The organism is Candidatus Neomarinimicrobiota bacterium (assembly GCA_018647265.1).
Lineage (GTDB): Bacteria > Fidelibacterota > Marinisomatia > Marinisomatales > TCS55 > TCS55.
In genome coordinates this window covers 1-43,930 of sequence record JABGTK010000036.1, presented here as the reverse complement: position 1 = coordinate 43,930, position 43,930 = coordinate 1, and the positions used below count along the sequence as shown (strand labels likewise).

At 38.2% G+C, this 43,930-nt stretch carries 41 protein-coding genes; 39 read left to right on the top strand and 2 right to left on the bottom strand.

The features are described 5' to 3' along the window. The first annotated feature begins 19 nt into the window (after window positions 1–19). The 3 genes from HN459_02625 to HN459_02615 all read left to right on the top strand — a co-directional run bounded on the left by HN459_02625 (window position 20) and on the right by HN459_02615 (window position 1,021). Window positions 20–271, top strand: coding sequence for a hypothetical protein (locus HN459_02625; GenBank protein MBT3478336.1), 252 nt, complete (start codon window positions 20–22; stop codon window positions 269–271). A 77-nt stretch (window positions 272–348) separates the two neighbouring features. Then, the gene (locus HN459_02620; protein MBT3478335.1) at window positions 349–624 is read left to right on the top strand and encodes a hypothetical protein; all 276 of its coding nucleotides are present in this window, start codon (window positions 349–351) and stop codon (window positions 622–624) included. Window positions 625–700: 76 nt separating this feature from the next. Further along, on the top strand, window positions 701–1,021 hold the full coding sequence (locus tag HN459_02615; protein MBT3478334.1) for a GIY-YIG nuclease family protein: 321 nt from the start codon (window positions 701–703) through the stop codon (window positions 1,019–1,021). Between the two features lie 95 nt (window positions 1,022–1,116). On the opposite strand, the gene HN459_02610 is transcribed toward HN459_02615, so the two are convergent. Continuing rightward, complete coding sequence (locus HN459_02610; protein MBT3478333.1) at window positions 1,117–1,821, bottom strand: hypothetical protein; 705 nt, start codon at window positions 1,819–1,821, stop codon at window positions 1,117–1,119. Between the two features lie 194 nt (window positions 1,822–2,015). On the opposite strand from HN459_02610, the gene HN459_02605 reads away from it, so the two are divergent. The 19 genes from HN459_02605 (at window position 2,016) to hypE (ending at window position 21,286) form a co-directional block, all read left to right on the top strand. Then, window positions 2,016–2,594: a hypothetical protein gene (locus tag HN459_02605; protein MBT3478332.1), complete on the top strand. Its 579-nt coding sequence runs from the start codon at window positions 2,016–2,018 to the stop codon at window positions 2,592–2,594. Then, window positions 2,587–2,883: a transcriptional regulator gene (locus HN459_02600; protein ID MBT3478331.1), complete on the top strand. Its 297-nt coding sequence runs from the start codon at window positions 2,587–2,589 to the stop codon at window positions 2,881–2,883. The genes HN459_02605 and HN459_02600 overlap by 8 nt, the downstream gene beginning before the upstream one ends. Before the next feature lies 1 nt (window position 2,884). Continuing rightward, on the top strand, window positions 2,885–5,014 hold the full coding sequence (locus HN459_02595; protein MBT3478330.1) for a TonB-dependent receptor: 2,130 nt from the start codon (window positions 2,885–2,887) through the stop codon (window positions 5,012–5,014). A gap of 89 nt (window positions 5,015–5,103) precedes the next feature. Then, complete coding sequence (locus tag HN459_02590; protein MBT3478329.1) at window positions 5,104–5,844, top strand: tetratricopeptide repeat protein; 741 nt, start codon at window positions 5,104–5,106, stop codon at window positions 5,842–5,844. Window positions 5,845–6,438: 594 nt separating this feature from the next. Next, window positions 6,439–7,662, top strand: coding sequence for an aspartate aminotransferase family protein (locus tag HN459_02585; protein ID MBT3478328.1), 1,224 nt, complete (start codon window positions 6,439–6,441; stop codon window positions 7,660–7,662). A 107-nt stretch (window positions 7,663–7,769) separates the two neighbouring features. Continuing rightward, a complete protein-coding gene (locus HN459_02580; protein ID MBT3478327.1) occupies window positions 7,770–8,951 on the top strand; it encodes a hypothetical protein in 1,182 nt (393 codons plus the stop codon). 15 nt (window positions 8,952–8,966) lie between these two features. Further along, window positions 8,967–10,313 carry an OFA family MFS transporter gene (locus tag HN459_02575; GenBank protein ID MBT3478326.1) on the top strand — a complete coding sequence of 449 codons (1,347 nt, stop codon included), beginning with the start codon at window positions 8,967–8,969 and terminating at the stop codon, window positions 10,311–10,313. Window positions 10,314–10,757: 444 nt separating this feature from the next. After that, complete coding sequence (locus tag HN459_02570) at window positions 10,758–11,891, top strand: 4Fe-4S dicluster domain-containing protein (GenBank protein ID MBT3478325.1); 1,134 nt, start codon at window positions 10,758–10,760, stop codon at window positions 11,889–11,891. Next, window positions 11,884–12,348: a cyclic nucleotide-binding domain-containing protein gene (locus HN459_02565; GenBank protein MBT3478324.1), complete on the top strand. Its 465-nt coding sequence runs from the start codon at window positions 11,884–11,886 to the stop codon at window positions 12,346–12,348. Before HN459_02570 ends, HN459_02565 begins: the two co-directional genes overlap by 8 nt. A 4-nt stretch (window positions 12,349–12,352) precedes the next feature. Further along, window positions 12,353–13,195: an FAD/NAD(P)-binding protein gene (locus HN459_02560; protein MBT3478323.1), complete on the top strand. Its 843-nt coding sequence runs from the start codon at window positions 12,353–12,355 to the stop codon at window positions 13,193–13,195. Beyond that, on the top strand, window positions 13,195–13,968 hold the full coding sequence (locus HN459_02555; GenBank protein MBT3478322.1) for an oxidoreductase: 774 nt from the start codon (window positions 13,195–13,197) through the stop codon (window positions 13,966–13,968). The genes HN459_02560 and HN459_02555 overlap by 1 nt, the downstream gene beginning before the upstream one ends. Beyond that, on the top strand, window positions 13,952–15,253 hold the full coding sequence (locus HN459_02550) for a Ni/Fe hydrogenase subunit alpha (GenBank protein ID MBT3478321.1): 1,302 nt from the start codon (window positions 13,952–13,954) through the stop codon (window positions 15,251–15,253). The genes HN459_02555 and HN459_02550 overlap by 17 nt, the downstream gene beginning before the upstream one ends. Window position 15,254: 1 nt before the next feature. Further along, window positions 15,255–15,737 (top strand): hydrogenase maturation protease, encoded by a 483-nt coding sequence (locus tag HN459_02545; GenBank protein ID MBT3478320.1) that lies wholly within the window; start codon window positions 15,255–15,257, stop codon window positions 15,735–15,737. Between the two features lie 22 nt (window positions 15,738–15,759). Beyond that, a complete protein-coding gene (locus HN459_02540; protein MBT3478319.1) occupies window positions 15,760–15,993 on the top strand; it encodes a hydrogenase maturation nickel metallochaperone HypA in 234 nt (77 codons plus the stop codon). A 12-nt stretch (window positions 15,994–16,005) separates the two neighbouring features. Beyond that, a complete protein-coding gene (gene hypF / locus HN459_02535) occupies window positions 16,006–18,291 on the top strand; it encodes a carbamoyltransferase HypF (GenBank protein ID MBT3478318.1) in 2,286 nt (761 codons plus the stop codon). Next, window positions 18,282–18,518, top strand: a complete 237-nt coding sequence (locus HN459_02530) for a HypC/HybG/HupF family hydrogenase formation chaperone (GenBank protein ID MBT3478317.1) — start codon at window positions 18,282–18,284, stop codon at window positions 18,516–18,518. The genes hypF and HN459_02530 overlap by 10 nt, the downstream gene beginning before the upstream one ends. 2 nt (window positions 18,519–18,520) lie before the next feature. Then, entirely contained in the window at window positions 18,521–19,609 is a 1,089-nt protein-coding gene (hypD, locus tag HN459_02525) for a hydrogenase formation protein HypD (GenBank protein ID MBT3478316.1), read from the top strand. Then, a complete protein-coding gene (locus tag HN459_02520; GenBank protein ID MBT3478315.1) occupies window positions 19,606–20,253 on the top strand; it encodes a hypothetical protein in 648 nt (215 codons plus the stop codon). The genes hypD and HN459_02520 overlap by 4 nt, the downstream gene beginning before the upstream one ends. Window positions 20,254–20,257: 4 nt before the next feature. Then, window positions 20,258–21,286 (top strand): hydrogenase expression/formation protein HypE, encoded by a 1,029-nt coding sequence (hypE, locus tag HN459_02515; GenBank protein MBT3478314.1) that lies wholly within the window; start codon window positions 20,258–20,260, stop codon window positions 21,284–21,286. A 160-nt stretch (window positions 21,287–21,446) separates the two neighbouring features. Here the strand turns inward: hypE and HN459_02510 are convergent, their stop codons facing one another. Continuing rightward, window positions 21,447–22,832 (bottom strand): hypothetical protein, encoded by a 1,386-nt coding sequence (locus HN459_02510; protein MBT3478313.1) that lies wholly within the window; start codon window positions 22,830–22,832, stop codon window positions 21,447–21,449. A gap of 254 nt (window positions 22,833–23,086) precedes the next feature. Here HN459_02510 and HN459_02505 point away from each other — a divergent pair, with 254 nt between their 5' ends. From HN459_02505 to HN459_02425, 17 genes are all read left to right on the top strand, one after another. Next, window positions 23,087–24,238, top strand: a complete 1,152-nt coding sequence (locus HN459_02505) for an aminotransferase class I/II-fold pyridoxal phosphate-dependent enzyme (GenBank protein ID MBT3478312.1) — start codon at window positions 23,087–23,089, stop codon at window positions 24,236–24,238. Between the two features lie 203 nt (window positions 24,239–24,441). After that, window positions 24,442–24,906 (top strand): Rrf2 family transcriptional regulator, encoded by a 465-nt coding sequence (locus HN459_02500; protein MBT3478311.1) that lies wholly within the window; start codon window positions 24,442–24,444, stop codon window positions 24,904–24,906. 18 nt (window positions 24,907–24,924) lie between these two features. Beyond that, entirely contained in the window at window positions 24,925–25,746 is an 822-nt protein-coding gene (locus tag HN459_02495) for a c-type cytochrome (protein MBT3478310.1), read from the top strand. Further along, complete coding sequence (locus HN459_02490; protein MBT3478309.1) at window positions 25,746–29,390, top strand: nitrate reductase subunit alpha; 3,645 nt, start codon at window positions 25,746–25,748, stop codon at window positions 29,388–29,390. The genes HN459_02495 and HN459_02490 overlap by 1 nt, the downstream gene beginning before the upstream one ends. Window positions 29,391–29,409: 19 nt before the next feature. Beyond that, the gene (gene narH / locus HN459_02485; GenBank protein ID MBT3478308.1) at window positions 29,410–30,900 is read left to right on the top strand and encodes a nitrate reductase subunit beta; all 1,491 of its coding nucleotides are present in this window, start codon (window positions 29,410–29,412) and stop codon (window positions 30,898–30,900) included. Continuing rightward, window positions 30,900–31,403, top strand: a complete 504-nt coding sequence (locus HN459_02480) for a hypothetical protein (GenBank protein ID MBT3478307.1) — start codon at window positions 30,900–30,902, stop codon at window positions 31,401–31,403. Before narH ends, HN459_02480 begins: the two co-directional genes overlap by 1 nt. Continuing rightward, a complete protein-coding gene (narI, locus tag HN459_02475; protein MBT3478306.1) occupies window positions 31,403–32,137 on the top strand; it encodes a respiratory nitrate reductase subunit gamma in 735 nt (244 codons plus the stop codon). Before HN459_02480 ends, narI begins: the two co-directional genes overlap by 1 nt. A gap of 20 nt (window positions 32,138–32,157) precedes the next feature. Then, window positions 32,158–33,660, top strand: a complete 1,503-nt coding sequence (locus HN459_02470) for an MFS transporter (protein MBT3478305.1) — start codon at window positions 32,158–32,160, stop codon at window positions 33,658–33,660. A gap of 30 nt (window positions 33,661–33,690) precedes the next feature. Further along, window positions 33,691–35,301, top strand: a complete 1,611-nt coding sequence (locus tag HN459_02465; GenBank protein MBT3478304.1) for an MFS transporter — start codon at window positions 33,691–33,693, stop codon at window positions 35,299–35,301. Between the two features lie 64 nt (window positions 35,302–35,365). Then, on the top strand, window positions 35,366–36,079 hold the full coding sequence (gene ric / locus HN459_02460) for an iron-sulfur cluster repair di-iron protein (protein MBT3478303.1): 714 nt from the start codon (window positions 35,366–35,368) through the stop codon (window positions 36,077–36,079). 102 nt (window positions 36,080–36,181) lie between these two features. Further along, complete coding sequence (locus tag HN459_02455) at window positions 36,182–36,754, top strand: cytochrome c3 family protein (protein MBT3478302.1); 573 nt, start codon at window positions 36,182–36,184, stop codon at window positions 36,752–36,754. Between the two features lie 6 nt (window positions 36,755–36,760). Beyond that, window positions 36,761–39,736 carry a 4Fe-4S dicluster domain-containing protein gene (locus HN459_02450; GenBank protein ID MBT3478301.1) on the top strand — a complete coding sequence of 992 codons (2,976 nt, stop codon included), beginning with the start codon at window positions 36,761–36,763 and terminating at the stop codon, window positions 39,734–39,736. Continuing rightward, entirely contained in the window at window positions 39,729–41,099 is a 1,371-nt protein-coding gene (gene nrfD / locus HN459_02445) for a polysulfide reductase NrfD (protein ID MBT3478300.1), read from the top strand. The genes HN459_02450 and nrfD overlap by 8 nt, the downstream gene beginning before the upstream one ends. Then, the gene (locus tag HN459_02440) at window positions 41,092–41,598 is read left to right on the top strand and encodes a DUF3341 domain-containing protein (protein ID MBT3478299.1); all 507 of its coding nucleotides are present in this window, start codon (window positions 41,092–41,094) and stop codon (window positions 41,596–41,598) included. The genes nrfD and HN459_02440 overlap by 8 nt, the downstream gene beginning before the upstream one ends. Window position 41,599: 1 nt before the next feature. Then, window positions 41,600–42,151: a cytochrome c gene (locus HN459_02435; GenBank protein ID MBT3478298.1), complete on the top strand. Its 552-nt coding sequence runs from the start codon at window positions 41,600–41,602 to the stop codon at window positions 42,149–42,151. A gap of 26 nt (window positions 42,152–42,177) precedes the next feature. Continuing rightward, window positions 42,178–43,341 (top strand): hypothetical protein, encoded by a 1,164-nt coding sequence (locus tag HN459_02430; protein MBT3478297.1) that lies wholly within the window; start codon window positions 42,178–42,180, stop codon window positions 43,339–43,341. A 50-nt stretch (window positions 43,342–43,391) separates the two neighbouring features. After that, window positions 43,392–43,930 (top strand): alginate export family protein (locus tag HN459_02425; GenBank protein ID MBT3478296.1); only part of this gene is annotated, 539 nt, incomplete at its 3' end.

Below are 43,930 nucleotides of genomic sequence, written 5' to 3'. Positions count from 1 at the left end.
TAAGGATCCTCAAGAGGTTATGCCTGGGACAAAAATGCCGGCGCCATATATTCCATCGGAAGAGCCACTTGAATCAGTGCGTGAAGCTTGGGGCAAAGATGTGGCTAAACTTCATTCTGATCCGGAAAAATTGTTAGAAGCAATTCGAGACTTTACTTGGGCTGTCTCCGGACCTACGGATGTGTCTAAAATTGTTAAGGCCCATTTGGCTAAAGAAGGTTATGGTTTTGTCATTGAAGATGACGACGGTTGGGGTGACGAAGACTGGTAAAACAAATTTTATTTTTCATATTAAAAGATATGAGAAATTATTCATAAATTTTGACAATAAATAATAGCGGAGAAATAATGAAACGAATCAAAAATAGTTTAATTCTTGGTTTCTTGTTAATTGGATTAATGGGCGTGACTTATGGATTGAATTCAACCGATTTAACTGATGCTGGTAAAAAAGAATGCACTCATGAAGCAGGAAAAGTCTGTGATAAAAAAGATGGGAATTGTGACAAGCATTCAGAAGCGAGTAAAAAAGCAGGTAAAACAACTTGTGCGAAAAAAGGTGATAAATCAACCTGTGCAATGAGTGGTAAGAAGAAAACTTGCAAAATGAAAAAGACGATTTAATCCAGTAATATATAATTGACTTAAATAAAAAAGCCCTCTTCGAATTTCGGAGAGGGCTTTTTTTATCTATTTACAAATGAAACACTATTATGTTTATGTTATTGAGCTTGATCCTGCTGTAGCGGATATTAAAAAATTCAGGTCAAAGAACCCAAATTACATGACTGGGAATGGTTGTGTATATGTGGGACAATCGTCACGAAAACCTGAAGTCCGTTTCGAACAGCATAAAGAAGGATATAAGTCGAATACTTATGCCAAACGATTTGGTCTTAAACTAAGGCCTGACTTTTATGAAAAGTATAACCCAATCCCATCCCGAAAAGATGCGGAAGCTATTGAAGAAATGTTAGGAGAGGAATTAAGAAGTCGCGGTTTTGGCGTTTGGTATAATTAAAAATTTCTATAATGCAAACCATTAGCTAAATAAAAAAAGCCTTCCCACATATTTAGTGAGAAGGCTTTTTAAAAATATAACAAATATAGAGTTATCTATTTCTTTTTCTTCGGGCGTTTGAATTCAAAGTTTACGGAAGCGGCCCCACCTTTAACAGTAACACTTTGGGTAAGGACTTTCTTTTTGAATTTTTCCTGCCAAGCAATAATTTCATATGTACCATCGGGAACATCAGAAATATTGAACGTACCATCAGCGCCAGTTACGGCAAAGTAAGGATGGTCAAATACTTGTGTATAACTTTTCATCCAAGGATGCACATCACATTTGATAACGAATACATCTTCGGCTTTATCGAAAACTGTTGAAATTTCTTTGAGTGATTTCGGCATACCTTTGTTGAATTCTCTGTTAACTTTAGGTAAAGCATGAATATTGTGCATCGTGGCATCACTGTTAAGAATCTTTACCGTTTGTCCGGTCATGACTCCCATTACATGGGGATTGTAGACACAGCCTTTCTGATCTATTGTAGCAGCAGTAGATGGTGCTTTGCCACTATAATTGACGCCTTTTATGTAAACGAGTACATTTGCCAGGTTGCCATCAGCATCAACAATAAAAGATTCGGTTCTAGCGGCTTCTTTATGTGATGCGGCACATACGGGATCTGCATCCATACGAAGGCGTTTCGCTTTCGGTGCTTTTCCTACATATTTAACTGTGCCTTTAATATCTCCCGCAAAGATAGCGGTGATTGCTACACCAGTAATTACAACTAAGTTCATTATTTTACGCATTATTAATTCTCCTGAGATTGATAAAATTATTCTGTCTAAAACAGTGCCGAAATTTAATCTATTAATAGTTTCTTTAACAAGAGACTTACTAGGGGACGCAAAATATATCCATGATAACATGGTATAATTCAAATTCAACTTTGTGCTACAAAGTACTTCGCAGTAACTTTGCGCTGAACTTATAAGGGAATATTATGGAAGAACAAATAAAGATCATTCAGGCAATGTTAGAAAAGACGCGAAGAAATTTTGCAGATAATGGCACACATTTTATCATGTGGGGATGGTTAATCTTATCCGCATGCGTGAGTCAATATATTTTTGTGTTTTTTAATCAAAGTGAATGGATTGGAATAATGTGGATTGCAATTATGATGAGCGGTGGAATATTGAGTACAATAACGGGAATACGGCAAGATAGAAAAAAAGGTGCCGTAACTTTTGCAGATCAAGCAATTGGGTCCCTATGGCTGGCTTGTGGGTTATCCATGTCTTTGATTGCATTTTTAGGCGTCCCCATGGGTATAATATCTATGAAGGCTTTAAATCCCATTATTATGATGAATATCTGGATTGGTGTTCTTGTTACCGGAAGGATTCTCGATTGGAAGCCACTTCAATGGTCAGCGCTTCTTTGGTTCGCAGGTGCTATTGTTTGTATGATGATCCATTGGCATTATCATTCACTGGTTATGGCAATTTTAATTATTCCTGGATATATCATTCCGGGGTACATATTGCGAAATAAATTTCAGTCTTCTCCGAATGCCTAAATTCGATAAACTCGATCCTGTTATTCATGCGCCTGTTCGCTTGGCGGTTATGACACTTTTATCCCAAGTGGTCAAAGCTGATTTTAATTATATCAAGGATGCTACTGAAACGACGGATGGCAATTTGAGCACTCATTTATCAAAATTGGAAAAGGTTGAATTCATTTCAATTGAAAAAAGTTTTTCCGGAAAAAAACCGCTCACTATGTGCGCAATCACAAATAAAGGGAAAAATGCTTATAGATCTTATTTAAGGTCTTTACAATCCTATTTGCAAAAGGGGAAATAAGTTGAGAAAGGCATTATTTATATTGGGATCATTATCAATTTTAATTGGTCAGGAATTATTGACCGTTGGCGGAAATGTCACTTCTGAATCCGGGGAAAAATTGACCTACGTAAATGTATATTTCATGGATACACTCGAAGGAACGATTACCGATTCGACCGGTAAATTTCTTATTAAAACTAAATTAGGTGGCACTCGAATTCTGCGGGTATCCCATATCGGTTTTGAACAGGTTGACCTTTCCGTTTTTGTTAAATCAGATATGATCTCAATTGCCGTGATTTTAGATAAAATATTTATGGAAATGGATCCGGTGACGGTAAGTGCCAGTTCTTTTACTATGGCGGATGAAGAAGGGCAAACGCTCACCACGATGGATATTGTTACAACAGCGGGTGCGTCGGCGGACATATTTCGTGCCATTCAGACTTTCCCTGGCGTGAACAGTGTGGACGAAGGGGCAGGGATGTATGTTCGTGGGGGGGATGTTTCTGAAACAACGGTCATTTTAGACCAAGCTACCCTGAGTCATCCTTATAAATATGAATCCGATACTGGCGGTTATTTCGGTATGATTTCGCCGTTTCTCCTTTCCGGAACATACTTTTCATCGGGTGGATTTTCTGCTAAATACGGAAATGTATTGTCCGGTGTTCTCGCCATGGAATCATTGGATTTACCATCACGATCCTCAGTGAATATTGGCGCCGGTTTAGCAGCATTATCTTTGGGGGGCGCATGGCTTATTGAGCCTGAAAAAATGGGGATCCAGTTTTCCGGGAATTATTCTGATACAAAATATTTATTCAAAGTAAACGGGGGTGAAGATCGTTTCAAAAAGGTTCCCATCAGCTGGGATGGCAATGTGAGCGCTGTCTATAAATACTCGGCTGTTGGACAAGTAAAACTATTTCATTATTCGAATTTGGACGAAATTGGGATCCATGTAGAAACACCTACATTTGATGGTATTATGATGAGCGAGAATAGCACGCATCTTACCAATATTCAATGGCGACATTTATTTGGAAAGGGTCTTGTTGTAAAATCCAGTTTGTCACTCAATAAGTTTAATCAAGGGATGACTATGGGAAATATCAGCCGTGAGATGGATGATTCCCTTTTGAAATGGCGGACAGATTTATCATTTACCGTTTCAGAAAATATGAAATTGAATACGGGATTCATTGGGGATGAACTAAAGACTATTCTTGCCATGACCTATCCATTAGATCAAAATGATTTGAGTGAAACGGCTGAAACAGGCACCTTTGATATTAATTATAAAACGCGCCATTTTGGTTTTTATGCGGAAGCAGAAATGAACCTGACGCGGCGATTATTTTCAACCATTGGACTTCGATCGGACGTGTTGGCTAATCCACGGCAGACAGAAATTGATCCGCGTATTTCCCTGAATTACAGATTATCAGATACACAGTTTTTAAAAGTGGCATCTGGTATTTATCATCAATATCCCCAAGCGCAGTATCGAGATGAATGGAATGGAAATCCGCAGCTGAAATCTATGCAGGCTACCCATGCCATCTTGGGTTACGAGTATAAAGCGGAGATTACTAACTTAAAGGTGGAGTTGTATCAGAAGAATTATTCAAATCTCGTTTTGGAAGATTCAGTCGCCAATTTCACCAATGCTGGAAAAGGATACGCTTATGGCGCGGACGTATTTTTGAAAGGCAATTTGCCAATTATTTCTGGTTGGGTATCATACAGCTATTTACAATCGGAACGAAAAGAGTTGGCCCATTTGAAATTGTCACCGACAGATTATGACATAAATCACAATTTAACCGCAGCACTGAAGATGAATATTGCTTCAGTGAATTCGTTGGGCTTAACATACAAATACACAACGGGAAAGCCTTACACGCCTGCAAAGGATGAATGGAATTCAGCGCGTCTCTCTACCATGCAAAGATTAGATCTTTCTATGAGTCGGGTATACTTTTTTGGCGGCGCAAAAATGTTGGTAATCTATGGGGCTATCTCCAATGTTTTAGATAAACAAAATGTTTATGGATATATCTATTCACCTGATTATTCGGAGCGGACAGAATTGAAAAGTACCCACGGTCGAAATGTCTATTTCGGTTTTTCACTCAATTTATAAAAAACCAAAAGTCTTCATGTGGTTAGTTAATAAATATCGTAAATACATGAAGCCCCCATCACTTAATCACTTTTTAAAAGGAAAATGAAATGAAAAAAACAATCTTAATCCTAATGTTATCCTTTGGTTTTTCACAAGCCGTAGATGACTATATAATCATTGGAAAAGAAAAAATAGAATTGGCTATTCAGAATTGGAATGAGCAAGAAATGCTTGGAGCGCGAGCTCATTTTGAACGAGCATTATCTCTTAACACGAATACATGGTTGCTTCATTATTACATCGCTTATTGCGACAACCAATTGGTGAATTTGTCTATGAGTAAACATGATAAGTCTCAAGTTAAAAAATACGCGAATGACGGTTTGGATCATTTGGAAGATGCGGTAGAAGAGAAGCCCGATTTTGCTGAAGCCTATGCGATGATGTCTTCACTCTATGGTACGAAGATAGCGGTTATGCCCTGGGCTGCATTTTGGTATGGTCCAAAGTCTGGGCGACTCATGGAGAAAGCCATGGCACTCGAACCGGACAATCCCAGAATCAACTTAATCAACGGTATTTCTATGAAATTCACACCAAAACAATTTGGCGGTGGTGTTGCCAGTGCAAAGCTATATTTGAATAAAGCTGCAGAATTATTTATAACAGATTCACCAAAACCCATCCAGCCAAATTGGGGACACAGTGATACCTATACTTGGTTAGGTATTATTGAGTTAGAAGATGGAAATAAAGAAGGCGCCAAAGACCATTTCGAAAAAGCATTGATAATAAACCCCAATAATTCAAGGGTTAAAAATCAATTGATGCCGTCAATAAAAAATTGAATGAGCTCAATTTATTATTTTTAAATAGAGATACATAATTAGACTAAAACTAATACAGGAATAAAATATCTTAAATACTTGATTTGTTATATATTTTTATATTAATATAGGACAAGCATATCCTATTAGATGGATCGAATTAATAATTGTCAATCTTTTACAAATTGAAGGTTCCTTTTGCACCTAAGGATGTTTTAGAACAAGGTGTGCTTAAAAAGGTTTTTCGAGCGGGGGATAAAAGCGTGGCGAGATTTTTTTCGAAGTTGAATAACTGAACATGGGTACTAACGGAATGTTCCTCAACCTAAAGGGTTTTAGTTAGAACAAGTTTTTTAAAAATTTCAATTTGGGAAGGATTAATTGACCCAAATATTAATAATTGGCTATGACACTCGATATGAAATGGTGGATTGCTAGCAAAATACCTTTTCGATTGTTTGTGTCCCTCCTTTTGGTTGCCTACAATGAGTACAAACGCAATCAATTTGAAAAGGGAAAAAATGCGATCGCATTTACCCTAATTCAAAAACATCGAGTGTCATTAGGCCATTCCTAATTAATAATGTGTAAAAAACTTTATCTGATCTATTTGTAATGTATTGGCCAGAAAAATCCTTTGATGAATTAAAATCCACAGTATTGAAAGCTTTGGATCAAAATTCAAGTTTTTATGACAACAATATTCTGGGATTACCAGCAACTTATCTTGATCCAAAAATATTCCCATCTGACGCAGATTTCCTTGAGAATGCACCTTATATCAGGTCATTTATTGAGAACCCAAATCATATAGGACTTCATACTTACGATAAATCATTGCCATCATTTAAAGGCACTCAGCAGATTGAATTAGAGTTGCTTCGGATTTGTGGTGAAGAAATATTTAGAGCAAAGCACAATACTCTTGATGGCTATATTGCTCCAGGTGGAACGGAATGTAATATACAGGCTATTTGGATTTATCGTGATTATTATAAAAATATTCTAAACGCGAAAAATGATGAAATTGTAGTATTGTTTTCAGAGGATACTCATTATTCTCTGTATAAAGCTTGCAATATTTTACAACTGAATTATAACATTTTAAATGTTGATTTCAACAGCAGGAAGATTGACCTTCAAAAACTGGATAGTCAATTGATAAAAATGAAAAGTGATGGTATTAAATATTTTATCACTGTGTTAAATATGGGCACTACCATGTTTGGTTCAGTTGATTGTATAGGTGAGATTACTGACCTTTATAAATCCAGGAATATCCAATATAAAATTCATATTGATGCTGCATTCGGAGGATTTATTTATCCATTTACCAATCCTAATAGCACATTCAATTTTGAAAATCCATATATTGATTCTGTTTCAGTAGATGGCCATAAAATGTTACAAGCACCTTATGGTACAGGAATTTTTCTTATTAGAAAAGGGTTGATAGATAATGTGATGACAAAAGAGGCCAGTTATATTGAGGGACTAGACCATACACTTTGCGGATCTCGTTCTGGGGCAAATGCTATTGCCACTTGGATGATTTTAAATATACATGGGTCTAAAGGATTAAAAAATCATATGCAGAAATTCATCAAAAAAACAGATTACTTATGCAAAAAATTAGAAGCCTTAAATATTCGATATTTTAGGAACAGTTTCATGAATATTGTTGCAATTCGATCTGAGGATATTTCTCAAAGTATTTGTGAGAAATACACCTTAGTTCCAGACACTCATTCAGGTTCACCCAAATGGTGGAAGATTGTGGTTATGGAACATGTGAATTGGAAATTGATCGATAAATTTATTGAAAGTATTAAACCATAGAAAATTATATGGAGTTAATTGTGAAAAAGATAATATTAGAAAAAATATGGCTTGTTGTGAGGGATGGTTTTTGGAGCTTGCCCATTTTATAATTAATGGTAATCAAGATGCGAAAAATACTTATTATCTTTTTGTTAATAAGTTCAGCATTAACAGGAACGACTTTAAAATATGGCGGTTTCATCCGCTTTGATACTTTTTATAACTCACGTCAAATTGTAGCTTCGCGAGAATGTCATTTTTATTTATACCCGAAAACTGTTGCGAATGATGAAACTAATTGGGATGAGAATAGCATTCCCATGTTTAATATGACATCATTTCAAACGCGATTGGGTTTGACTATATTACCTGAAAAATATGGCAATTATTCTATAAGTGGAAAAGTTGAAGGCGACTTTTTTGGAACAACAAATGGATTAGAAAATATTGTCCGATTACGTCATGCATTTATAAAAATATCTAAGGCTTCTACCCAAATTTTGTTGGGGCAATATTGGAGTCCATTATTTACGGTTGAAGTATATCCAGGTGTTTTAAATTTTAATACAGGTGCACCCATTCAACCTTTTGCGAGATTCCCGCAAATATCATTATATAAAAATTTATTAGAAAAACTTCAATTAAAACTTTCAATAACTATGCAACGGGATGCCTATCAAGAAATTTTAGGAAAATCGATACAACAACGAGCAGGAATCCCCGCAATTCATCTTCATTCTGTATATCAATATTCATCCGGATTGGTGGGACTGGGGTGGACGCAAAAATCGCTCCGGCCAGAAAAAGTTATTATTAATGAGACCGCTTTTACGGTCTATGGAAAAACTGAATTTGATGCTTTTAAAATTAAATATAAATATGTATCTGGGACGGATTTGTCTGATCATCTTATGATGGGTGGACTGGCTAAAATAACAAATTTTGATTCAAGTACAACGTATTTAGGAACCCGTGTCTCAAGCTATTGGATTGATCTTGAATTTAATTATAAATCATTCATGACTGGATTATTTACTGGTTTCACTTTGAATCAAGGAATTGATGACCATGAGGACCAAATGAATTCTTATATGTTTTATGCGAGATCACCTGAAATTGAAAAAGTGGCTAGAATAAGTCCAAGGTTAATTTGGAAAAATAAAAATCTTCACTTTGGATTAGAGTATGATATAACTCTCGTATTATATACATCTGAGTTTGATTCACATTTAAAGCCATTGGCTAATACAAGCGATGAGCCTGTTTTAAATCACCGAATATTATTTGCAAGCTATTTAACATTTTAATGATTGGAGACTATGATGAATATAATATTAACAGAAAATAGATGGCTCGTAGTTGTGGGTGCTATTATGATTCAATTGGCTTTAGGTGCTATTTATGCATGGAGTGTGTTTACGAAAATAATTACAGATCCAAGTGGACTTTATCAGTTTTCGGCACGCGAAGCAGCACTTATTTTTTCGGCAGGATTGGCAACATTTGCGTTTGTTATGATTCTTGCAGGGCGCTTACAAGCCTTGTACGGTCCGAGAAAAATTGCAATATTAGGTGGGATTTTATTAGGTGCAGGCTATATGATGGGTGGCTTTTTTGGGTCGACATTTTTTATGCAATTTTTGTTTATCGGCGTTTTTGGGGGAGCTGGCATTGGTTTTGCCTATGTCGTTCCTATCGCAGTCGGAGTAAAATGGTTTCCAGATAAAAAAGGCATGATTACAGGATTGGCCGTGGCAGGATTTGGTTTTGGTGCCACGATTTGGGTAAAAATGGCGGATTCATGGTTTGGAGGACTTTTAAATACAGTTTCCCTTTTTGATTTATCTAATGTGCAAAGTGTATTTCTGATTTATGGAATAATATTTACAGCTTTGGTTTTATTAGGAAGTCTTGTCATGGTGAACCCGCCGGAAGGATATGTGCCAGCAGGATGGTCCACACATTCCAATGAGCATACACAGGGTGAATCTATGAACCTTTCTTCTTATGAGATGTTGCGAACTCATCAGTTTTATCTAATTTGGATGACATTCATATTTTCTGCTTTATCTGGATTGATGGTTATTTATTGTATTCGTTTATTTGGCACGGATGCTCTGGCATATCACAATGTGAATAATCCGGGACTAGTGGCAGGAACAGCTATGGCGTGGTATGCCATCTTTAATGGACTCGGACGAATTGTTTGGGGAGTTGTCTCTGATAAAATTGGTCGACGAATCACCATCATCATTTTAACGGCCATTCAGGGTATAATTATGTTTATGGTATATCATGTGTTTATCGTCTATGCATCAGAATTTGGGTTTATCATATCAGCATCGATTATTGGATTTAATTTTGGTGGAAATTTTGCATTATTTCCTGCAATTACTGCAGATTATTTTGGAAATAAAAATGTAGGGACTAATTATGGTTGGGTCTTTTCGGCCTACGGAATCGCAGGAATAGTGGGACCCTATTTGGCCGGATATTTCAAAGATTCAGCCCAATCCACAACAGATCCATCTGTCTGGATGGTTCCGTTTATCATTGCCGGTGTCTCGTGCATAATGGGGTCAATAATCATGGTAAAATGCAAGCCGATTGTATTAAAAAATAAAATTAAAAACATCAAGAACAATCCAGTATTCTCGTCGACAAATTAGATGATTTCATTTAAACTTGCAAATAGGATAAGATTATCCTATTTTCAGATAGCTGGATTGCCTACTTTAGGAAAAAGATCTTTAAATCGTGGAGATTTGAAATGAAAAAGATCGATTTTAAAACGGAACTAATGCATTTATATAATTCATCTGGTAAACAGGTGATAAAAGCATATGTAACCCCAATATATTTTCTTATAATTGATGGGAACGGTAATTCAAAAACATCTCCTGAATTTCAACATGTTATCAAATCTTTGTCTTCTTTATCCTATTTGTTGAAATTTGCCATTTACAAACAAAATACCCGAAGCGATTCAATAGTAATACCGCTAGAATTTTTTGGATGGCCCCATAAAATATATTTAAGTACCCCACGACATGATGTATCGGAAAGATTAAAAAGGGTTACACGAAAATTGATGAAATCTAAAGGGAGACTCAATGGAAATTAAAGTACTTCAACATGATTTATTGGATGAGCTATTTAACGCAATTACAATAAATAATTATACCCTTATTGGCCCCACGGAAAAAGAAGGTGTGATTTCTTACGAACCCATCCAAAAGGCAGATGAATTACCTAAAGGCCTAATTGATCATCAAAGTCCAGGGAAATATGTTGCTCAACAGACGGATTCCAGTCGATTTTTCGGCTATACCATTTCACCCTATTCTTGGAAAAAATATTTATTTCCACCAGTTCAAACTATTTTTAAAGTATCTAAGGGTGAAAAAGAATATTCCATTCATAGTTCAGAAGAACAGCCCAGCTATGCCTTTATTGGTGTTCGGGGATGCGAAATGGCCGCTATTTCTATACAAGATAAAGTCTTTATGGGTGGCACTTATATTGATCCTGCTTATAAAAAAAGACGAGAACAAGCCCTTATTATAACTGTGGAATGTTTTAATACATGCGAAACATGCTTTTGTGATTCTGTTGGTTCCGGTCCAGAAATTCAAAATGGAAGCGATATCATTCTCACTGAAATTGTGAATGAAGGGGAACACTTTTTCTTGGTGCGATCTGAGACAATAAAAGGTCAGATTATTCTAAACCAAATTAATATGAAAGATGCGACCCAAAATCAAGTAATCGTTAAGGATGCTCAATTAGAAAGAGTTCGGTCTCAATTAAAAAGAAAAATAAAAACAACGGGACTCAAATCAAAATTATTAGACCATCCAAATCATCCACGCTGGAGTGATGTGGCCGAACGGTGTATGTCTTGTTCCAATTGTACCATGGTGTGTCCAACATGTTTTTGCATGACTGTAGAAGATGTAAATGATTTGGACGGAAATTCCGAAAGACAACAAAAATGGGACTCGTGTTTTACGTCGGAGTTTACATACATCCATGGTGGAAACACCCGAGCATCCACCTTATCTAGGTATCGTCAATGGGTCACTCACAAATTTGCATCATGGGAAGATCAATTCGATTCACTAGGATGTGTAGGATGTGGCCGGTGTATCACTTGGTGCCCATCTAAAATCGATATTACAGAAGAACTGGCCGCTTTATCACAGTCACCTGAAACCTATACACAGGGAAAAACATCTCATGACTGACCGCATTACAAAACATTTATCAGAACATATGATTTTTAAAGGGCTACCTTTTACAACGATTTCCGATTTAATTGGCTGTGCATCAGAAAAATCATTTTCTAAAGGTGAAACAATTTTTTTGGAAGGAGAAGAAGCCAACTATTGTCACATTTTATTAACAGGTGCTGTTGATTTATCTATTCATACTCATAACCGTGGACCGATTATTATACAATCTTTACAAGCAAAAGAGGTGTTGGGTTGGTCATGGCTTTTTTCGCCTTTTATCTGGCAATTTGATGCCATGGCAAAAAAAGATACGAAATCTATCAGACTGGATGGGAAATGTATTCGAAAAAAATGCGATGAAAATCCTGAGCTAGGATATGAACTCATGAGAAGATTTTCTCGCATCCTTCAAAACCGTCTTATAGCAACCCGATTACAACTGGTGGATATTTATGGAAAATCAAACTGAATTAATGAAGGGATTCTCACCTGAAACTCCCATGATACCCACATTTTTGCGGGTTAAGGAGAAAATTCAAGAAACCCATGATACCTGGACTCTTGTTCTCGAGAATCTGAATGGGGCACGCATAGGAAAATTTTCTCCCGGACAATTCAATATGTTGTATGCAGTGGGGGTTGGAGAAATTCCAATTTCAATAAGTGGCGATTGTCATAATCAAGACACTTTGATTCATACCATCCGAGATGTGGGAAATGTATCCCATGCGTTATGCCAATTAAATGCAGAAAATATGGTTGGTGTTCGGGGACCTTTTGGCTCTGTTTGGCCCATGGAAAAAATGAAGGGGAAAGATGTTATCATTGTGGGCGGTGGTATTGGACTTGCGCCTTTACGTCCTGCCATTTATCATGTCTTAAATCACAGGAATGATTTTAATCGTTTGGCTGTAGCTTATGGTGCAAGAGCACCAAAAGAGATATTATTTCCAAAGCAAATTATGGATTGGCGGAGTCATTTAGATCTTCAAATTCGGATTACCGTTGATGTCGCAGATCAAAACTGGCATGGACAAGTAGGTGTTGTAACCACTCTTATTCCCCGTCTGAATATTGATCCTGAAAATGGTGCCGCATTGGTATGTGGCCCCGAAGTCATGATCCGGTTTGTAACACGGGAATTATTAAAATTTGGCATACCGGCAGATCAGATTTGGATTTCTATGGAGCGAAATATGAAATGTGGTATTGGGTTGTGCGGCCATTGTCAATTGGGTCCAGAATTTATTTGTAAAGATGGCCCTGTTTTTAATTACACCGAAGCGGAACGCTTCTTTAGAGTCAAGGAGTTGTGATGGCAAACGATCGACCTAAACTTGCCGTTTGGAAATTTGCATCTTGCGATGGTTGTCAATTATCATTGCTAGATTGTGAAGATGAATTACTGGCGGTATCCCAAGCTGTACACATTGCTAATTTCCCAGAAGCATCTCGAGAAGTGGTGCCCGGACCTTACGAAATATCTTTAGTTGAAGGCTCGGTTACCACACCCCATGATGCTGAACGTATTAAAGAAATTAGAGAAATATCAGATCTTGTCATTACGATTGGTGCATGCGCAACATCAGGTGGTATTCAAGCATTACGGAATTTTTCTGACGTAAAAGAGTTCACCAATATTGTGTATGCGAATCCACAATTCATTGATACGCTGGATCAGTCCCACCCCATTTCCGATTATATAAATGTAGATTTTGAATTAAGGGGTTGCCCAATTGATAAGTATCAATTATTGGAAGTTGTCATTTCACTCTTATCTGGAAAGCGCCCAAATATTCCCACACATTCAGTTTGCATGGATTGCAAATTAAAATTAAATACGTGCGTACTCGTTGCAGGGAATGAACCATGTCTTGGACCCGTAACTCAAGCCGGTTGCGGGGCAATTTGCCCATCCTTTAATCGGGGGTGTTATGGCTGCTTTGGTCCGCAAGATTCTGCCAATACAGATTCCATGACCGAAATTTGGCAAAACTTGGGGGTGGAAAATGAAACAATATTACAAGCCTTTCGGGGATTTAACGGATTTTTAGAACCATTTAAAAGTGCAGGTGAACGTCTTGAGTAATACTAAAACGATTAAAGTCGATTATCTCGCCCGTGTTGAAGGCGAAGGTGCATTATTCATCAAAATTAAAGATAATAAATTAGAAGAATGTCAATTGAAAATTTTTGAGCCGCCGCGATTTTTCGAAGCTTTTCTTCGTGGCCGGCAATTCACTGAAGCACCGGATATTGCGGCGCGGATTTGTGGAATTTGCCCGATCGCCTATATCATGAGTTCTATTCATGCAATGGAACAAATCTTGGGTATTGAAGTTGGTGGTCAACTTCGAGAATTGCGACGGCTCATTTATTGTGGTGAATGGATTGAAAGCCATGTGCTTCACGTTTTTATGTTACATGCACCCGATTTTCTGGGTTATCAGGATGCCATTCAATTGGCTGGCGATAAACCAGAATTGGTAAAAATGGCGCTCAGACTCAAAAAAGCTGGAAATGAAATTGTGCGTCTATTGGGTGGTCGTGAAATACACCCCATTAATAATAAAGTAGGTGGGTTTTATAAAGTGCCAGACAAGAAGGACTTTTCTAATTTATTGGAAGAATTAAAATGGGCTAGAGATGCATCCATAGAAGCAGTGAAAGTGGCCAACTCACTCCCATGTCCAGATTTTGATCAGGATTATGAATTTGTCTCACTCCATCATCCAGATGAATATCCATTCAATGAAGGTCGGATAATTTCAAATCGTGGTTTGGATATTGATATAAAGGATTACGAAAACCATTTTGAAGAAATTCATGTAGCTCATTCTAATGCTCTTCAATCTGTTCATAAAAATCACGGTAATTATTTGGTCGGTCCCCTTGCTCGATACAATTTGAATTATAATCAATTATCCGATTTGACTAAACAGGTGGCCGTGGATAATGGATATGATCGACAGGTGATTAATCCATTTCAGAGTATTGTGGTTCGATCTTTAGAAACAGTATATGCTTTTGATGAAGCAATCCGTATTATTGAAAATTACGAAAAACCAGCCAAAGCATCCGTTGAGTATGAGATCCAAGCCGGTGTAGGATATGGATGTACAGAAGCACCCCGCGGTAGTTTGTATCATCGATATGAGATTGATGAACAGGGTATTATTAAGACGGCAAAAATTGTGCCACCCACGGCACAAAATCAGAGTCGGATTGAAGAAGATTTATCCAATTTCATTCCCAAATTTATTCATTTGGATGATGACGATCTCACTTGGAAATGTGAACAAGCTGTCCGGAATTATGATCCATGTATTTCTTGTGCCACTCACTTTTTAAAACTAGATATACAAAGGAATTAATTTGGAAAAATCAATTTTAGTTATTGGGGTCGGCAGCCCCTATCGAAGTGATGATTCTGTAGGATTAAGTGTGTTGAAAACTTTGCGAATGGGTCCGCCAGAACAAGTGCATCTTATGGAACGGTCTGGCGAAGGGTCAGACATTATGGACGTGTGGAAAAAATATCAGCACGTTTTTTTGGTAGATGCGGTTCAGTCCGGCAAAGCGCCGGGCACCATTCATCGTATTTTTGCAAATCAAGAAAAAGTCCCTACGGACTTTTTTCATTATTCAACACATGCATTTGGTGTAGCAGAAGCGGTTGAAATGGCGCGAGTCTTGGGTGAATTGCCAAAAAGCTTAATTATTTATGGGATTGAAGGTGAACAATTTGGTATAGGAAAAGATATTTCAAAACATGTTCAAATATCTGCAGATAAAGTGACAGGAATGTTGTTGAAAGATATTCAAAAAATATTAACCGGCAATCCAACTTATGCATGAAATGACTCTATTGAATGATTTATTGAAAAAAATAAGACTTGTTGCCAAAGATGGGAAAGCAAAAAAAGTGAATTCTATTTCACTTTGGCTGGGAGCAATGAGCCATATTTCCGCAAATCATTTAAAAGAACATTTTGATATGGCCACCCAAAATTCTGAATTAGAAGGTGTGGACTTAAACATTGAGACATCTGATGATGCGTTTCATCCACAAGCCCAGGATATTCTTCTAAAATCCGTTGATATTGATTCTTAATCGGTGCGAATAATGAGTGACGTTTTTAGTCCAAAAGCACTGAAAATTTATATATCAGGCATGGTGCAAGGTGTTGGTTTTCGCCCGTTTATTTATAAATTGGCGCGGGCGAACTCTCTAACCGGTCATGTGAAAAATACTACCGAAGGTGTCAGCATTTTGGCCCAAGGCAATGATGAATCTATTCAAACATTTTTATCCAATTTGCGATCGGAAGCTCCACCTTTAGCACGAATTTTTGAAATTAAAACCCATAAGGCCAACCCCAATGGGTTGAGTCAATTTAAAATTGTTCATAGCCAAAAATCCGGCGAAAAATCCGCCTTAATTTTACCCGACATGTCCACCTGTGATGATTGCTTAATCGACATTGCTGAGCCGACAAATCGTCGGTATCAATATCCATTTACGAATTGTACTAACTGTGGTCCACGTTTTTCTATTATTAAAAATTTACCATATGATCGTCCAGAAACATCCATGGCGAAATTTAAAATGTGTACCCAATGTCAATCTGAATACGATGATCCAGAAAACAGACGTTTTCATGCACAGCCCAATGCATGTCCTAATTGTGGCCCCCAATTATCTTTTTGGAATAATTCAGGAACCGAAATCGCTCAAAAGCTAGACGCGCTCATTTGGACTATTGATGAAATATGTCAGGGAAAAATTATTGCACTCAAAGGCTTGGGCGGATTCCAATTAATCTGTGATGCCAGAAATTCTGTGGCAGTCAACACATTGAGAAAAAGAAAAAATCGCCCTGCTAAACCATTTGCGCTCATGGTGAAAAATCTTCAAATGGCGTCATCCCTTTGTGAAATGGATCCTAATGAAATTTCTATTTTAACATCGCCTGAAAAACCCATACTCATTTTAAAATCGAAACAAAATGTCATGTTCACTCAGCAGGTTGCGCCTGGGAATCCAAATTTAGGATTGATGTTGCCATACACTCCATTGCACGAATTATTAATGAGTGGTTTGGGATTCCCTATTATAGCCACAAGTGGCAATTTGGCCAACGAACCCATTTGCATAGATGAAGCTGAAGCCTTGGAGAGATTGGGCCAGATTGCTGATGGATATCTAATTCACACTCGTCCTATCGTTCGCCCCGTTGATGATTCTGTGGTTCGTCTAATGGCAGGAAAAAAAATGATTCTTCGCCGAGCTCGTGGATATGCTCCGTTTCCTATTCAGGTGAAAGAAGGGCTTTCATCCATTTTGGCCACAGGTGCACATTTGAAAAACACTATCACCGTTACGCGGAAAAATCAATTTTTTATGAGCCAACATATTGGAAATTTGGATTCAGAGTTATCGGCTCAAACGCAACAAACGGTGAGCCAAGATTTGATTCAAATGTATGATTTAAATGTGAAATCGGTAGCCTGTGATTTGCATCCCGATTATCAATCCACGACCTTTGCGAAATCATTGGGATTACCCTTGTATCCAGTTCAGCATCATATTGCTCATATTTGGTCGGTCATTGCAGAACATCACCTGCCACTTCCCGTTTTCGGCTTGTCGTGGGATGGTACGGGTTTGGGCGTAGATAATACAATTTGGGGTAGTGAATTTTTTACTATAAATAGGCAGGGATGGAAACGGACTGCTCATTTAAAACCGTTTAAACTTCCTGGCGTAGATTTAGGCGCGAAAGAACCACGCCGATCCGCATTGGGATTGCTATTTACTCTCATGGGGAATGATGTATTTGATTTGCCACTTGTCCAAAATTCATTTAAAGATTTTGAACTCGATGTTATGAAAACGATGTTTGAATCGGGAACGAATATCCATGAAACCACTAGCATGGGGCGACTCTTTGATGCGGTGAGTTTTATATCGGGCTATAACCAAAAAACTCAGTTCGAAGGCCAAGCTGCGATGGATTTGGAGTTTTCCATTGATGACTATTCTTCTGACATATCTTATCCCATTACAGTTCATCATGAAAATGGGAAGCATGTTTTAGATTGGACACCCATGGTAGAAACTATTTTGCATGATGTTAATTCAAAAATTTCACGAAAAAAAATCGCCTATAAATTTCATGAATCTTTATCCAATATGATTGGTGTTGTATCAGAATTAGTGGACATAAATACTATCTGTTTATCAGGCGGTTGTTTTCAAAATAAAACATTGTTGGAACAGACAATACACAAACTAAGACTCAAGAATTTCAAGGTCTATTGGAATCAAGATATACCAATTAACGATGGTGGAATCTCTATGGGACAAGCTGCCGCACTTTATTACGGGGGACAAAAAGAATGTGTTTAGGCATACCAGGTGAATTGATAAAAATGATTCAAGATGATGGATTAATCAAGACGGGAAAAGTGAGTTTTGGTGGAATTATAAAAGATGTGAATTTGTCGTACACACCGGAAGCCAATGTGGGAGATTTTCTTATTGTTCATGTGGGATTTGCCATCAGCGTTATTGATGAAAAAGAAGCATTAAAAGTCTTTGATTATTTAAACGAAATTGGAAATCTTGAATTGTAAATATGAAATATTTAGACGAATACAGAGATAAAGAAACAGTGCTACGATTGGTGGATGAAATTCATAAATCCACCACCCAACCTTGGACTATTATGGAAATGTGTGGTGGCCAAACGCATTCCATTATTCGATATGGAATTGATGAATTAATTCCAGATAAAATACGTTTGGTGCATGGCCCCGGGTGCCCCGTGTGTGTTACGCCGGTGGAAATGATTGATAAAGCATTGGAAATTGCAGCCCACCCGAACGTGATATTTACATCTTTTGGAGATATGCTCCGTGTGCCGGGGAGTCATGGCGATTTATTCACGGTGAAAGCCAAAGGTGGGGATGTGCGCATTGTGTATTCCCCTATGGATGCCGTGGAATTGGCCACTAAAAATCCTAATAAAGATATTGTTTTTTTTGGTGTAGGATTTGAAACCACAGCCCCTGCGAATGCGATGACAGTAGTGGCAGCTCACGCCCAAAAATTGAAAAATTTTAGTGTACTCATTTCGCATGTATTAGTCCCGCCAGCTATTGAAGCTATTCTCCAATCGGAAAAAAATCAAGTGCAGGGATTTCTCGCTGCAGGACATGTATGCACTGTCATGGGATATGAAGAATATTTTTTACTATGCGAAACATATAAAGTCCCTATTGTGGTAACAGGGTTTGAACCAGTGGATCTTCTTCATGGGATTTTAATGACCATAAAACAATTAGAAGCGGGGAAGTATGTTGTAGAAAATCAATATGTTCGTTCCGTGACAAAACGCGGGAATGATCCGGCTCAAAAAATATTAAAAGATGTGTTTAAAGTTATTCCGAGAAAATGGCGTGGTATTGGCGAAATCCCAATGAGTGGATGGGGGTTAACCGAAAAATATGAAAAATTCGATGCAGAAAAGAAATTTGGTGTTATCAATACCACCGCAGAAGAACCGGCTGATTGTATTAGTGGTGAAATTTTGATGGGCCATAAACGGCCTAATGAATGTCCTGCTTTTGGAAAAACATGCACACCAGAATCTCCGTTTGGCGCCACCATGGTTTCTCCTGAAGGAGCTTGTGCCGCCTATCATAAATACCATAGACACTTATGAATAACGAATTAGCGATTTTACTGTCATCTTCTGCATTAGTAGCATTCATCCATACTTTATTTGGCCCGGACCATTATTTGCCCTTTGTTGCCTTATCCCAAGCGAATCGCTGGACAAAAAAGAAAACAATGTTCATAACAGCATTTTGTGGATTTGGACACACACTTTCATCCATGTTTATTGCAGGTATTGGCATAGGCGCAGGGATTGGATTGACTCAATTTGAATGGATTAAATCAGTCCGTGGAGATATTGCTGCTTGGTTTTTAATCGGATTCGGATTGCTTTACACATTATGGGGATTACGAGAAGTTTATTTCAATCCAAAACCCCATCATCATTCGGTAGGAACTACCGTGTCTAAAAATTCAATTTGGGCCTTATTTATCTTTTTTGTATTGGGGCCATGCGAGCCATTAATACCTTTGTTAATGGCATCAACTTTTCAACATAGTTATGTTGGATTATTTGCCGTGAGTCTTGTCTTTACATTGGTAACCATCAGCACCATGATGGGCTTTGTTTATTTAGGTATTACAGGATTGGGGTATGTACAGATCAGAAAATTTGAACCTTACACCCATGCCTTTGCAGGAAGTATTATTTTGTCCAGTGGATTGGGAATTCAATTTTTAGGATTATAATTTTATGACAGATTTTAAACTAAATTGTCCGGTACCATTTGATAATTCCGGCCATATAACGATGGCACATGGCGGTGGCGGTAAAGTAATGAATCAGTTGATTCAAAATTTATTTCAATCTACGCTTTCCAATGATGTCTTAGATCAGTTGCATGATGGTGCAATTTTAGAAATGGGAAATACAAAATTAGCCTTTTCCACAGATTCATTTGTCATTGATCCACTCTTTTTCCCTGGGGGCGATATTGGAAGTTTGTCGGTGCATGGCACCGTAAATGATGTGGCCATGTGTGGTGCCATTCCAAAATATCTCAGTTTAGCCATTATATTAGAAGAAGGATTTCCCATTGCGGACTTAGAACGAATAGTTCACTCTATAAAACTCGCATCAGAAAAAGCAGGTGTGGATGTGGTTACAGGGGATACTAAAGTTGTTGATAAAGGTAAGGGGGATGGTATTTATATCAATACGGCTGGAATTGGCGAAGTCATTCCCGGTGTGAATATTAGTCCACAAAATGTGAAACCAGGGGATGCAGTAGTCATATCAGGTGATATTGGTCGCCATAGTATCGCCATCATGGCGGTACGAGAAGGTTTGAAATTCTCCACCACAATTAAGTCTGATAGTATGGCGGTGAACCACCAAGTTAAATCCATAATTGATGCAGGCGTTTCGCCTCATTGTTTTAGAGATTTAACGCGGGGTGGGCTCGCCAGTGCATTGGTTGAAATCAGTCAATCAGCTCAGGTACATATTCAATTAGAAGAAGAAGCTATTCCTATTTTGGACGAAGTTCGGGGTGCGTGTGAAATTATGGGTTTTGATCCTATTTATTTAGCCAATGAAGGTCGATTTATTTCTTTTGTATCTCCAGATGATGTTGATGGGGTATTGTCTGCGATTCCAGATGCGATTCGGATTGGATACGTACTATCAAGTGGAAAAGCTAAAGTCACTATGGTGCAACCCTTTGGACCTGAAAAGATTGTGGATATGATTTCGGGAGAACAACTTCCCCGGATTTGTTAGGGTATTTCGAGCGGTTCTTTATCGCCTGGAATAATTAAAACAGGAATGGAAGATTTTCGAACCACTCTTTCTACTGTAGAGCCAAATAAAATTGAACACTTTTCGATCCTCTTTGGGTCTGTCTTCTTGTTGAGTTTGAATGAGTGTTCTTTATATCTTTTTAATTGCGACAGCATTTTAGTACAGGTTTCATAATATAATAAAATATTCCAAGTCCGAATAAAAATATTAATCCAGACAAACCAAACATACGAGTAGCAATAGTTCCATTGAAAGGAAGGAGGATTAAGGCTTGTTCGGGAATGATAGCAGAAAGGACTCTAAATAAAACGGAAATATTTATTATGATTGAAAGATAGACAACTCGGTTAGGGTGTGTCAGTTTCATCGCACCGGTCATTCCCGGTATCATTCGCACCGCCATTCCCATTATAAGTAAAGAAGTAAATCCGGCCAACCACATATGTCGTATTCCGTCAATATTTATTCCCATTTGAATTTTGGTTATTAACCCAGCGTGCAATAAGATATCAAAAATAAGGCCGACAAATTGCCAAAAGAATGCAGAGCGAATAAGCCACTCAAATCGTCCGAATTCACCATAGTCTGGCAAAGATTTTCGTGGCGTGATTTTCCGGGGTTTACGCTCATGATTTGTTTCTGAAATCCAAGATAGTTTAGATTTGAATAATATATCCAATCTTATTATGAACCAAATTAATAGAAGATTTTTTAGAATACTGAAGCTGTAAATCATTTTTGGGAACCAAGAGATATATACAAAATGAAACAATATTTTAAATCCAAAGATTAGAGAAATGATTATTAAATAAAGAATGCTAAATGACCTTACATTCCATTTAATTGAAGGTAGTCTTAAAAAAAGAGGGAGTGCCCGGATGCTAACGGCAATACATATTGAAAAAATTGTAAAATGAATAAATATATCAGTTAGAAAAAGATGCCAGTTGTGTAGGATAGAAATATCATGATTGATTACCATATTTATTAATAATATTTGATTTCCAACACCATAAATCAACCAACCAAAAATATTCATCATCAAAAATATTCTAATATCCCTATTTGGGGTAATGAAAGATGGTTTAATATTCTGAATAATATTATAAAGAAATACTAAGTATAATATAATCCCTGATAAAACCAAGATTCCTGAAAAAATGGTACCCCATCCTAAAAAATAATACCAAAATGGCTCATTTATAAATGGTAAGAAAGAATGGGTAATAAATCTCAGGAATAAACCCGATACCATTGATACCAATATGGCAGATATATGAAGTTTATTTATATTTTCAAAATGGGCTAATCGAGATAAAAAATGAATTGAGACTCCCATCACAAAAAGTCCTATCCACCCCATTAACTGAAGATAGCCATGTGTTTGAATGTAAGCATGAAATCCTTTCCCTAGGGGAAAATCAAAACCGACTGTAAAGGCAACATGAGCACCCATATTTATGCCTGCCCAAAAGGCAATTAAAATGGCACTGTGAATATATTTAGAAGGGAACTTTGGCATCATTTTCATTGAACAATTAAGTGGGAAACTTAATAAGAGTTCTGTATCCGAATATAATAGTTACTTTAATATTTGCGGTTTAATTTCTTTACAATTAATCTAATTCAATTTATTAAGTAGGGGAAAAATCGTTTTATTCCACAATAAATCGTTATTAATATATTGTAATATCCAAAGAGTTTTGGATATATTGCTTTTTATTGTTAACAAACCATTTATTATAAATAACACAAATTTCATAAACCAAAGGATAAGTGATGTCAGTTAAAAATATGTCATTTGAGACAAAATCTATTCATGCAGGGGAACCAAGGGCAAGGTATGCCGGGTCAGTTAATATTCCGATTTTCCAAAGTTCAACCTATGAGATTGATAAAGATAGCCAGGAAATAGGTATGCGGTATCTTCGACTTAACAATACACCAAATCATATTTTTCTTCATAGAAAATTAGCTGCATTAGAATGTTCGGAAGCTGCTTTAGTCACATCTTCTGGTATGAGTGCAATAACGACTACTTTAAACACCTTTTTGGAACTCGGTGATCATCTATTATGTCATAAGGTATTGTATGGTGGTACCGCAGGGTATGTATCCAAAGAATTACCAAAAAGCGGAGTAGACGTTGATTTTATTGATGCTAGTCAACCTTCTGATTGGGCCTTAAAAATTAAACCCAATACAAAAGTAATATATATTGAATCGATTACTAATCCGCTTATGACTATTCCAGAATTAGATGAGATTGTACGATTTGCTAAAGAAAATAACTTGATATCAATTGTTGATAATACTTTTGCAACACCTGTTCTTTATAATCCAATTGTGAACGGTTTTGATATTGTCCTTCATTCCGCCACAAAATATTTAAATGGTCACTCTGATATTGTTGGCGGTGCTATTATGGGAGGTGAGGAACATATTTATAAAATCAAATCAAAATTGAATTATTTGGGTGGTTCAATGGATCCAAATACATGCTATTTACTTCAACGTGGCATTAAAACACTACTATTAAGATTTAATAAACAATCAGAGAATGCGAAGAAAATCGCTGAATATTTAAACAATCATGAAAATGTTATTAAAGTGAATTATCCTGGAATACCTTCAAATTCTGAACACCTCCGTGCGAAGAAATACTTTGGTGGATATGGCGCAATGTTAAGTTTTGAATTGAAGGGCGGTGTTGATTATTCTGATGAATTTATTGGCCGTTTAAAATACCCCTTAAACGCAGCAAGCTTAGGCGGAGTCGAATCTCTAATCACCCGGCCAGTTCAAACTTCCCATTCATTTTTGAACCCGGAAGAAAGGGCTAAGGCAGGTATTTCTGATTCTTTGATTAGGTATTCTCCAGGAATAGAATCTGCTGCTGATTTAATTGATGACATGGATCATGCATTTTAAGAGCTAATCATGAATTAATAATCCTTATTATTTAATAGAGTTTTTCTATTTAGAATATTAAGTATTTGTATTAGCGCTCATTCACCTTTTATTCATATAATTTAGCATATATAATAAAATAGGATAAAGGCATCCGTAATAACCCTTGCCTTAATTATACATTGACTCGTAATATTATAACAAGATAACAGTATCCAAATATAATGTTTTACTCAAAATCAGCCAAATATGCCATTCAGACTATGATATACCTTGCCGTTAAAGACGGGATAGGTCTTATTATGGTTTCAGAGATTGCAGGTGCATATCACATACCACCGTCCTTTTTATCAAAGATTACTCGAACGCTTCGAAAGCATAATTTAATTTCTTCTACACGGGGCAGAAATGGCGGAATCAAATTGGCAAAACACCCAAGTGACATCTTTATTAATGATATTTTATTAGCCATTGATGGCCCCGAATCCATTGTACCAAAATGTGGGTTTGGGTACGATTCATGCTCTGATGAATTTCCCTGTCCGTTTCATCATCGTTGGAAAGATGTTATAACCCAAGTACACACTTTAATGGAAACTGAAACATTGGACAATCTGTCCAAGGATGTTATAAGTCGAAATTATCTCCCTGGACTCAAAAACACTGCCAATCTTGGTGACCTTCAATAGTTAAACAATCACATCAATATGAAAAATTTCTTTAAAATTATTTTACCAACACTTTTCTTGATATCTGGAGCCATTAGTCAAGATGTCCAGAAATTTTACAAGCAAAATTGTTCCAGTTGCCATACCATTGGTGGTGGGCGACTCACAGGTCCAGATTTGAAAAATGTACATAACCGAAAAGATGATGCATGGATTAAAGGATTCATTAACGATCCTATGTCAGTGATTAATTCGGGCGATACTTATGCACGCCAATTGGTAGATGAATCCCGTGGAATAATTATGCCTAAAGTTGGTGGACTTACACCTTTTATCGTTCAATCTTTATTGGATTTTATTAAGGCTGAATCAGCAAAAGAGAAATCAGTATTTGGCGGTTCTACCTTGGCCGACAGAGCTTTAACGCCCGGTGATATTGTAAAAGGTCGCGCATTATTTATGGGTGAATCCACCTTGAAAAATAGCGGTCCTTCTTGCATCGGATGTCATTCCATTTCTGGCGAAGGTGCATTAGGTGGTGGATTATTAGGACCTAATTTGACGGATGTGTATGGACGATTGGGGGGCAAGGTCGCATTGGCGGCATGGCTTTCTAGTCCTGCCAGTGAAATCATGGGCCCTATTTATGGCAAGCACCCAATTGACGAAGAAGAAGTGTTACCACTGGTGGCATTTTTTAAAGATAAGGGTCAGTCCGAAGTGAGCGAAGCGAGCATGCACGATTTTAATTTTTTAATTATTGGATTTATCGGATTGGCAACTGTACTGATTCTATTTGATTTATTCTGGGGAAACCGTCTTCGATCTGTGAGAAGAAAAATGGTAAAAGGAAATTTGTAATGAGTGATAAAAACGGAAAATTATCCTGGATTCAGGATGAAGTGGTACCCCAAAATAGAAAATGGGAAGAATTTTACCGCAACCGCTGGCAGTATGATAAAATTGTTCGTTCCACGCATGGGGTAAATTGTACAGGAAGTTGTACTTGGCAAATTCATGTAAAAGATGGAATTGTTACCTGGGAAATGCAAGGATTAGATTACCCCAAATTAGAAAGTGGTATTCCACCTTATGAGCCCCGCGGTTGTCAGCGTGGCATCTCTTTTTCATGGTATTTATACAGCCCATTACGGGTGAAATATCCTTATATCCGTGGAATTCTACTCGATCTTTGGAAAGAAGCACGGGCAGAATATTCAGATCCAGCAGAAGCATGGCAATCCATGGTGAATGACCCTGAAAAAAGAAAGCGATGGCAGAATGCTCGTGGTAAAGGTGGGTTTCGCCGGGGAGATTGGGAAGAAGTCAAAGAATTGATTGCTGCTTCTATGGTACATACAATTAAACAGCATGGTCCAGACAGAATTGCGGGATTTTCACCCATTCCAGCTATGTCCATGGTGAGCTATGCTGCCGGCGCACGATTGATGCAATTGGTTGGGGGTGTAGCCCTATCTTTTTATGATTGGTATTGCGATTTGCCTAGTGCATCTCCAGAAACTTGGGGCGAGCAAACCGATGTTCAAGAATCGGCCGATTGGTACAATTCAAAAATGTTGGCTGTTATGGGTGCAAACCTAAATATGACCCGAACGCCTGATGTGCATTTTGCTGCAGAAGCGAGACATAATGGTACGAAGATGGTGGTCTTTTCTCCTGACTTTTCTCAAGTATCCAAATTCTCAGACGAATGGATTCCTGTAAATGCTGGGCAGGATGGTGCATTCTGGATGGCAGTAAATCATGTAATTTTAAAAGAATTTCATCATGAAAAACCAACAGAAGATTTTTTAACCTATACTAAGCAATACACAGATTCACCTTTTTTAGTAGAAATCAAAAAATTAAATGATGTTCTCCGTCCCAATCAGTTGCTCCGGGCCAATCGACTTAATCAATATAAAACAATTGAAAATGGCGATTGGCAATTCCTTATGTGGGATGAGAAAGATCAAAAGACAAAAGTCCCCATGGGATCTGTCGGCAATCGCTGGGCTAAAGAGAATAAAGGGAAGTGGAATCTTAAATTAGAAGATAATGTGGATGGATCTATAATTAATCCGCAGTTGTCTTTTTTGAATGATTCCGACGACTTGATGGAGATTGAGTTAGATAATTTTGCTGAAGGTGAAACGAATCTTCGAAAAGTCCCTGTAAAATATATTGAAACGGCAGACGGAAAAGTTCCCGTTACCACAGTTTATGATTTGCTCATGGCACAATACGGTGTGGGAAGGGGATTAGAAGGCTACCCAGATTCTTATGAATCGGACGAATTGTACACACCGGCTTGGGCTGAAAAATATACGGGTATTTCTCCCGATACGTTGATTCGGTTTGCGCGGGAATGGGCAAGCACTGCCATGCATACCGGCGGTAAATGTACGGTTATTATTGGTGCCGGAATAAACCATTGGTATCATGCAAATTTGACTTATCGTGCAGCGATTCATGCACTCATGTTTACAGGATGTATTGGGAAAAATGGCGGTGGATTAGCACATTATGTTGGACAAGAAAAATTAGCACCGGGAGAATCTTGGGGCTCTATTGCTTTGGCGAAAGATTGGTTTGGTCCTTCGAGATTGATGAATACACCCAGTTGGCATTATGTCCATTCTGATCAGTGGCGATATGAAAAAGGATTCACCGATTATCATACCGTCCCAAAAAATCAGCCAGAAAATAGTTTGGCGAAGGGACATACAATTGATGTGAATGTAAAGGCAGTCCGTAATGGATGGTTGCCTTTCTACCCTCAATTTGAAGCGAATCCCATTGATTTGGTAAAGGAAGCTCGAAATGAAGGTGCGACTGATGAAAAATCTGTTGTGGATTATGTGGTGGAAAAACTAAAGAAGCGTGAATTAAAATTTTCTATTGAAGACCCTGATAATTCAGCCAACTTTCCACGTGTTTGGTTTATTTGGCGGGGAAATGCGATTGGCGGATCTGCCAAAGGACATGAATTCTTTTTAGACCATTATTTAGGAACACATACCAATCAAGTTTCTGATAGCAATTTTGCCAAAGGTTCTACAGAAGAAGTGGTTTGGCATGACAAAGTTCCTCAAGGGAAAATGGATTTGGTTGTAGATCTGAATTTCCGCATGGATACATCTGCACTCTATTCGGATATTGTTTTACCTGCTGCAACTTGGTACGAAAAAGACGATTTGAATTCAACAGATATGCACAGTTTTATTCATCCATTGCAAGAAGCAGTTCCCCCAGCGTGGGAATCCAAATCCGATTGGGATATATTTAAAGCCATTGCAGAATCATTTTCAGAGTTAGCTAAAAATCATTTTCCGGATTTAGTTGAAGATTTGGTCTCTATTCCATTGGCCCATGATACGCCTGCGGAAATTGCTCAAACCGACATTAAAGATTGGATTTCTGGTGAAATAGAAGCCATCCCAGGTAAAACAATGCCGGGGATGAAAATTGTGAACCGTGATTTTAAAAATGTTTATAATCAATTTGTGTCCTACGGACCCAATATTCCTAAAAATGGATTAGGTGCTCATGGCACTGGTTACCAAGTCAAAGATGAATATGAACGTCTGATGGAAGAACATCCAACAGAAAAATGGGATGATAAAACTTACCCATCTTTGAGAGAAGCTCGAGATGTTGCGAATACAATTTTAACATTGGCCACCGTTACCAATGGTGAATTGGCTCATCGTTCCTATAAAAATATGGAAGAAAAGACAGGATTGGTTTTAGCAGATTTGGCTGAAAAGAACCGTGGAACTCGTGTGGATTTTGATGATTTATGTGCACAACCACGGCGACTTCTCAATAGCCCTATGTGGTCTGGACTCACTGAAAATGGTCGTGCCTATTCACCTTTCACCTACAATGTAGAACGATTGGTGCCGTGGCGAACTTTGACTGGACGGCAACATTTTTATTTGGATCATCCAGGATATATTCAATTTGGTGAACATTTACCCACCTATAAACCGAAGCCTACACCCATCCAATATGCAGAATTGAATGTGAGTGAAAGTGAACATCCAACAAAAGTGTTTAATTATCTCACGCCTCACGGAAAATGGCATATCCATTCAACCTATGGAGACAACCATCGCATGTCCACGTTGAGTCGTGGTGTTGAGCCTTTTTGGATTAATGACAAGGATGCCCTGGAGTTAGGCATTGTAGATAATGATTGGGTAGAAGTCTATAATGATAATGGTGTCGTGGTGACTCGCGCCAATGTGAGTGTGCGAATTCCACGTGGTATTGTGATTATTTATCATGCCACTGAACGAACCTTATCCGTACCCAAATCGCCCTTGCGTGGGAATAGACGAGCGGGGATGAATAACAGTCTAACACGTGCCCGATTGAAGCCAAATCTTATGGTTGGGGGATATGGGCAATTTACCTATCATTTCAATTATTGGGGTCCCACAGGATCAAATCGTGACACATTTATCATGGTGCGGAAATTACCCATCTTAAACTGGTGAAAATCTAAAAGAGAGAATTATGGATATTAGAAGTCAAATTTCAATGGTATTTCACCTAGATAAATGTATCGGGTGCCACACATGCAGCGTTGCTTGTAAAAACATTTGGACCGACCGTAAAGGGACGGAATACATGTGGTGGAATAATGTGGAAACAAAACCGGGGACAGGTTTTCCTACGCGTTGGGAAGATCAAGACAAATATAAAGGTGGTTGGGAATTGGTGGATGGTGAATTGAAACTAAAATCTACCAATAAAGCTAAAACGATTACCAATATTTTTCACAATCCGGATATGCCAACCATGGATGATTATTATGAACCATGGTCATATAAATATAAAGATTTATTCGATGCACCGGCGGGGGATGATCAGCCTACGGCAAAACCCATTTCCATGGTTACGGGTGAATATATGGATATTGAAGCGGGCCCCAATTGGGATGACGACTTATCCGGCTCACCTATTTATGCAGAAAACGATATTAATTTAGACAGTCTATCAGATGAACAAAGAGACCAACTTTTTGCCATCGAACGTCTCATGATGTTTTATTTTCCACGGATTTGTAATCATTGTGTGAACCCATCTTGTGTGGCATCTTGTCCATCGGGAGCGCTTTATAAAAGGGGAGAAGATGGTATCGTTTTATTGGATCAAGAACGGTGCCGCGCCTGGCGATCTTGTATTACAGCCTGTCCTTATAAAAAAACATATTATAATTGGAATACAGGAAAATCAGAAAAATGTATTTTATGCTTTCCACGGATAGAAACAGGGCAAGCGCCTGCTTGTTTCCATTCCTGTGTGGGACGGATTCGTTACCTTGGCGTGCTTTTATACGATGCAGATAAAATTGAAGAAACAGCCAAACATGCAGATCATGAATTAATTGACGCACAACGCGAAATGATTTTGGACCCCTTTGATAAAAATGTGATTCGGGAAGCAAAGAAAAATGGTATTGCTGATTCGACTATCAAGTCGGCCCAAAATTCTCCCGTTTATAAATTTGTAAAAGAATGGGGAATTGCTTTACCGCCGCATCCGGAATATCGCACATTGCCCATGTTATTTTATGTGCCACCCATGTTACCAGTTATGTCAGCACAGGAAGGCGATTCTGTTCGCAGTATAAATGATGAATATTTTCCCGATTTTGATAAGGCACGTGTGCCTATAAAATATTTGGCATCCATGTTCGGCGGTGGCAATGAAAGTCATTTGCGGTATGTACTGAAAAAACAATCTGCTATTCGCGCTTATCGTCGAGCCTTAACGGTAGGTGATATTGATGTATTGGGTGCTGAAAAAGCCCTATTGGAAGCTGATTGTAATCCTGAAGAAGCGGATAAGATTTATAAACTCACTTCACTTTGTACTTTTGATGATCGCTTTGTGATACCACCTGCACACAGAGAAGAAGCCATCGAAATGATGAAAGATCCATTGGAACATAAGCAGGAAGTTGGTTTCGGATTTAGAGAAGCACCAGCGCGGGGAAATTAGTGGAAATTCAATATACGAAACTCATTCCCATGCTCTCCTATCCAAATGTGGATACAATATCTGCGGTTAAACGGATGGAGAATCATGGTTCCAAATCATTGAAGACCTATTTGGATTTTATTGCAGATACATCCCTGTCGGATCTTCAAGAAAAGTTTACCCAAACATTTGATATGAGCCCAACCACCAGTTTGGATTTGGGGTGGCATTTATATGGTGAAGCATATGAACGGGGCGCTTTCATGCTGAAAATCCGTGAATTACTCCGCATGCAAGGGATAGAAGAAACATCCGAATTGCCAGATCATTTGACCCATGTTTTGGCAGCGATGGATGGTTTGGATGAGAAAAACTGTGGCAAATTCGTTCAGAAATATGTTCAACCTGCTTTAGAAAAAATCATGGATGGATTTAAAGATTCTGACAACCCATTTCAACATGCCATTTTATATGTGGATGAATTATTTAAAGAAAACTTTGGGATTAAGACAGGAGACGCCTGATGGATCAATATAAACATTTACTCGATACATTTTTATTCGGCATGTTTCCGTATGTGACTATTTTTACTTTCTTTCTCGTTACGATACAACGGTACCGGTCTAAGGCGTATACTTATTCCAGTTTATCATCTCAATTTTTAGAAAATAAGCAACATTTTTGGGCCATGGTCCCGTTTCATTATGGCATCATTTCCGTCCTAACAGCACATTTAATTTGGTTTTTAGTCCCAGAAACTGTTTTGTGGTGGAATAGTGTTCCCGCTCGACTTTATGTGATGGAAGTGGCCATGTTCATTTTCGGACTCATGACCCTAATTGGTTTGATTAATATAATTTTACGTCGTCGTACAAATGCCATGGCAAAAATAGTTACATCGCCTGCGGATTGGTGGGTATTTGCTTTTCTTACAGTTCAAGTGATTACAGGATTATATACCGCTTATTTTTATCGTTGGGGTTCCACTTGGTTTGCTGCATCCTTGGCACCTTATTTATGGTCCGTCATTAAATTTTCTCCGGATTTAACCTATATCACGGCCATGCCATTTATGGTAAAAGCACATATTGTTAGTGCTTATTCCATCATTTTACTATTTCCTTTTACACGGTTGGTCCATGCTCTGGTAGTACCTAATCCTTATCTCTGGCGAAAAACACAAGTGGTGCGTTGGAATTGGAACCGGAAAACGATTCGAACACCAGATACATCGAACCAATCAAAAAATAATTCCTAACATATTTTAATATAACGAATATGAAAAGTAATCAATCAAAAGCAAGAATTGTTCTTACGATGAATACCATCGCCTTTACCATCTGTTTTGCAGTATGGATGATGAATGGCGTTCTCATTACGTATTTGGTTGACAATGGTATTTATGTTTGGGACAAGGTTCAAATTGGATGGCTGATAGGCGTTCCTGTACTCACAGGTGCTATTGTGCGCTTGCCCGTTGGAATTCTCACCGATAAATATGGCGGTAGAATTGTTTATACTGTTCTTATGATTGTGGCATCGGTGGCAACTTATTTTATGAGTGCTGCAGATACATTCAATGAATTTATTATTGCCGGCCTTGGATTTGGAATAAGTGGCGCATCTTTTGCTGTTGGAATTGCATATACGTCGGTTTGGTTTCCTAAAGAAAAACAGGGAACGGCTTTGGGAATATTTGGTGCAGGAAATGCAGGTGCCGCTATCACGAGTATGGGAGCCCCAATTCTGCTAAGAAATTTAACCCAAAACGGCACAGAGTTAGATGCGTGGAGAATGATGCCCAAAATCTATGCAATTGTTTTATTTGTTATGGCTATCATTTTCTATTTTACGACTTATTCAAAAGTGGTAGAAGGCAGTTCAGTCAAAACGCTTTCTCAACGATTGACGCCTTTAAAAGAAGTACGTGTTTGGCGATTTGGACTTTATTATTTTCTCGTTTTTGGCGGTTTTGTTGCCTTGGCACAATGGCTCATTCCGTATTATGTAAATGTTTATACAATGTCCGTGGCAACAGCCGGAATGATGGCGGCCATTTTCAGTTTGCCTTCAGGTGTGATTCGCGCAGTAGGTGGATGGATGTCTGATAAATTTGGTGCACGTTTGGTGATGTATATCGTATTGGGCGCTATCATTTTTTCAACCGCATTGGTCATTATTCCCCGGATGGAAATCCAATCTCCCGGTGAAGGAATTATGGCCAAAAAGTCAGGAATTGTTACAGGTATTACTGAATCTACAATTACCGTAGATGAAAAAGTATATTCCTTCCGCAATAAATCAAATGCTGATTTATTGGATGTAGAGCCAAATATTTTAGTTTTTCCTAAAAATAATTTTTGGCAGGAGCCCATTGTGGAAGTAGGAGAAGTGGTAGCCAAAAAGCAACTATTGGCTCGGGGAATAACACATATATTTTTTCAAGCAAACGTATGGATCTTTACATTTTTTGTTTTCATTATTGGTATCATGATGGGAATTGGAAAGGCAGCTGTTTACAAATTTATTCCAGAATATTTCCCCAATGATGTTGGCGTTGTGGGTGGAATTGTGGGTGTTGTTGGTGGATTGGGTGGTTTTGTATGCCCCGTTATTTTTGGGTATTTATTGAAATCTACTGGGTTATGGACTACTACCTGGATGTTCTTTTTTGCCTTGGCAGTAATATGTTTGATTTGGCTCCATATTGTAGCACGAAAAATGATGAAAGCACGGGCACCTGAATTATTATCCGATTTGGAAGAAAAAGTTGTCAGTTGATCTGTCAGCAGAGTCTAAAAGGAATTTATCATGTCAAAAATTGATTTAACTAAATGGGAACCGGAAAATAAAGAATTTTGGGATTCCACAGGCCAACATATCGCATCGAGAAATTTATGGATTTCCATCCCAAGTTTATTGGTGGGTTTTGCGGTTTGGCTCATGTGGGGTATCATCACGGTCCAAATGAAAAACCTTGGGTTTCCATTTTCTCAAAGTGAACTCTTTACTTTAACGTCTATCGCAGGCCTTACAGGAGCCACATTGCGGATTCCAAGTTCATTCTTTATTCGATTGGCGGGTGGACGGAATACTATTTTCTTTACCACAGCTCTGTTGATGATTCCCGCTTTGGGATCGGCTATCTATTTACAGGATAAAAATACGCCATTATGGATTTTCCAAATACTGGCATTCTTATCCGGATTCGGTGGGGGGAATTTTGCTTCATCCATGAGCAATATTAGCTTTTTCTATCCCAAAAGAATGCAAGGTTATGCTTTAGGTATGAATGCAGGATTGGGAAATTTTGGTGTGACTACCATGCAAATTTTGGTTCCATTGGTTATGACAATTCCCATGCTGGGTGCATTCAGTGGCGATTCCATGATTTTGTCTGCCAATAGTGGCACCATTTTTAAACGTATCATGGTAGGCTCGGAAACATGGCTTGCCAATGCCGGTTGGGTGTGGATGTTATGGCTAATTCCCTTGGCATTCTTTGGCTGGACTGGGATGAATAATATAAAAACAGAAAATGTTACACCCAACTTGAAATCGCCGGGTGTCTCAATGGCACGGATAGGTTGGTTACTTTTTATCAGTTTCGTTACTGCAGCCGTTGGGCTTTATTTCATACTCACATTTAAAGAATTGACATGGGTAAAATGGATTGTTCTACCGGCAGTTGTTAGCGCGACTGTATTTCTCATGAAATCCTTATCTCCAGGAGAAATTAAAACCAATCTGGAAAGACAATTCAAAATTTTTGATCATAAACATACCTGGATTATGACCATTATTTATACCATGACCTTTGGTTCCTTTATTGGGTTTTCTGCTGCGGTAGGCTTATCCATTAAATTTATATTTGGTGTAAAGCATATTTTAGTTGATGGCGCGATGACTCATACTTTAGCAAATCCTGAAGGTCCTGCCACATTTATGTTTGCATGGGTAGGTGCCTTTATTGGCGCATTGATTCGTCCGGTAGGTGGCAAAATTGCCGATAAAGTTGGGGGTGCCATCGTAACCCAAATCGTGTCAGTCGTCATGGTGATTTCTGCTATTGGTGTGGGATATTATTCAAAATTGGCTTATCAGTCTGCTACGCCACAAGATTATTTTTTACCATTTTTCATTCTTTTGGTCATTTTATTTACTGCCACGGGAATTGGAAATGGCTCCACCTTTAGAACAATATCCATGGTATTTAACGAAGAACAAGCGGGACCTGTCTTGGGTTGGACATCTGCCGTAGCAGCTTACGGTGCATTTCTTATTCCCAAGGTGATTGGTGAAAATATGAGCTCAGGAACCCCTGAATTAGCTATGTATGGATTTGCTGTTTTTTATACGTTCTGTGCTGTGCTGAATTGGTGGTATTACTTGGGACCCAAAAAAGAATATAATAACCCATAGGATCAACATTCTCATCCATGGGATGGATAAAATAATAATATAACTTAAAAATAAGGATTAAAACATGACACAAGACCAAACTGTTGCAGATGTTGTAACACAAGATATTAGAACCGCCACGGTATTTAAAAAATTCGGAATTGATTTCTGTTGTGGGGGTGGAAAAGATATCAAATCGGCTTGCAATGAAAAAGGGGCCAATTTTGAAGATCTTATGACCGAATTGGATTTAATATTAAACTCAACACAAACGGACTTTGATTTTCAAGCCATGCCGTTGGATGAATTAATTGATTATATTTATGAAAAGCATCACAGGTATTTGTACGAAAATGGACCTATCACAGCACAATTCGTGGACAAAGTAGCGCGAGTGCATGGACAGCGACATTCGGAAACAATGGAAATTGCAAAAATCTTTAGCGAATTGCTATTCGAACTAAATCACCACATGATGAAAGAAGAAAAGATTCTATTCCCTTATGTGAAAAAATTGGTTGCCATAGATAAAGGCCAATCTACAGAACCTCAGACGCGACCCTTCATCAATCATCCGATTCGCGTCATGCAAATGGAGCATGATAATGCGGGAAAAATGTTAAAAAAATTGAGTCAACTCACATCAAACTACACTCCACCAGAAGATGCATGTAATACCTATCGTGCATCCTTTGCGAATATGAAAGAATTAGAAGATGATATTCATTTTCATATTCATTTGGAGAATAATATTTTATTTCCAAAAGCAATTGAATTAGAATCTAAACTTTCAAATTAGTGTTGAAAAAAATCCAAATAATAGCTGTGAAATAGAATGGACAATGGACTGAAAAAACAATTTTCATACATGGTTACAATGTTGGTGATAATCGGATTTGTAATGTTATTTAAAAATTCCACATTTCATATTCCTGGAAATCAGCAAGATTATGCACCAGAGCAACCCATTGCATTTTCCCATCAACTTCATGCGGGGGAAATGGAAATCAATTGTCAGTATTGTCATTTTGGGGCAGAAGATAGCAAACATGCTGGCATTCCACCGGCGAATGTGTGTATGAATTGTCACAAATATGTAAGCAATACATTCAATGAAACTCGGTTGGCAGAACAGGAAAGTCGTAAACCTATTGCTAGTTCTGAAATTGCAAAAATTTATGCATCGTTGGGCTTATCGTTGGCGGGGGAAAAAGTTTCTTCCGAAAAACCCACAGAGTGGATAAAAGTTCATAATGTACCTGATTTCGTTTTTTTCAGTCATAAACCCCATATAACTGCCGGTGTGGATTGTGCGAAATGTCACGGCGATGTTGCCACGATGACTCGTGTAAAACAGGTGGAAGATCTTTCCATGGGATGGTGCTTGGATTGTCATCGACAAGACCATCAATCTCTACAGAACCCAGCAGGAAGAACGGCACAATTGCAAGATTGCGCATCCTGCCATTATTAAACCATTATGTCAAAATTCATGAAAGAATATTATACAAGTCACGAAAATAAATCGTGCGATACAAATTGTAATTGCAGTGATTTACCTTCCGTGGAAGCCGTTCAGGAAACGTCTGGATTCTCTCGTCGTAGTTTTTTAAAAACAACGGGATTTTCTTTTGCTGCATTCATGGTTGCTTGTAGCAAAACGCCGGTGCAAAAAGCGATTCCATTTTTGATTCAGCCCGAAGAGATATTACCTGGAAAGGCTACATGGTACGCATCTACCAGTTTTGCCTGCGATGCAGGATGTGGCGTCCATGTGAAAAATCGAGATGGTCGTCCTATTAAGTTGGAAGGGAATCCAAAACATCCCATGACACAAGGCGGATTATGCGCACAATGTCAAGCCAGTTTAATTGAATTGTATGATTCTAAACGAATTATAGATCCCATTTTATACAGACAAAGTTCAACTTGGGAAGCGGTAGATAGTTATGTTATTAAAGAATTAAGGAAAATAAGAGATAAGGGTAAAGAAATTGTTATTCTAACTGGAACCGCTACCAGTCCATCCTTGTTATACACGATTAAGAAATTTAAAAAGAAATTCAAAACAGTTTCTCATATCCAAATGGATGATTATTCTTATTCAGCAATATTAGATGCCCATGAGAAAAATTATGGCCAACGAATTTTACCTAAATATAGATTCGATAAAGCAGATTTGATTCTGTCCATTGATGCTGACTTTCTCGGATCGTGGGTTTCTCCAATCCAGTTTACCAAAGATTTTCAAAAAAATAGGAAACTGGATAGCAAGCATATATCAAAATTGATTCAAGTAGAATCTCGCATGTCTATTACCGGAGCAAAAGCGGACGAACGCATTGCCATGACACCCACAGAAATGAAATCGTTTATGGTGGATTTGGATGCTATCATCCACGGGAAACATGGGACGAATTCCCATGCGAAAAAAATTGCCGGACTGTTAAAACTTCACCGGGGAAACTCTTTAGTCGTTTCCGGAATCAATGATATAAAAATTCAATTAATTGTGAACAGAATTAACCAAAGTTTGGGAAATGTAGGCCGGACCTTGGATATAAAAAAAACGAGCCAAATGTATGCCGGTTCGGATTCATCTATACAGTCACTTGTAACTAAAATAGAGAGCGGTATGGTTGGCGCTCTTTTAATATCAGATACCAACCCGGCCTACATCTTAGCCAATGGAATAGATTTTTCTACCTTAATGAAGCAAGTGGATTTATCAGTTTCATTTTCAGATATGAATAATGAGACGACTGCCCATTGTAATGTTATTGCACCGGGGCTTCATGATTTAGAATCTTGGAATGATAGTGAATTAACATCCGGCGTTTTATCTATGACACAACCTGTAATCCGACCTTTTGGCAAGAATCGTTCTCTACGGCAATCATTATCCACATGGATGGGAATGAAGCAAGATGAACGGGATTTGGTTCGGAACTATTGGAAAAAAATATTTACATCCAGGGTGAAAAGTGGTAAAACATTTACACGATTCTGGAATGAATTAGTTCATGATGGGTTTACAACGATTTCCCCCAATTCAAAAAAACTTACTCCGTTTAAAAATCAAAATATTCAAATTGAAGGTGCAACAAAGAATGAGTTAGAACTAGTGCTATTTCAATCTTCTCAATTGGGACATGGTCGCCACGCAGAGAATCCGTGGCTTCAAGAATTACCTGATCCTATTACCAAATTAACCTGGGATAATGTGGCATCTTTTTCACCAGAAACGGCTGAAAAATATCATTTGAAAAAAGGGGATGTTATTGAAATTGTTTCTGGAAAAAACAAAATTGAATTGCCCGTATTTTTACAGCCCGGACAAAAAAATAATACAGTGGTAGCTGCCTTAGGATATGGGAGAGTGGGTACTGAACGTTTCCATAAAATTGGCCCCGATTGGCTCGAGAAAAAAGACACTGTTAAAAAAGGAGAAACGGTAGGGACATCCGTTTCATCCATGATTTCATTTGACAATACTTTTCATTATTCCGGCATGCCGATAAAAATTCAAAAAACAGAGAGAACTTGGGATTTGGCGCTCACTCAAACCTATAATACGTTGTCAAATCCAGAAAATACATCGCCTGCCAGTATGCCAGTGCGACCCTTTGTTCAGGAAACTACATTCTCCGAATTTCAGAAAAATCCATCAGCAGGAAGCCATCATGGCCATCCCATCACCACTTTGTGGGAAGATGACCACACCTACGAAGGACATCACTGGGGGATGGCAATTGATTTAACATCTTGCACGGGATGTTCATCATGTATTGTGGGCTGTCAAGTGGAAAACAATGTTCCCGTTGTGGGAAAAGATGAAGTTTTGCGAAAACGGGATATGGCGTGGCTTCGAATGGATAGGTATTATTCGGGTGACGGTGAAGATGTGGATGTCTCCTTCCAAGCCATGATGTGTCAACATTGCGATAATGCACCGTGTGAACCAGTTTGTCCGGTTTTGGCAACGGTTCATAGCTCAGAAGGATTAAATCAGCAAGTGTATAATCGTTGTGTAGGAACACGTTTCTGTGCCAATAATTGTCCGTATAAAGTTAGACGATTTAATTGGTTCGATTATGCGCACGAAGATGTGATGGAAAATATGGTTTTAAATCCTGATGTAACGGTGAGATCACGCGGTGTCATGGAAAAATGCTCTCTCTGTGTGCAGCGAATTCAAGAAGCAAAATTCGAAGCAAAACGATTAGGTGTTCCCCTAAAAGATGGAGATATCAAATTAGCCTGTGAACAATCCTGCCCAGCTGATGCAATTGTATTTGGGGATTTGAATAATCCTGAAAGTCGCATTTCCAAAATGACAAAAGATGAACGGCATTATAAAGTGTTAGAAGAATTAAATGCAGTGCCAACTGTTGGATATTTAACTCAAGTGAGAAATCGAGATGCTGACAAAGAGAAGGGGGGACACCATGGCTAATCATGTTAATATTCGTCCACCCCAAATCCATGGGAATAAAAACCATGCCGATGTAACCCAGGATGTTTGCAACATTATGGAGCGGAAACCCACTTGGCTTTGGTGGCTGGGATTTGGATTGTCATTGAGTGCATTGGCGCTGGGATTGGCATCAGTTTCCTATCAAATTGCTACAGGAATTGGAACTTGGGGTCTTAACAAAACAGTGGGCTGGGCTTTTGATATTACCAATTTTGTTTTCTGGGTGGGGATTGGTCATGCTGGGACTTTAATTTCTGCTATTTTATTTTTATTCCGCCAAAAATGGCGAACATCCATTAATCGATCTGCAGAAGCCATGACCATTTTTGCCGTCATGTGTGCAGGGATTTTCCCAATTATACACATGGGCCGTCCTTGGTTGGCATATTGGATGTTTCCATATCCAAACTTTCGTGGTCCATTGTGGATAAATTTTAGATCTCCCTTAGCCTGGGATGTGTTTGCTATTGGTACTTATCTTATTATTTCAGCTACATTTTGGTACTTTGGGATGATTCCAGATTTGGCAACCGTTCGAGATAGAGCAAAATCTAAAATTAAAAAATTCTTCTTTGGTGCTCTGAGTTTGGGATGGAATGGAAGCTATCGAGTTTGGCATCGCTACGAAACTGTATATGCACTATTAGCTGGCTTAGCTGCTCCATTGGTTGTTTCCGTCCATACGGTGGTGAGTTTTGATTTTGCTACCTCTGCGATCCCTGGGTGGCATACCACCACATTTCCACCCTATTTTGTTGCAGGTGCTGTTTTTAGTGGATTTGCCATGGTGCTTACCCTCATGATTATTGCTCGAAAAACATTACGTTTGGAAGAATACATTACTTTAAACCATATTGAGAATATGACCAAAGTAATTATTGTTACCGGTGGAATTGTGACTCTATCCTACGCAACTGAATTTTTTATGGCTTGGTATTCAGGAAATGGGTATGAACAATTTGTATTTTTAAATCGTGCACTTGGACCTTTTGCTTGGGCTTATTGGATTATGGTGGGTTGTAATTTGATAACGCCACAATTTTTCTGGTTCCGGTCAATTCGTCGAAATGTAGCCGCCGTTTTTATTCTGTCGATCTTTGTAAATATTGGCATGTGGTTCGAACGATTCGTCATTATTGTAACATCGCTTCATCGAGATTTCCTTCCATCTTCTTGGAGTATGTATAAACCAACTTGGATAGAAATTGGTACCTTGATTGGGAGTTTCGGGCTTTTCTTTACACTCTTTTTATTATTCATTCGCACCATGCCTATGATTTCCATGGGCGAAGTAAAATCAGTCTTACATTATCGTGGCAACGGAGAAAAAGAAAATGGATAGACAATTGATCGCTGAATTTAGAAACGAGTTTGATCTCACCGAAGCGGTGCAAGCTGTGCGAGATGCGGGATTCGAAATTGTGGATGCTTATACACCTTTTGCCGTACATGGATTGGATAAAGCAATGGGCTTGAAAAAATCACGCTTAAATCAAATCTGTTTCTTGTTTGGCTCTCTTGGATTAGCCATTGGCGTGTTAGGTCAATATTGGATTTCTGCTGTGAATTGGCCTATTAATATTGGGGGACGACCCTGGAATTCTCTCCCTGCTTTTATGCCTGTGGCATTTGAAGTAACGATTTTATTTGCGGGATTGGGTACTGTATTTAGTTTCTTTGCATGGCGAAAAGTGAAATATGGGAAGCAAGGATTACAACCGCATTTGCGTGTTACAAATGATAGGTTTTTTGTGGTTATGAAACAAGGCCAAGAGCGGAAAGCATCTTCCCTTGTATCTGAAATTGTTCAACAGTATCATGGCGAAATGGTGGCGGAGTAAAATGAATCTAAAATCGATATTATATTTTGGGCTCGCTATAATTATAGTCTATGGATTGGGTGTGGGAATTTCATCAAATAAAACAGAACCCAATTCTGAATTTATTCCTGAAATGGTTCATTCTATTGCTTATGATGCCTATGCGCCTAACCCGAATACACCTGATGGAAAAACATTACAGTTGCCACCCGAAGGAACAATTGCGTTGGGGTTTATGCCTGAATATCCAGATGGAGAACTCACACGAGAAAATGCTGGTGATGTATTAAAAAGCCCTTATGATGCTGCAAATGCAGATTTGGCTCGCGGTGGAAAAATGTATGCCACTTTTTGTCAAGCATGTCATGGATTATCTGGCGATGGAGACGGGCCTGTTACCAAGCGGGGCGTACCACCGCCACCATCTTTGAAAACGACCAAAGTTCGAAATCTGAAAGATGGGGATTTGTATTATTTGATTTCAAATGGTGTTGGCAATATGCCACCTTATAAATCACAAATGAAACGAAATGATCGATGGTTAGTGGCACATTTTATTAAAACACTAAAATAATGTGAATGTTTATAAACGATAAAATTATGAATAAAAAGTTTAAAATAGATCAAGCTCTTTTTAATTGGCTCAGTGGAGCCATGGCTATTGGCGTATTGACGCTGATTTTAGGTATTGTATTTTCAGAACGCATTTGGCCCAATATTTTACTGGCTGCTTGGTATATTACAGGCATTGGATTTTCCGGAATCATGTTTGTCGCCATCCATTTTGTGAGTAATGCAGGATGGGGTGTGGCCATTCGTCGAATTCCAGAAGCCATGTTCTCTGTCCTATTTATTGGATTCTTATTCATGATTCTGGTGGTTTTAGGTGCTCACCATTTATACGAATGGACTCATTTGGAAGTTGTAGCAAATGATCCCATTTTATTGGGAAAACAACCATGGCTAAACTTGCCTGGATTTATAATGCGAATTCCCATTTATTTTGGTATTTGGTTTTTACTGGGGCGTCCCATTTTAAGCCATTCACGAAAACAAGATGAAACAGGAGATCCATCTCATACTCAAAAATCCGTTCGTTGGTCAGCTGCGTTTTTGTATTTAGGTGGAATAGCTTTTGTCATTGCCAGTTTTGACTGGATCATGTCTGTGGAACCCCATTGGTTTTCCACCATTTTTGGATTCTATAATTTTGCAGGAATGTTTGATGCAGGTTTAGCCTTTATGATAATATTACTAATTTTCTTGCGTCGGGGTGGCTATTTACCTCAATTAAAAAATGACCATCTTCATGAATTAGGGCGATACCTTTTCGCCTTTACCATATTTTGGGTGTATATCTGGTTTTCACAACACATGCTTATTTGGTATGCGAATCTTCCGGAAGAAACGGGCTATTACCTTAAACGACATTTTGGCGCATTCGGCGTTTTAACTGTTGTGAATATTCTATTGAATTGGCTAATCCCATTTACTATTCTTCTCTTTAGAAAATCCAAACGATCAGAGAAATCATTGATTTTGGCTTCAGTTATCGTATTGCTTGGACATTGGACGGATTTGTATATGATGATATTCCCGCCTTTATTAAGTGAGAATGTTCCCGTCTTTGGACTTATGGAAATTGGGATAGCCATCGGAATTGTTGGCGTCGTTTCTTGGACGGTTTTGGGAAGCTTGTCCAAATGGAACATCGTGCCAACCCAAGACCCTTATCTAAAAGAAAGTTTGGAATTGCATACCTAAGTTATTCTCAAAATCAATTCGAATTATAGTTCAATAAAAAGGATATAAGTATGATAAAACATATGTTCATTTCAATTGTAATGGTCGTAGTCGTAAATGCCGAATCTTCACCCTTGAAATTCTCAGGGCAAGTTCGCCAACGATTTGAAATGGTAGATAAGGACTTTATAGATGCGACATCTTTTAATAATCAAAACTATCTTCGAACACGCTTTGCTATTTCGTTTGATAATGAAGATTATAGCACTTTCGTACAATTGCAGGATTCTCGAGTTTTCGGAACGGAAACAAATACATTAAAAGATGGAACGGCAGATGCTTTGGATGTTCATCAAGCTTACTTTAAACTCAAGAATATATTTGGAATGCCATTGACTGCTAAAGTTGGACGACTTGAAGCAGCATATGGACCCCAGAGACTGATTGGTGCTGTGGGTTGGCATAATATTGGACGAAGTTTCGATGGCTTTGTTTTTAACTTTACCAACGATTTTGCAAATGTAGATTTTTTCAATTTCAAGCAAGTGGAAGCTGGTACAGTAGATGACGAAGATGATTTTAATGTCAGCGGTGTTTACGCCCATTTTAG

Bases quoted from the DNA above. Each gene is read 5' to 3' on its own strand.
- HN459_02555 (MBT3478322.1), top strand. From the start codon at position 13,195: ATGGCAAACGATCGACCTAAACTTGCCGTTTGGAAATTTGCATCTTGC.
- HN459_02575 (MBT3478326.1), top strand. From the start codon at position 8,967: ATGAATATAATATTAACAGAAAATAGATGGCTCGTAGTTGTGGGTGCT.
- hypF (MBT3478318.1), top strand. From the start codon at position 16,006: ATGAGTGACGTTTTTAGTCCAAAAGCACTGAAAATTTATATATCAGGC.
- HN459_02600 (MBT3478331.1), top strand. From the start codon at position 2,587: ATGCCTAAATTCGATAAACTCGATCCTGTTATTCATGCGCCTGTTCGC.
- HN459_02615 (MBT3478334.1), top strand. From the start codon at position 701: ATGAAACACTATTATGTTTATGTTATTGAGCTTGATCCTGCTGTAGCG.
- HN459_02510 (MBT3478313.1), bottom strand. From the start codon at position 22,832: ATGATGCCAAAGTTCCCTTCTAAATATATTCACAGTGCCATTTTAATT.
- narI (MBT3478306.1), top strand. From the start codon at position 31,403: ATGGATCAATATAAACATTTACTCGATACATTTTTATTCGGCATGTTT.
- HN459_02455 (MBT3478302.1), top strand. From the start codon at position 36,182: ATGTTATTTAAAAATTCCACATTTCATATTCCTGGAAATCAGCAAGAT.
- HN459_02465 (MBT3478304.1), top strand. From the start codon at position 33,691: ATGTCAAAAATTGATTTAACTAAATGGGAACCGGAAAATAAAGAATTT.
- HN459_02565 (MBT3478324.1), top strand. From the start codon at position 11,884: ATGACTGACCGCATTACAAAACATTTATCAGAACATATGATTTTTAAA.
- narH (MBT3478308.1), top strand. From the start codon at position 29,410: ATGGATATTAGAAGTCAAATTTCAATGGTATTTCACCTAGATAAATGT.
- HN459_02530 (MBT3478317.1), top strand. From the start codon at position 18,282: ATGTGTTTAGGCATACCAGGTGAATTGATAAAAATGATTCAAGATGAT.
- HN459_02450 (MBT3478301.1), top strand. From the start codon at position 36,761: ATGTCAAAATTCATGAAAGAATATTATACAAGTCACGAAAATAAATCG.
- HN459_02620 (MBT3478335.1), top strand. From the start codon at position 349: ATGAAACGAATCAAAAATAGTTTAATTCTTGGTTTCTTGTTAATTGGA.
- HN459_02580 (MBT3478327.1), top strand. From the start codon at position 7,770: ATGCGAAAAATACTTATTATCTTTTTGTTAATAAGTTCAGCATTAACA.
- HN459_02490 (MBT3478309.1), top strand. From the start codon at position 25,746: ATGAGTGATAAAAACGGAAAATTATCCTGGATTCAGGATGAAGTGGTA.
- HN459_02495 (MBT3478310.1), top strand. From the start codon at position 24,925: ATGAAAAATTTCTTTAAAATTATTTTACCAACACTTTTCTTGATATCT.
- HN459_02560 (MBT3478323.1), top strand. From the start codon at position 12,353: ATGAAGGGATTCTCACCTGAAACTCCCATGATACCCACATTTTTGCGG.
- HN459_02505 (MBT3478312.1), top strand. From the start codon at position 23,087: ATGTCAGTTAAAAATATGTCATTTGAGACAAAATCTATTCATGCAGGG.
- HN459_02570 (MBT3478325.1), top strand. From the start codon at position 10,758: ATGGAAATTAAAGTACTTCAACATGATTTATTGGATGAGCTATTTAAC.
- HN459_02440 (MBT3478299.1), top strand. From the start codon at position 41,092: ATGGATAGACAATTGATCGCTGAATTTAGAAACGAGTTTGATCTCACC.
- HN459_02435 (MBT3478298.1), top strand. From the start codon at position 41,600: ATGAATCTAAAATCGATATTATATTTTGGGCTCGCTATAATTATAGTC.
- HN459_02430 (MBT3478297.1), top strand. From the start codon at position 42,178: ATGAATAAAAAGTTTAAAATAGATCAAGCTCTTTTTAATTGGCTCAGT.
- HN459_02500 (MBT3478311.1), top strand. From the start codon at position 24,442: ATGTTTTACTCAAAATCAGCCAAATATGCCATTCAGACTATGATATAC.
- HN459_02590 (MBT3478329.1), top strand. From the start codon at position 5,104: ATGAAAAAAACAATCTTAATCCTAATGTTATCCTTTGGTTTTTCACAA.
- HN459_02605 (MBT3478332.1), top strand. From the start codon at position 2,016: ATGGAAGAACAAATAAAGATCATTCAGGCAATGTTAGAAAAGACGCGA.
- hypD (MBT3478316.1), top strand. From the start codon at position 18,521: ATGAAATATTTAGACGAATACAGAGATAAAGAAACAGTGCTACGATTG.
- ric (MBT3478303.1), top strand. From the start codon at position 35,366: ATGACACAAGACCAAACTGTTGCAGATGTTGTAACACAAGATATTAGA.
- hypE (MBT3478314.1), top strand. From the start codon at position 20,258: ATGACAGATTTTAAACTAAATTGTCCGGTACCATTTGATAATTCCGGC.
- HN459_02470 (MBT3478305.1), top strand. From the start codon at position 32,158: ATGAAAAGTAATCAATCAAAAGCAAGAATTGTTCTTACGATGAATACC.
- HN459_02520 (MBT3478315.1), top strand. From the start codon at position 19,606: ATGAATAACGAATTAGCGATTTTACTGTCATCTTCTGCATTAGTAGCA.
- HN459_02610 (MBT3478333.1), bottom strand. From the start codon at position 1,821: ATGCGTAAAATAATGAACTTAGTTGTAATTACTGGTGTAGCAATCACC.
- HN459_02585 (MBT3478328.1), top strand. From the start codon at position 6,439: ATGTATTGGCCAGAAAAATCCTTTGATGAATTAAAATCCACAGTATTG.
- HN459_02625 (MBT3478336.1), top strand. From the start codon at position 20: ATGCCTGGGACAAAAATGCCGGCGCCATATATTCCATCGGAAGAGCCA.
- nrfD (MBT3478300.1), top strand. From the start codon at position 39,729: ATGGCTAATCATGTTAATATTCGTCCACCCCAAATCCATGGGAATAAA.